General features: G+C 67.3%; 56 protein-coding genes and 3 tRNA genes (1 of these 59 cut by a window edge). 28 read left to right on the top strand and 31 right to left on the bottom strand.

The features are described from left to right. The 3 genes from FHD68_RS01305 to FHD68_RS01315 form a co-directional block, all read right to left on the bottom strand. A partial coding sequence (locus FHD68_RS01305; protein WP_208863730.1) for a BatA domain-containing protein occupies window positions 1-1,746 on the bottom strand: 1,746 nt, incomplete at its 3' end. After that, on the bottom strand, window positions 1,746-2,609 hold the full coding sequence (locus FHD68_RS01310; RefSeq protein ID WP_127898481.1) for a DUF58 domain-containing protein: 864 nt from the start codon (window positions 2,607-2,609) through the stop codon (window positions 1,746-1,748). The genes FHD68_RS01305 and FHD68_RS01310, both read right to left, overlap by 1 nt. After that, window positions 2,606-3,613, bottom strand: a complete 1,008-nt coding sequence (locus FHD68_RS01315; protein WP_045980722.1) for an AAA family ATPase — start codon at window positions 3,611-3,613, stop codon at window positions 2,606-2,608. Before FHD68_RS01315 ends, FHD68_RS01310 begins: the two co-directional genes overlap by 4 nt. Before the next feature lie 63 nt (window positions 3,614-3,676). Here FHD68_RS01315 and FHD68_RS01320 point away from each other — a divergent pair, with 63 nt between their 5' ends. From FHD68_RS01320 to metK, 7 genes are all read left to right on the top strand, one after another. Continuing rightward, window positions 3,677-4,222, top strand: coding sequence for a DUF1285 domain-containing protein (locus tag FHD68_RS01320; RefSeq protein ID WP_127898482.1), 546 nt, complete (start codon window positions 3,677-3,679; stop codon window positions 4,220-4,222). Continuing rightward, the gene (locus tag FHD68_RS01325; protein ID WP_045980724.1) at window positions 4,223-4,981 is read left to right on the top strand and encodes a hydroxypyruvate isomerase family protein; all 759 of its coding nucleotides are present in this window, start codon (window positions 4,223-4,225) and stop codon (window positions 4,979-4,981) included. A gap of 218 nt (window positions 4,982-5,199) precedes the next feature. Further along, a complete protein-coding gene (locus tag FHD68_RS01330; protein WP_240542402.1) occupies window positions 5,200-6,324 on the top strand; it encodes a hypothetical protein in 1,125 nt (374 codons plus the stop codon). 141 nt (window positions 6,325-6,465) lie between these two features. Further along, window positions 6,466-8,286, top strand: a complete 1,821-nt coding sequence (gene typA, locus FHD68_RS01335; protein ID WP_045980726.1) for a translational GTPase TypA — start codon at window positions 6,466-6,468, stop codon at window positions 8,284-8,286. Window positions 8,287-8,543: 257 nt separating this feature from the next. Beyond that, entirely contained in the window at window positions 8,544-9,188 is a 645-nt protein-coding gene (locus FHD68_RS01340) for a TetR/AcrR family transcriptional regulator (protein WP_167550349.1), read from the top strand. A 75-nt stretch (window positions 9,189-9,263) separates the two neighbouring features. Continuing rightward, the gene (gene ahcY / locus FHD68_RS01345) at window positions 9,264-10,649 is read left to right on the top strand and encodes an adenosylhomocysteinase (protein ID WP_127898484.1); all 1,386 of its coding nucleotides are present in this window, start codon (window positions 9,264-9,266) and stop codon (window positions 10,647-10,649) included. A gap of 4 nt (window positions 10,650-10,653) precedes the next feature. After that, window positions 10,654-11,832: a methionine adenosyltransferase gene (metK, locus tag FHD68_RS01350; protein WP_127898485.1), complete on the top strand. Its 1,179-nt coding sequence runs from the start codon at window positions 10,654-10,656 to the stop codon at window positions 11,830-11,832. A 38-nt stretch (window positions 11,833-11,870) separates the two neighbouring features. Here metK and FHD68_RS01355 read toward each other — a convergent pair whose 3' ends face one another. Then, entirely contained in the window at window positions 11,871-12,329 is a 459-nt protein-coding gene (locus FHD68_RS01355) for a type II toxin-antitoxin system RatA family toxin (RefSeq protein ID WP_127898486.1), read from the bottom strand. 71 nt (window positions 12,330-12,400) lie between these two features. Between FHD68_RS01355 and FHD68_RS01360 the strand changes: the two genes are divergently transcribed. Next, window positions 12,401-12,580: a hypothetical protein gene (locus tag FHD68_RS01360; protein ID WP_127898487.1), complete on the top strand. Its 180-nt coding sequence runs from the start codon at window positions 12,401-12,403 to the stop codon at window positions 12,578-12,580. A 137-nt stretch (window positions 12,581-12,717) separates the two neighbouring features. Here the strand turns inward: FHD68_RS01360 and ypfJ are convergent, their stop codons facing one another. After that, window positions 12,718-13,554, bottom strand: a complete 837-nt coding sequence (gene ypfJ / locus FHD68_RS01365) for a KPN_02809 family neutral zinc metallopeptidase (RefSeq protein WP_127898488.1) — start codon at window positions 13,552-13,554, stop codon at window positions 12,718-12,720. Window positions 13,555-13,701: 147 nt separating this feature from the next. Between ypfJ and FHD68_RS01370 the strand changes: the two genes are divergently transcribed. The 4 genes from FHD68_RS01370 to FHD68_RS01385 all read left to right on the top strand — a co-directional run bounded on the left by FHD68_RS01370 (window position 13,702) and on the right by FHD68_RS01385 (window position 18,773). Then, window positions 13,702-14,280: a YqaA family protein gene (locus tag FHD68_RS01370; RefSeq protein WP_045980733.1), complete on the top strand. Its 579-nt coding sequence runs from the start codon at window positions 13,702-13,704 to the stop codon at window positions 14,278-14,280. Beyond that, complete coding sequence (locus tag FHD68_RS01375; RefSeq protein ID WP_045980734.1) at window positions 14,277-14,744, top strand: disulfide bond formation protein B; 468 nt, start codon at window positions 14,277-14,279, stop codon at window positions 14,742-14,744. The genes FHD68_RS01370 and FHD68_RS01375 overlap by 4 nt, the downstream gene beginning before the upstream one ends. Window positions 14,745-14,847: 103 nt before the next feature. Continuing rightward, window positions 14,848-17,625: a DNA gyrase subunit A gene (gene gyrA / locus FHD68_RS01380; protein ID WP_371705397.1), complete on the top strand. Its 2,778-nt coding sequence runs from the start codon at window positions 14,848-14,850 to the stop codon at window positions 17,623-17,625. A 59-nt stretch (window positions 17,626-17,684) separates the two neighbouring features. Next, window positions 17,685-18,773, top strand: a complete 1,089-nt coding sequence (locus tag FHD68_RS01385; RefSeq protein ID WP_240542403.1) for an AI-2E family transporter — start codon at window positions 17,685-17,687, stop codon at window positions 18,771-18,773. A gap of 42 nt (window positions 18,774-18,815) precedes the next feature. Here FHD68_RS01385 and FHD68_RS01390 read toward each other — a convergent pair whose 3' ends face one another. From FHD68_RS01390 to FHD68_RS01405, 4 genes are all read right to left on the bottom strand, one after another. After that, a complete protein-coding gene (locus FHD68_RS01390; RefSeq protein ID WP_127898489.1) occupies window positions 18,816-21,278 on the bottom strand; it encodes a DUF3772 domain-containing protein in 2,463 nt (820 codons plus the stop codon). An 8-nt stretch (window positions 21,279-21,286) separates the two neighbouring features. Next, window positions 21,287-22,318 (bottom strand): cysteine synthase A, encoded by a 1,032-nt coding sequence (locus tag FHD68_RS01395; RefSeq protein WP_127898490.1) that lies wholly within the window; start codon window positions 22,316-22,318, stop codon window positions 21,287-21,289. 84 nt (window positions 22,319-22,402) lie between these two features. Then, a complete protein-coding gene (locus FHD68_RS01400; protein ID WP_127898491.1) occupies window positions 22,403-23,464 on the bottom strand; it encodes an NUDIX domain-containing protein in 1,062 nt (353 codons plus the stop codon). After that, window positions 23,461-24,318, bottom strand: coding sequence for a hypothetical protein (locus tag FHD68_RS01405; protein ID WP_127898492.1), 858 nt, complete (start codon window positions 24,316-24,318; stop codon window positions 23,461-23,463). The genes FHD68_RS01400 and FHD68_RS01405 overlap by 4 nt, the downstream gene beginning before the upstream one ends. Before the next feature lie 108 nt (window positions 24,319-24,426). On the opposite strand from FHD68_RS01405, the gene FHD68_RS01410 reads away from it, so the two are divergent. Continuing rightward, window positions 24,427-24,516, top strand: a tRNA-Ser gene (locus tag FHD68_RS01410). Between the two features lie 103 nt (window positions 24,517-24,619). Here the strand turns inward: FHD68_RS01410 and FHD68_RS01415 are convergent. The 5 genes from FHD68_RS01415 to tig form a co-directional block, all read right to left on the bottom strand. Then, window positions 24,620-24,694 (bottom strand) — tRNA-Val (locus FHD68_RS01415). A gap of 49 nt (window positions 24,695-24,743) precedes the next feature. Then, a complete protein-coding gene (locus tag FHD68_RS01420) occupies window positions 24,744-25,286 on the bottom strand; it encodes a histidine phosphatase family protein (RefSeq protein ID WP_127898536.1) in 543 nt (180 codons plus the stop codon). Window positions 25,287-25,304: 18 nt separating this feature from the next. Beyond that, window positions 25,305-25,378, bottom strand: a tRNA-Gly gene (locus FHD68_RS01425). 42 nt (window positions 25,379-25,420) lie between these two features. Continuing rightward, window positions 25,421-25,840: a DUF1489 family protein gene (locus FHD68_RS01430; RefSeq protein WP_045980796.1), complete on the bottom strand. Its 420-nt coding sequence runs from the start codon at window positions 25,838-25,840 to the stop codon at window positions 25,421-25,423. Between the two features lie 96 nt (window positions 25,841-25,936). Continuing rightward, a complete protein-coding gene (tig, locus tag FHD68_RS01435; RefSeq protein WP_127899364.1) occupies window positions 25,937-27,271 on the bottom strand; it encodes a trigger factor in 1,335 nt (444 codons plus the stop codon). Between the two features lie 156 nt (window positions 27,272-27,427). Here tig and selD point away from each other — a divergent pair, with 156 nt between their 5' ends. Continuing rightward, a complete protein-coding gene (selD, locus tag FHD68_RS01440; protein WP_127898537.1) occupies window positions 27,428-28,489 on the top strand; it encodes a selenide, water dikinase SelD in 1,062 nt (353 codons plus the stop codon). Here selD and FHD68_RS01445 read toward each other — a convergent pair. From FHD68_RS01445 to FHD68_RS01460, 4 genes are all read right to left on the bottom strand, one after another. Beyond that, a complete protein-coding gene (locus FHD68_RS01445) occupies window positions 28,486-28,983 on the bottom strand; it encodes a phosphatase PAP2 family protein (RefSeq protein ID WP_240542407.1) in 498 nt (165 codons plus the stop codon). The two genes, selD and FHD68_RS01445, sit on opposite strands and share 4 nt — an antisense overlap. A 4-nt stretch (window positions 28,984-28,987) precedes the next feature. Then, window positions 28,988-29,395 carry a c-type cytochrome gene (locus FHD68_RS01450; RefSeq protein ID WP_045980776.1) on the bottom strand — a complete coding sequence of 136 codons (408 nt, stop codon included), beginning with the start codon at window positions 29,393-29,395 and terminating at the stop codon, window positions 28,988-28,990. Between the two features lie 64 nt (window positions 29,396-29,459). Further along, on the bottom strand, window positions 29,460-30,125 hold the full coding sequence (locus FHD68_RS01455) for an ABC transporter ATP-binding protein (protein WP_127898538.1): 666 nt from the start codon (window positions 30,123-30,125) through the stop codon (window positions 29,460-29,462). Beyond that, window positions 30,118-31,413, bottom strand: coding sequence for a lipoprotein-releasing ABC transporter permease subunit (locus tag FHD68_RS01460; protein WP_240542408.1), 1,296 nt, complete (start codon window positions 31,411-31,413; stop codon window positions 30,118-30,120). The genes FHD68_RS01455 and FHD68_RS01460 overlap by 8 nt, the downstream gene beginning before the upstream one ends. Window positions 31,414-31,548: 135 nt before the next feature. Between FHD68_RS01460 and radA the strand changes: the two genes are divergently transcribed. The 3 genes from radA (at window position 31,549) to purF (ending at window position 35,170) form a co-directional block, all read left to right on the top strand. Further along, window positions 31,549-32,913 (top strand): DNA repair protein RadA, encoded by a 1,365-nt coding sequence (radA, locus tag FHD68_RS01465; protein ID WP_045999173.1) that lies wholly within the window; start codon window positions 31,549-31,551, stop codon window positions 32,911-32,913. Between the two features lie 42 nt (window positions 32,914-32,955). Next, window positions 32,956-33,549, top strand: coding sequence for a CvpA family protein (locus FHD68_RS01470; protein ID WP_127898539.1), 594 nt, complete (start codon window positions 32,956-32,958; stop codon window positions 33,547-33,549). Between the two features lie 130 nt (window positions 33,550-33,679). After that, window positions 33,680-35,170, top strand: coding sequence for an amidophosphoribosyltransferase (gene purF, locus FHD68_RS01475; protein ID WP_045980781.1), 1,491 nt, complete (start codon window positions 33,680-33,682; stop codon window positions 35,168-35,170). Window positions 35,171-35,227: 57 nt separating this feature from the next. Here purF and FHD68_RS01480 read toward each other — a convergent pair whose 3' ends face one another. Genes FHD68_RS01480 through FHD68_RS01495 form a run of 4 tightly spaced genes read right to left on the bottom strand, consistent with a single transcriptional unit; the run spans window position 35,228 to window position 37,447 of the window. After that, window positions 35,228-35,662, bottom strand: a complete 435-nt coding sequence (locus tag FHD68_RS01480) for an NUDIX domain-containing protein (protein ID WP_045983050.1) — start codon at window positions 35,660-35,662, stop codon at window positions 35,228-35,230. Next, a complete protein-coding gene (locus FHD68_RS01485; protein ID WP_127898540.1) occupies window positions 35,659-36,693 on the bottom strand; it encodes a 5-(carboxyamino)imidazole ribonucleotide synthase in 1,035 nt (344 codons plus the stop codon). The genes FHD68_RS01480 and FHD68_RS01485 overlap by 4 nt, the downstream gene beginning before the upstream one ends. Beyond that, window positions 36,686-37,171: a 5-(carboxyamino)imidazole ribonucleotide mutase gene (gene purE / locus FHD68_RS01490; RefSeq protein ID WP_127898541.1), complete on the bottom strand. Its 486-nt coding sequence runs from the start codon at window positions 37,169-37,171 to the stop codon at window positions 36,686-36,688. The genes FHD68_RS01485 and purE overlap by 8 nt, the downstream gene beginning before the upstream one ends. A 60-nt stretch (window positions 37,172-37,231) precedes the next feature. Further along, a complete protein-coding gene (locus FHD68_RS01495) occupies window positions 37,232-37,447 on the bottom strand; it encodes a YdcH family protein (RefSeq protein ID WP_045983047.1) in 216 nt (71 codons plus the stop codon). A gap of 122 nt (window positions 37,448-37,569) precedes the next feature. Between FHD68_RS01495 and FHD68_RS01500 the strand changes: the two genes are divergently transcribed. From FHD68_RS01500 to FHD68_RS01510, 3 genes are all read left to right on the top strand, one after another. After that, a complete protein-coding gene (locus tag FHD68_RS01500; RefSeq protein WP_045983046.1) occupies window positions 37,570-38,001 on the top strand; it encodes a hypothetical protein in 432 nt (143 codons plus the stop codon). Window positions 38,002-38,108: 107 nt separating this feature from the next. Next, on the top strand, window positions 38,109-38,537 hold the full coding sequence (locus tag FHD68_RS01505) for an Hsp20 family protein (protein WP_045983045.1): 429 nt from the start codon (window positions 38,109-38,111) through the stop codon (window positions 38,535-38,537). Then, window positions 38,530-38,757, top strand: a complete 228-nt coding sequence (locus FHD68_RS01510; protein WP_045999169.1) for a DUF1150 family protein — start codon at window positions 38,530-38,532, stop codon at window positions 38,755-38,757. Before FHD68_RS01505 ends, FHD68_RS01510 begins: the two co-directional genes overlap by 8 nt. Here FHD68_RS01510 and FHD68_RS01515 read toward each other — a convergent pair. From FHD68_RS01515 to FHD68_RS01525, 3 genes are all read right to left on the bottom strand, one after another. After that, window positions 38,754-39,554 (bottom strand): TolB family protein, encoded by an 801-nt coding sequence (locus FHD68_RS01515; protein WP_127898542.1) that lies wholly within the window; start codon window positions 39,552-39,554, stop codon window positions 38,754-38,756. The genes FHD68_RS01510 and FHD68_RS01515 overlap by 4 nt on opposite strands. Next, entirely contained in the window at window positions 39,551-40,978 is a 1,428-nt protein-coding gene (locus tag FHD68_RS01520; protein ID WP_127898543.1) for an MFS transporter, read from the bottom strand. Before FHD68_RS01520 ends, FHD68_RS01515 begins: the two co-directional genes overlap by 4 nt. A gap of 110 nt (window positions 40,979-41,088) precedes the next feature. After that, window positions 41,089-42,798, bottom strand: a complete 1,710-nt coding sequence (locus FHD68_RS01525; protein WP_127898544.1) for a bifunctional sulfate adenylyltransferase/adenylylsulfate kinase — start codon at window positions 42,796-42,798, stop codon at window positions 41,089-41,091. A gap of 194 nt (window positions 42,799-42,992) precedes the next feature. On the opposite strand from FHD68_RS01525, the gene FHD68_RS01530 reads away from it, so the two are divergent. Continuing rightward, entirely contained in the window at window positions 42,993-43,532 is a 540-nt protein-coding gene (locus FHD68_RS01530; RefSeq protein ID WP_139085060.1) for a hypothetical protein, read from the top strand. Between the two features lie 4 nt (window positions 43,533-43,536). Here FHD68_RS01530 and trxB read toward each other — a convergent pair whose 3' ends face one another. Continuing rightward, window positions 43,537-44,520 carry a thioredoxin-disulfide reductase gene (trxB, locus tag FHD68_RS01535; protein WP_127899367.1) on the bottom strand — a complete coding sequence of 328 codons (984 nt, stop codon included), beginning with the start codon at window positions 44,518-44,520 and terminating at the stop codon, window positions 43,537-43,539. Window positions 44,521-44,676: 156 nt separating this feature from the next. On the opposite strand from trxB, the gene FHD68_RS01540 reads away from it, so the two are divergent. Both FHD68_RS01540 and FHD68_RS01545 read left to right on the top strand, forming a co-directional pair. Further along, complete coding sequence (locus FHD68_RS01540) at window positions 44,677-45,177, top strand: Lrp/AsnC family transcriptional regulator (RefSeq protein WP_045999164.1); 501 nt, start codon at window positions 44,677-44,679, stop codon at window positions 45,175-45,177. Window positions 45,178-45,180: 3 nt separating this feature from the next. Further along, window positions 45,181-46,206: a hypothetical protein gene (locus tag FHD68_RS01545; protein WP_127898546.1), complete on the top strand. Its 1,026-nt coding sequence runs from the start codon at window positions 45,181-45,183 to the stop codon at window positions 46,204-46,206. On the opposite strand, the gene pgeF is transcribed toward FHD68_RS01545, so the two are convergent. From pgeF to lgt, 3 genes are read right to left on the bottom strand one after another with little or no spacing between them, the layout of a single operon-like run. Further along, complete coding sequence (pgeF, locus tag FHD68_RS01550; protein WP_127898547.1) at window positions 46,186-46,956, bottom strand: peptidoglycan editing factor PgeF; 771 nt, start codon at window positions 46,954-46,956, stop codon at window positions 46,186-46,188. The two genes, FHD68_RS01545 and pgeF, sit on opposite strands and share 21 nt — an antisense overlap. Next, window positions 46,940-47,998: a class I SAM-dependent methyltransferase gene (locus FHD68_RS01555; protein WP_127898548.1), complete on the bottom strand. Its 1,059-nt coding sequence runs from the start codon at window positions 47,996-47,998 to the stop codon at window positions 46,940-46,942. The genes pgeF and FHD68_RS01555 overlap by 17 nt, the downstream gene beginning before the upstream one ends. Further along, a complete protein-coding gene (gene lgt / locus FHD68_RS01560; protein WP_139085063.1) occupies window positions 47,995-48,876 on the bottom strand; it encodes a prolipoprotein diacylglyceryl transferase in 882 nt (293 codons plus the stop codon). The genes FHD68_RS01555 and lgt overlap by 4 nt, the downstream gene beginning before the upstream one ends. 119 nt (window positions 48,877-48,995) lie before the next feature. On the opposite strand from lgt, the gene FHD68_RS01565 reads away from it, so the two are divergent. Further along, window positions 48,996-49,253 carry an accessory factor UbiK family protein gene (locus tag FHD68_RS01565; RefSeq protein ID WP_045983033.1) on the top strand — a complete coding sequence of 86 codons (258 nt, stop codon included), beginning with the start codon at window positions 48,996-48,998 and terminating at the stop codon, window positions 49,251-49,253. Here the strand turns inward: FHD68_RS01565 and FHD68_RS01570 are convergent. Continuing rightward, window positions 49,244-49,555: a DUF6476 family protein gene (locus FHD68_RS01570; RefSeq protein WP_127898549.1), complete on the bottom strand. Its 312-nt coding sequence runs from the start codon at window positions 49,553-49,555 to the stop codon at window positions 49,244-49,246. The genes FHD68_RS01565 and FHD68_RS01570 overlap by 10 nt on opposite strands. Here FHD68_RS01570 and FHD68_RS01575 point away from each other — a divergent pair. The 3 genes from FHD68_RS01575 (at window position 49,554) to FHD68_RS01585 (ending at window position 52,698) form a co-directional block, all read left to right on the top strand. Further along, the gene (locus tag FHD68_RS01575) at window positions 49,554-50,576 is read left to right on the top strand and encodes an RluA family pseudouridine synthase (protein WP_127898550.1); all 1,023 of its coding nucleotides are present in this window, start codon (window positions 49,554-49,556) and stop codon (window positions 50,574-50,576) included. The genes FHD68_RS01570 and FHD68_RS01575 overlap by 2 nt on opposite strands. Before the next feature lie 110 nt (window positions 50,577-50,686). Beyond that, the gene (gene rpoH / locus FHD68_RS01580) at window positions 50,687-51,595 is read left to right on the top strand and encodes an RNA polymerase sigma factor RpoH (protein WP_045999157.1); all 909 of its coding nucleotides are present in this window, start codon (window positions 50,687-50,689) and stop codon (window positions 51,593-51,595) included. An 80-nt stretch (window positions 51,596-51,675) separates the two neighbouring features. After that, on the top strand, window positions 51,676-52,698 hold the full coding sequence (locus tag FHD68_RS01585) for a hypothetical protein (protein ID WP_139085066.1): 1,023 nt from the start codon (window positions 51,676-51,678) through the stop codon (window positions 52,696-52,698). 8 nt (window positions 52,699-52,706) lie between these two features. Here the strand turns inward: FHD68_RS01585 and FHD68_RS01590 are convergent, their stop codons facing one another. Next, complete coding sequence (locus tag FHD68_RS01590) at window positions 52,707-53,531, bottom strand: NAD kinase (protein ID WP_127898552.1); 825 nt, start codon at window positions 53,529-53,531, stop codon at window positions 52,707-52,709. Between the two features lie 116 nt (window positions 53,532-53,647). Between FHD68_RS01590 and glyA the strand changes: the two genes are divergently transcribed. Continuing rightward, a protein-coding gene (gene glyA / locus FHD68_RS01595; RefSeq protein ID WP_139085068.1) for a serine hydroxymethyltransferase crosses the window boundary here: on the top strand, window positions 53,648-54,802 show its 5' portion. 141 nt of this gene lie beyond the right edge of the window; 1,155 of the gene's 1,296 nt are visible here — the first part of the coding sequence; the start codon lies at window positions 53,648-53,650; its stop codon lies off the right edge, out of view.

Genomic DNA, 54,802 nt, shown 5'->3' on the forward strand with positions numbered 1-54,802 from the left:
GTTCAGCGCCCGGCGCCGCTCGCCCGCCGCATAGATGCCCGCGGGGCGGTCGGGGCCCGTCCCCTGCGCCAGATCGGCGGCGGGCACCGGGGTCAGGCCCTGGGCCTCGGCGGGACGCCCGAACCCGTCCAGCACGGCCTCGGGCGTCCAAAAGGGTTGAGTCAGGTCCTCGGTCGCAGCCTCGGAGGGTGACAGGCGGGCGGTAGCGACAAGGCGCTCCATCATCTGCGGGAACAGGCCCGACAGCGGCAGGTTCGACCATTCGGCATTGGCCGTCACATGGACCAGCACGACCTGCCCCTGGCCAAGCCGGTCGCGGGTGATCAGCGGCGTGTTGTCGGACAGCGACGCGATCGTGCGCCCCGCCAGATCGGGCGCGGGCTGGGCCATCAGCTGCGCGCGGACGGACACATCATCCGGCACGGGCAGGCCCGCAAAGGGACCGTCATCGGGGAACGGCGCGAGCCCGCGCGGGTCGCCCCAGGACAGCGCACCGCCGATGTCGCGCCCGCCTTGGCGCAGCGCCACGGGCAGCAGCGGTTCTTCGGCCAGGCGGTCGTAACCGGCCATGCGCGGCCCCGCAAAGCGGATCAGCAGCCCACCTTCGGCCACCCATTGAGTCAGGTCCAGCGTCTCGGCCAGCTGCACCTGATCTGCCAGCACGATCACGTCGGGCGCGGTGTCCAGGACATCGCCCAAGGCGCCTTCGACCAAGTCGGTCGTGGGGGCCAGCGCCTGGCGCAGGTAGTGGGTTTGGGCCAACAGCTGCTGGCCTTCGGCCAGCGGATCGCCAACCAGGGCCACCTTGCGGCGGCGCACGCGGTCATCCGCCAGAACGACCGCGCCGGCATGGGTCTCGGCCTCGATCTGAAAGCGAGTGATCCGGTTGCGCAGTTCGGGCGGCAGGTCGATGGCCACGGGGCGGACGGTCAACCCGTCGGCATCCGTCGCGTCGCCGGGCGTGAGGCTGGCCAGCGCACGCTCGATCCCCTGCGGATCGGGGCCGATGGCCTGGATCGCCGGGGCGGCATCATCGACCGAGGTCAGCGTCAGCGACGGCGTGTCGCCCGCAGCCAGCGCCAGCGTCCGCAGCGGACGCGCGGGCGGCACGACCGTCACCGTGCCGCGATCCGCCAGGGCCGCCAGCCAAGCCGCGCGGTTCGGATGATCGGTCCCGTCCGCGATCCACAGCGTCGACAGCGACCCCTCCGGCGCATCGGCCAGCGTGGCGCCCGGATCGTCGGGCAGACGCGTCGACCAGGGTTGCGGCTGCGCCGCGCGCAGGCCGGACAGCAGGGCATCGGCGGGCTGGAACGCCAGTGCGCCCTGACCCCGTCCGTCGGCCATCAGCAATGCCGCGGGCCGACCCGCGGCGGCGGCATCCGTCAGGGCGGTTTCGACGCGTGTCTGGCGGGCCGCCCAATCGGGCGCGGCGGCAAAGCCTGCATCCATCACGATCAGCAATGGCCCGTCGGCCGCGGGCTGCACCACGGGGCGCCAGACGGGCCCCGCAAAGGCCAGGATCGCCGCCGCCACCGCCGCCAAACGGATCAGCAGCAGCCACCATGGCGTGCGGCTGGCGATGGGCGCGCGATCGACAAGCCCTGCCAACAGGGCGACGCCCGGAAAGATCACCCGCCGCGGCGCGGGCGGCATGGCGCGCAGGATCACCCACAAGACCGGCAGCGCGATCAGCGCGCCCAGCAGCCATGGCGCGGCGAAACCCAAGGGCCCCAGCAGCAGCATCAGCGCGCCCCCTGCCCCAGTGCCTGCCACAGCCAGTTCAGCGCCTGTGCGGGGTCGGCGTCCGTCAGATGCGTGCCGAACTGCCAGCCTGCCCGCCGCGCCTGCCCCTCCAGCCAGGCCTGTCGTTCGGCCAGCCGGGCCAGATAGGCCGCGCGCAGCCCGCCGGCATCGCGGCTGTCATGCCGCAGGCTGCCAGAGCGGAACTCGACCGCGCCGTCATAGGGGAAATGCGCCTCGTGCGGGTCCAGGATCTGGAACAGCAGGCCCGACAGGCCCAGGCCCGCCGCCTGCCCCAGCAGGTCCGCAACCCAGCCCGGATCGGTCAGGAAATCCGACAGGATCACCACCCGCAGGTTCGGTCGCAGGGCGTGGGCCGGGGCGGCATCCTCGGCGGCGGTACCCGTGGCCAGCTGTTCTGCCAGGCGGTCGGCCTGGATGCGGCCGGCCCGTGCGGGTTGGCCCAGCAGCCCGACCTTTTCCCCCCCGCGCAGCATCAGCATGCCAAGCGCCAGCGTCAGGATCTGACCGCGTTCGGCCTTGGTCGGGCGGTCGGGCCCGCCGGTGAAATCCATGCCGGGCGCGCGCGACAGCCACAGGGCGGCGGATTGCGCCGTCTGCGCCTCGCGGTCGCGCACGAACTGGCTGTCCGACCGGCCGGACCGCCGCCAGTCGATGCTGCGCGCCCCGTCGCCCGCGCCCGCGGGGCGGTACTGCCAGAAATCCTCTCCGGGACCGGCGCGGCGCAGGCCATGGGCGCCCGGGGCTACCATCGCGGCCAGCCGTTCGGCCGACAGGATCAGGCCGGGCAGATGCCCGGCGACCCCTTCGGCCCGCGCGCGCAGATCGGTGGGCGTCACGCTCATGCGGCGCGACGGGTGCCGATGCGGTCGTCCAGCAGGCGGCCGATCACCGCGTCGACCGTCTCTCCGCGTGCCCGGGCAGCGAAGGACAGCGCCATGCGGTGCCGCAGCACGGGCGCCGCCATCGCGGCCACGTCGTCCAGCGTCGGCGCATAGCGGCCGTTCAGCACGGCACGCGCGCGGCTGACCAGCATCAGCGCCTGCGCGGCGCGCGGACCCGGCCCCCAGGTCAGCGCATCGGTGACGAAGGACGCGGCCTCGGGTGCGCCGGGGCGGGCGGCGCGGACAAGGTCCAGGATCGCCTCGACCACGGTCTCTCCCACGGGCATCTGGCGGATCAGGCGCTGTGCCGCGATCAGCTGGTCAGGGGTGAAGGCCGCGTGCGGGGTGTCATCCTCCAGCCCCGTGGTGGCGATCAGGATCTGGCGTTCGGTGTCGCGGTCCGGGTAATCGACGTCGATCTGCAGCAGGAACCGGTCCAGCTGCGCCTCGGGCAGCGGATAGGTGCCCTCCTGCTCGATCGGGTTCTGGGTGGCCAGGACGTGGAACGGACGGCCCAGGGGGCGGTGCTGGCCGCTGATGGTGACCTCGCGCTCCTGCATGGCCTGCAGCAGGGCGGATTGGGTACGGGGGCTGGCGCGGTTGATTTCGTCGGCCATCAGGAGTTGCGTGAAGACCGGCCCCTCGATGAAGCGGAACGCCCGGCTTCCGTCGGGCCGCGCGTCCAGGACCTCGGACCCCAGGATGTCGGCGGGCATCAGGTCGGGCGTGAACTGGATGCGGGCGCTGTCCAGGCCCAGAACCGTCGACAGCGTGTCGACCAGCATCGTCTTGCCCAGGCCCGGCTGCCCGATCAGCAGCGCGTGCCCCCCGGACAGGATCGATGCAAGAACCTGTTCGACCACCTCGTGCTGGCCCACGAAACGGCGTTCGACGCTGGCGCGGGCGTCCGACAGGCGGGCGGCCAGGGCCTGGACCTCTTGCACCAGAAATTCGTCCGACGTCATGACATTGCCCCCGCGCTGGTTTAAGGAAAGCATAGGCAGTCCAGACACAGGCGACCAGATCGAATGGCGGAAAACGGTGACAAAAGCGTGAACCCCGACGGGCTGGCCCAGGCCGCGGCGATCGCGGCCAAGGACGGGCCTGCGCCCGTGCATCTGTGGAACCCGCCCTATTGCGGAGAGATGGACCTGACCGTCTGCGCGGACGGCACCTGGCTGCACGAAGGCACGCCCATCGGACGCCCCGCGATGGTGCGACTGTTCGCCAGCATCCTGAAGCGTGAGGGCGACCGATTTTACCTGGTCTCTCCGGTCGAGAAGATCGGCATCCGGGTCGAGGATGCGCCCTTTCTGGTCACCGATGCCGACATCGCTCAGGACGCGATCACCTTCGTCACCAACATGGGCGAACGGGTGACGGCGGGCCCGGATCACGCAATCATCATCCGCGGCACGGCCGAGGTTCCGCGGCCCTATGTCCATGTGCGCGGCGGGCTGGAGGCGCTGATCGACCGCAAGACCTTCTACCGTCTGGCGGCCGCGGCCGATCCCGGGCCCGACGGGCGCGCGGCGGTGCGGTCCGGCGGACAGTCCTTCGCGCTGGAGCCCTGAATGCCGCAGTTCGCAGCCAATCTGACGACGCTGTTCACCGAACTGCAGATGATCGACCGCTTTGCCGCCGCGGCCGAGGCCGGGTTCACCGGGGTCGAGATCCTGTTCCCCTATGACATCGCGGCGCAGGACCTCTATCGCGCGTCGGTCAAGACGGCGCTGCCGATCGTGCTTATCAACGCGCCGCCGCCGAACTGGGCCGGCGGGCCACGCGGGTTTGCCGCCGTTCCGGGGCTGGAGGATCGCTTTCGTCGCGATTTCGAACGCAGCCTGCGCGTGGCGCAGGCGCTGCGCGCGCGTCACATCCACATCATGGCCGGTCGCGCCGAGGGTGCTCAGGCGCTGGAGACCCTTGTCGCGAACCTGTCCTGGGCCGCGGACCGCGCCCCCCATGCCAGCCTGACGATCGAACCCGTGAACGACACCGACATGCCGGGCTATTTTCTGACCGATTACGGCATGGCCATCGACGTCATCGACCGCATCGCCGCGCCGAACCTTGGGCTGCAGCTGGACACCTATCATGCGCAGGTCATCACGGGCGACATGCAGGCCTGCTGGCGCAAGGTCGCCCCGCTGGTGCGCCACATCCAGATCGCGGGCCATCCCGGCCGGAACGAGCCTGACGTCGGCACCCTGGATTATCCCGCCCTGTTCGCGGAGTTGGACGACTGGGGGTACCGTGGCTGGGTATCGGCGGAATACGCCCCCGTCCGAACCACCCAGTCCGGATTGGGCTGGCTGCACGCCGCCGGTTGAACCCGCGCAACATCCGGTCGGATTTTCCTGTGCAACAGGGAACTTGCGCGCAGCGTGGTCCGTTTGCTGACAGATGCGTCGCCGTGTCGCGCCCCCGGGCGCGGCAGACGCCGAAAGCAAAGGGAAAATGCCATGAACTCGATCATCTACATTGTCGGCCTGGTTGTCGTCGTCCTGTTCGTCCTGTCGTTCCTCGGCCTGCGTTGAGGGTTAACAGCATGAACGAAAACCTCGAAGCAGCCGGCACCGGCTCGCGCCCCCATGTCGACTGGGCATCCATCCTTGCCGGTGCGGCCATCGCCGCGGGCGCCTCGGTCGTCTTCACGGGCTTCACGGCTGCCATCGGTCTTGGTTCCGTCTCGGCAGAGCCGGGCGAAGGTTTGGGGACGTTCGCCCTGATCCTGGTCGGCCTGTTCGCCTTCGCGTCCATGGTGGCCGTCTATGGTCTGGGTGGATACGTGTCGGGGCGGATGCGCCGTCGCACCCATTCCGGTGAGGACCAAACGGATGCACGTGACGGCATCCATGGCCTGACCGTTTGGGCAATCGGCATGATCCTGACGGGCATCCTGGCCGCAGGCGCGGTCTCCAGCGGCGTTCGCGCGGCCGGCAATGCGGCTTCGACCGCGGTCGAGGCCGCAGGTTCCGCCGTGGGTGGTGCCGTTCAGGGCGCCGGCCAGCTGGCCGGCGGCGTCGTCGGTGGCGTTGGCCAAATCGCTGGCGGTGCCGTCAGTGGCGTCGGTCAGCTCGCCAGCGGTGCGATTTCGGGCGCCGGTGAGGCCGCTGGTGGTCAGGACATGGGCGGCAATCCGCTGGACTATGTGACCGACCGTCTGCTGCGCAGCGAGGCTGCGGCACCGGATCAGTTCTCGAACGAGGCGATCCGCAACGAGGTCACCGGCATCCTGGGCACCGTGCTGCGCACGGGCGAGGTGGCCGATGACGATCTGGACTATCTGCGCGACGCGCTTGCTGCCCGTACCGACCTGACCCCGGCCCAGATCGACGCCCGCGTCGAGGAAGCCGTGACCCAAGTCCAGGACCTGCGTGCCGAAGCCGAAGCCCGCATCGAAGAAGCGCGGACCCAGGCTGAGGAAGCCGTGGCCGCTGCCGAACAGCGCGCCCAGGAACTGCAGGCGCAGGCCGAACAGCAGCTGCAGGAGGCACAGGATGCCGCCATCGCCGCTGCCGAATCCGCCCGCCGCGGTGCGGTGTGGAGCGCGCTGTTCCTGGCCGTGTCGTCGCTGGTCTCTGGTCTGGCCGCCTGGATGGGCGCCATCAAGGGCGGTTCGGACCGCGATGCCGGTCGCGTCTGGGGCGGCCTGTCGCGTCGCCGCACCTGACGGGACGTCTCCGTCCGACGCGACGGAACTGTGACAAGCATGGCCCCCGACCCCCGTGTCGGGGGCCACACGCATTTGCGGGCTGGCATTCGCGGCCCTTATCGGCTAGGGCAGCCGCGAAACCTACAGATTAAGGCCGTCATGGATATCCGCAACATCGCCATCATCGCTCACGTCGACCACGGCAAAACCACCCTGGTGGACCAGCTGCTGCGTCAGTCGGGCTCCTTCCGCGACAACCAGGCCGTCGCGGAACGCGCGATGGACAGCAACGACATCGAACGTGAACGCGGCATCACCATTCTGGCCAAGGCAACCTCGGTCGAATGGAAGGGCACCCGCATCAACATCGTCGACACGCCCGGCCACGCCGATTTCGGCGGCGAGGTCGAACGCATCCTATCGATGGTGGACGGCGTCTGCCTGCTGGTCGACGCGGCGGAAGGCCCGATGCCCCAGACCAAGTTCGTGACCTCCAAGGCACTGGCCCTAGGCCTGCGCCCGATCGTCGTGCTGAACAAGGTCGACAAGCCCGCAGCCGAGCCCGACGAGACGCTGAACGATGTGTTCGACCTGTTCGCCAACCTGGGCGCCAGCGACGAGCAGCTGGACTTTCCGCATGTCTATGCCTCGGGCATCGGCGGTTGGGCCGACGCGACGCTGGACGGCGAGCGCAAGAACATGGACGCGCTGTTCGACCTGATCCTGAAGCACGTGCAGCCGCCCAAGCAGATCACCCGCGCGGACGAGCCGTTCCAGATGCTGGCGACCACGCTTGGCGCCGACGCCTTCCTGGGCCGTCTGCTGACCGGTCGCGTCGAGGCGGGCACCGCCAGGGCCGGCGACACGCTGAAGGCGCTGTCGCGCGACGGCGAGCGGCTGGAGCAGTTCCGCATCAGCAAGATCATGGCGTTCCGCGGCCTGACCCAGACCCCGATCGACGTGGCCGAGGCCGGTGACATCGTGACGATCGCGGGCATGGCCAAGGCCACCGTGGCCGACACGCTGTGCCACCCGGACGTGATGGAGGCCCTGCCCTCGCAGCCGATCGATCCCCCGACCATCAGCGTCACCTTCGGCATCAACGACAGCCCGCTGGCCGGCAAGGACGGCAAGAAGGTCCAGAGCCGCGTGATCCGCGAGCGCCTGATGAAGGAAGCCGAGATCAACGTCGCCATCAAGGTCGAGGACACCCCCGGGGGCGAGGCCTTCGTTGTCTCGGGTCGCGGCGAACTGCAGATGGGCGTCCTGATCGAGAACATGCGCCGCGAAGGGTTCGAGCTGTCGATCAGCCGCCCGCGCGTGATCTACAAGGAAGAGGACGGCCAGCGCCTGGAGCCGATCGAGGAAGTCATCATCGACGTCGATGATGAATACACCGGCGTGGTGATCGAGAAGCTGACCGGCGACCGCAAGGGCGACCTGGTCGAGATGCGTCCCGCCGGCGTCGGCAAGACGCGCATCGTGGCCCATGTCCCGTCGCGTGGCCTGATCGGCTATCAGGGCGAGTTCATGACCGATACGCGCGGCAACGGCGTGCTGAACCGCATCTTCCACGGTTGGGCGCCGCACAAGGGCGCCATCCAGGGCCGTCGCCAGGGCGTGCTGATCAGCATGGAGAACGGCGTGTCCGTGTCCTATGCGCTTTGGAAACTGGAAGATCGCGGCAAGTTCTTTATCGGCGCCCAGGAAGAGCTGTATCAGGGCATGATCATCGGCGAACACAGCCGGGACAACGACCTTGAGGTGAACCCGCTGAAGGGCAAGCAGCTGACCAACGTCCGTGCCTCCGGCACCGACGAGGCCGTCCGCCTGACGCCCCCGGTCCGCCAGTCGCTGGAAGAGGCGATCGCCTATATCAACGACGACGAACTGGTCGAGGTCACGCCGAAGAACATCCGCCTGCGCAAGCGGCACCTGGATCCGCACGAACGCAAGCGCGTCGCACGGTCCGGCGCCTGATACGCATCCACCGCGAGGTTGCTGAAATCACAGGTCCGCGTGCCCCCCGGCACGCGGACCTGTCCATTTAGATATGTCGCCAAGGCGACACTTCGTGCTATGATTGTATTATCCGAATTGCGCACCCGTTTAAGATGCACAAATTTGGTTGCTACACTGATTCCACGGCTGCTTTTCTGGGGCATTCTGGCCCTAAATCACATTCAAGTCATCTGTTTTCGTTTGGCCCACCCCGCAACGGATCGGATTGCATCGTGATGAAACACCTGTCGGAACGCCGTGACCCCAGGGGTCTGCACGACCGCGCCATCAGTGCCGCGATGACGCTTGTCTTGGACCAACGCCGCCAGCCCCCCACGATTGCCGATATCGCCGAAGCCGTCGGCGAACCCGTCGAACGGGTCCGTGCCTTGTTCGCCGATGAACGCACCCTGCTGGTGGCCAGTGTCGAACAGGCGCTGGTCGTGCTGATCGACAGCTGCACCCGCGCGGTGGTCCGCGTCGATCCCGACGACCCCGTCGCGCAGTTCCTGAGCCTGGGCGACACCTATCTGGATTGGGCCTGCCGCTATCCCGCGCAGTTCAGGCTGCTGCAGGACTGCGATCTGACCAACGCGCGGCACGAACCCATCCTGCGCCGCTATACCGACAGCATCGCCGATCTGACGCTGCGCATGCTGGCACGGGCCCGCGATACCGGTCGCCTGCACCCGCGCGAGGATATCGCGATGCTGGCCCTGTCCGCGCGCTGCTATGTGGTGGGGCTTGCGCGGCTGGTTCTGGACGGTCGCCTGAAGGATTGGACCGAGGAACGCGATTCCCTGACCACCGCCAAGCATCTTACCCATGATTTCGTGCATCGGATGGCGCGCAGCAGCCAACCCCATATGGCCGGCATGTGACGGATTAGCCCCTTTCGGACCCATGGTGCTTGCGGTATCCCGGTTGCAACCTGTGAATGACCGAAGAGAGCAGCCGTGACCGATTACATCATCAAGGACATTGCGCTGGCCGAATACGGCCGCAAGGAACTGGACATCGCCGAGACGGAAATGCCCGGCCTGATGGCGCTGCGTTCCGAATACGGCGAGGCCAAGCCGCTGGCGGGTGCCCGGATCGTCGGCAGCCTGCACATGACCATCCAGACCGCCGTCCTGATCGAGACGCTGACCCATCTGGGCGCGGATGTCCGCTGGGCGTCCTGCAACATCTATTCGACCCAGGATCACGCCGCTGCCGCCATCGCCGCCGCGGGCGTTCCGGTCTTTGCCATCAAGGGGCAGAGCCTGGCCGAGCATTGGGATTACCTTGATCGCTCGTTCCAGTTCCCCGAGGGCCCGAACCTGATCCTGGATGATGGCGGCGATGCGACGCTGTACATCCTGCTGGGTGCCCGCGCCGAGGCCGGCGAGGACGTGATCCCCGTGCCGCAGTCGGACGAAGAAACCGTCATCAAGGCGCAGATCGCCAAGCGTCTGGCGCAGTCGCCCGGCTGGTTCACCAAGATGCGCGACCAGATCGTCGGCGTGTCCGAGGAGACGACAACCGGCGTCCACCGCCTGTACGATCTGCAGAAGAACGGCCAGCTGCCCTTCCCCGCGATCAACGTGAACGACAGCGTGACCAAGTCGAAATTCGACAACAAGTACGGCTGCAAGGAATCGCTGGTCGACGGCATCCGCCGTGCCACCGACGTGATGATGGCGGGCAAGGTTGCCGTCGTCTGCGGCTATGGCGACGTGGGCAAGGGCTCGGCCGCCAGCCTTCAGGGCGCCGGCGCCCGCGTGAAGGTGACCGAGGTCGATCCGATCTGCGCGCTGCAGGCCGCGATGGACGGGTTCGAGGTCGTGACCCTGGAGGATGTGGCCGACAGCGCCGACATCTTCATCACGACCACCGGCAACCGCGACGTGATCCGGTTGGAGCACATGCGTGCCATGAAGGACATGGCGATCGTCGGCAACATCGGCCATTTCGACAACGAGATCCAGGTCGCGGCGCTGCGCAACCACAAATGGACCAATATCAAGGACCAGGTGGACATGATCGAGATGCCTTCGGGCAATCGCATCATCCTGCTGTCGCAGGGGCGCCTGCTGAACCTGGGCAATGCCACGGGCCACCCGTCCTTCGTGATGTCGGCAAGCTTCACCAACCAGGTGCTGGCGCAGATCGAACTGTGGACCAAGGGCGACGACTACAAGCCCGGCGTCTACATCCTGCCCAAGGCGCTGGACGAAAAGGTCGCGCGGCTGCACCTGGACAAGATCGGTGCGAAACTGTCCGTGCTGTCGTCCGAACAGGCCGCCTATATCGGCGTGACGCCCGAGGGCCCCTTCAAATCCGACCATTACCGGTATTGATGTCATGACAGAATATTCGACCTTCACCTCGGAATCCGTGTCCGAGGGCCATCCCGACAAGATCGCCGACCAGATTTCGGACGCGATCTTGGACGCCATCCTGGCCGAGGACGCGCGCGCCCGCGTTGCGTGCGAGACCATGGTCAAGACCGGCGTCGCCATCATCTCGGGAGAGATCACCACCAGTGCCTGGGTGGATCTGGAATCCATCGTGCGCGGGGTGATCACCGACATCGGCTATAATTCGTCGGATGTGGGGTTTGACGGGGCGACCTGTTCGGTGATCAACATCATCGGCAAGCAGTCCCCCGAGATCAACCAGGGCGTCGACCGCGAGAGCCTTGAGGAGCAGGGCGCAGGCGACCAGGGGCTGATGTTCGGCTATGCCAGCGACGAGACCGACGTGCTGATGCCCGCCGCGATCACCTATGCCCATCGTCTGGTCGAACGCCAGGCGGCGGTGCGGCGCGACGGCACCCTGCCCTGGCTGCGCCCAGATGCCAAATCGCAGCTGACGCTGCGCTATGACGCCGACGGCCGCCCCGAGGGGATCGACGCGGTCGTGCTGTCCACCCAGCACAACCCCGAGATCAGCCTGGCCGACCTGCGCGAGGCGGTGATCGAGGAGATCATCCGCCCGGTCCTGCCTGCGGAATGGCTGTCGGATGCGACCAAGTTCTTCATCAACCCCACCGGCAAGTTCGTCATCGGCGGTCCCGTCGGCGATTGCGGCTTGACCGGGCGCAAGATCATCGTCGACAGCTATGGCGGCATGGCCCGTCATGGCGGTGGTGCGTTCTCGGGCAAGGATCCGTCCAAGGTCGACCGCTCGGCGGCCTATGCCGGCCGTTGGGTTGCCAAGAACATCGTGGCGGCCGGTCTTGCCAAGCGCTGCGAGATCCAGGTCAGCTATGCGATCGGCGTGGCCGAGCCCACCTCGATCAGCCTGAACTGCTTCGGGACCGAAACCGTGCCGGTCGACCGGATCGTCGCGGCTGTGCGCGAGGTGTTCGACCTGCGCCCGTTCGCGATCATCCGCGAACTGGACCTGCTGCATCCGATCTATCGCCCGACGGCCAGCTATGGTCATTTCGGTCGCGAACCCTATGCGTTGAACGGGGCGACCGCGTTCAGCTGGGAACGCACCGACAAGGCGGAAGCGCTGAAAGCGGCGCTGAGCTGAATGACGAAGGCCGCCCTACCGGGCGGCCTTTTTCCTTGTCATCCATACAGCTTGCGGGCTCGATCCTCGAAAGCACGGACGATGCGGGACATCGCCTCGTGGAAGACGACGCCGATCAGGCGTTGCAGGATCGCGTTCTTGAATTCGAAATCGACGAAGAACTCGACCTGACAGCCCCCTTCCGGGCGATCCTTGAAGGACCAGCCGCTGCGCATGTACTTGAACGGGCCGTCCAGATATTCCGTGTCGATCTTCCAGACGCCGCCCTGCTCGGGCCACAGGACGACCCGGCTTCCAAAGCGTTCGCGAAAGACTTTGAAACTGATGACCAGATCGGCGGCGATCTCCTCCGCGCCGTCGGGGCGGGTGGTGCGCGTCCGGATGCGGGCCGCGCTGTTCCAAGGCAGGAACTGGGGATAGCTTTCGATATCGGCCACCAGATCGTACATCTGGCGGGCACTGTAGGGAAGGTTGCGGCTGTCGCGGTGGTTCGGCACGGGCTATCGCTCTTGAGTTTCGTCGCGGCGTCTGTTTCGATTCGGCACCGATTTAACAGGCAGGACGCGCGATGAACATGATATGGCTGCTGCGTGCGGCAAAATGGGCGCGCAACCCTCCCAGTGCCAAGATGGTCAAGCTGGTGATCGCCGTGATCGCGATCGGGCTTGCGCTGCTGGCGCTGGAAAAGCTGGGCTGGTGGCCGGACTGGGCCACGCAGGACCAACGACCGCACCGCCTGCCCCGCTGACGGTCAGTCGCGATCGCGAATGGCGACCGGACGTGGCTTGGGCGCACCCAAGGCCAAGGTGATGGCGAAAGCGGTCAGAAGGCCCGCGAAAGTCAGGATCAGGGTCATCATTTCCTCCGGTCTGTTTGGTGTCGGGATCACAGGGCCCCGGCACCGAACGTGTCACATTGTCTCATGTCGCCCGAGTCGAACCCGCGCATCAGCCATTCCTGACGCTGCGCCGCGCTGCCGTGGGTGAAGCTGTCGGGCATGGGGGTCCGGCCCGCACTGGCCTGGATCACGTCATCGCCGACGGCCTCTGCTGCGCGCATCGCCTCGTCCAGATCGCCAACGTCCAGGGTGCCGAAACGTTCCTGCGCCTGGCGTGCCCAGATGCCGGCATAGCAGTCGGCCTGCAGTTCGGTCGCGACGGACAACTGGTTGGCCTGCGTTTCCGAAAGACCCGGCTGCTGCGCGGCGCCAAGGGTGCCGGTCAGGTTCTGGACGTGATGCCCCACCTCGTGCGCGATGACATAGGCTGCGGCGAAATCTCCCCCCGCGCCCATGCGATCCGCCATCATGTCGAAGAAGTCGGTGTCCAGATAGACGCGCTGATCGCCGGGGCAGTAGAACGGACCCATGGCCGACGACGCACCACCGCAGGCCGATTGCACCACGCCGCTGAACAGGACCAGGGTCGGGTCTTGATAGGCGACGCCAGCCTGCTGCTGCAGCACGGGTTGCCAGACCTCTTCGGTGTCGGCCAGAACCACGCTGACGAATTCGCCCCATTCCTGGTCGCGCTGGCTCAGTTCGGTGGACTGCCCGCCGCCCTGATCCAGGCCCTGGACCAGCGGCGTCACGTCGATCCCGAAGAAATAGCCGACCGCCAGCACCACCAGCGTGCCCGCCACGCCCAATCCGCCGACCCCGGCGCGGCCCATGCCCCGCCGATCCTCGACATTTCCGCTGCCCCGTCGTCCGCGCCACTGCATGCCCTGGTCCCCCTGCTGGCTGTCGCCCCGAACGCCCCGCCCCGCCGGGGGTTCCCGCCAAGCATCACAGCGCCGCGACGGGCGTGCAAGGCGCTTGACGCGACGGCCCTGCGGGGGGATGCACGGGGCACGGACAAAGGGGCGGACATGCTGCGCAGGCTATACGACTGGACCATGGGGCTGGCGTCGCATCGCCACGCGAACGCGTCGCTGTTCACGGTCAGCTTCATCGAAAGTTCGGTCTTTCCGATCCCGCCCGACGTGCTGATGATCCCGATGGTGCTGGCGCAGCGGGCGCGGGCCTGGGCCATTGCCTTCATCGCCACGGCGGGGTCGGTTCTGGGCGCGCTGCTGGGATACGCGATCGGCGCGGTCCTGATGGACAGCGTCGGCATGTGGGTTCTGACCATGTACGGCAAGGAGGCCGCGTTCGACGACCTGGCCGCGCGCTTTGCCGAGTTTGGCGGTTGGGCCGTGCTGGTCGCGGCGCTGACGCCCTTTCCCTTCAAGGTCATCACCATCTTTTCCGGCGCCGTGGGCTTTTCGTTGCCCCTGTTCGTGCTGACCAGCATTATCGGCCGCGCAGGGCGGTTCTATGTCGTGGCCGGGCTGCTGTGGCGGTTCGGGCCGCCGATTCGCGATTTCATCGAACGTCGGCTTGGGCTGATGTTCTCCATCTTCATGGCCTGCCTGATAGGCGGCTTTGCGACGGTGAGGTACCTGTGACGGGCATCAGGCTTTCCCTTCTGGCGGGCGCGGGGTCCGCGCTGCTGCTGATCGCGGCGCTTGGCTTCCAGGCGGCGGGCTATGCCCCGTGCGAGCTGTGCATCCTGCAGCGCTGGCCGCATGTGGCGGCGGCTGGCATCGCGGCGCTGATCTGGCTGACCGGCCGGGTGCGGGCGCTGGCGGTTCTGGGGATGATCGCGGCGGGTGCGGCGATGGGGCTTGCGATCTATCACGTCGGGGTCGAGATGACGTGGTGGGCCGGACCGGCGCATTGTTCGGGCGGCGTGGGCGATCTGTCGCGGATGACCACGCAGGACCTGATGGCCCGCCTGCAATCCGCCCCCGTGGTCCGCTGCGACGAGATCGCGTGGCAGTTCATGGGCGTGTCGATGGCGGGCTGGAACGCGATCCTGTCGGCGGGTCTGGCGGGCCTGTGGGCAGTGGCCGCGCGCAAGGGCGCCTGAGACCCCCGCAAGGCGTGATTTCCTGACCTTGGAGGCGGGGCGCGATTGCCCCCTGCGGCAGGCTCGGCTATACCGAACCCCAACTAGATGTTGAGGAATACCCGTGGCCGACACCCCAGAAGACGATCTGCCCGAAACCCCCGAAGACGGTGCCGCGGGCCGCGTCGTGATGCATCACGACGGCCCCATGATCGACATCAGCGCCGAGATGCGGACCTCGTATCTGGACTATGCCATGTCGGTGATCGTCAGCCGGGCGATCCCCGACCTGCGCGACGGCCTGAAGCCGGTTCACCGCCGCATCCTCTATGCGATGGACGAAAGCGGCAACACCGCCGATAAGCCCTATCGCAAGTCCGCGCGGTCCGTGGGCGACGTGATGGGCAAGTATCACCCTCATGGCGACAGCGCGATCTATGACGCGCTGGTGCGGATGGCGCAGACGTTCTCGATGTCGCTGCCACTGCTGGACGGCCAGGGCAACTTCGGGTCGATGGACGGCGATCCGGCCGCGGCCATGCGCTATACCGAAGTACGGATGGACAAGCCCGCCAACTTCCTGCTGATGGACATCGACAAGGACACCGTCGATTTCCAGGACAACTATGACGGCAAGGACCGCGAGCCGACCGTCCTTCCGGCGCGGTTCCCGAACATGCTGGTCAACGGCGCGGGCGGCATCGCCGTCGGCATGGCGACCAACATCCCGCCGCACAACCTGGGCGAGGTCATCGACGCCACGCTGGAGCTGATCGCCGATCCCGACCTGCCCACCGAGCGCATGCTGGAGATCATCCCGGGCCCCGACTTTCCCACGGGCGCCACGATCCTGGGCCGGTCCGGGGCGCGCAAGGCCTATCTGGAAGGTCGCGGCAGCGTCATGATCCGTGCCAAGACCCATATCGAGGAACCGCGCAAGGACCGCTTTGCCATCGTCATCGACGAGATCCCGTATCAGGTGAACAAATCGACCCTGATCGAGCGGATCGCCGAACTGGCCAAGGAGAAGAAGGTCGAGGGCATCGCCACCGTCCAGGACGAATCCGACCGCCACGGCGTGCGCGTCGTGGTCGAACTGAAGCGTGATGCGACCCCCGACGTGGTGCTGAACCAGCTGTTCCGCTTTACCCAGCTGCAGACGACTTTTGGCTGCAACATGCTGGCGCTGAACGGCGGCAAGCCCGAACAGTTGGCGCTGCGCGACTTCCTGACCTACTTCATCAGCTTCCGCGAGGAGGTCGTCGCCCGCCGCACCGCCTACGAGCTGCGCCGCGCCCGTGAACGCAGCCATGTGCTGTGCGGCCTGGCCGTCGCGGTCAGCAATGTCGACGAGGTCGTGGCCACCATCCGCGGCAGCGCCGATGCCGCCGAGGCCCGCGAGAAGCTGATGGAGCGGCGCTGGCCCGCCCATGACATCGTCGAATACCTGCGCCTGATCGACGATCCGCTGCATCCGGTGAACGAGGACGGGACCTACAACCTGTCGGAGACGCAGGCCCGCGCCATCCTGGAGCTGCGCCTGCAGCGTCTGACCCAGCTGGGCGTCAAGGAGATCACGGACGAGCTGCAGTCGCTGGCCGACAGCATCCGCGACTATCTGGCGATCCTGGCGTCGCGCGAACGGATCATGGCGATCATCGCGGACGAGCTGCGCGAGGTCCGCAATCTGTTCGCCGTTCCGCGCCGCACCGAGATCGTCGACTGGTCCGGCGACATGATGGACGAGGACCTGATCGAGCGCGAGGACATGGTCGTCACCATCACCTCTGGCGGCTACATCAAGCGGACCGCGCTGGCCGAATTCCGCGCGCAGCGGCGCGGTGGCAAGGGTCTGTCCAGCATGGCCACCAAGGAAGACGACGTGGTCACCACGCTGTTCGTGGCCAACACCCATACCGAGCTGCTGTTCTTCACGACCGACGGCATGGTCTATCGGATGAAGACCTGGCGCCTGCCGCTGGCGGGCCGCACCTCCAAGGGCAAGGCGATGGTCAACATCCTGCCCATCGGCGCGGGCGTCAGCATCGCGGCGCTGCTGCCGATGGATGCGCCGGAAACGGAATGGGACAACTATCAGGTGGTCTTTGCCACGGATGACGGCGACGTGCGTCGCAACGCGCTGTCCGATTTCGGCAGCGTGCGCGCGAACGGCAAGATCGCGATGAAGCTGCCCGAGGGCGTCACGCTGGTGAACGTGCGGATGGCGACCGAGCAGGATGACGTGATGCTGGTCACCGCGCAGGGCCGCGCGATCCGCTTTCCGACCACGGCGGTGCGGGTCTTCAAGGGCCGCGATTCTACCGGCGTCCGGGGCATCCGTCTGGCCGAGGGCGACAAGGTCGTCAGCATGTCGGTCATCCGCCATTTCGAGGCGGACCCGTCCGAACGCGTGGCCTATCTGAAGATGCGCCGTGCGGTTGCCGGTGCGTTGGACGACGGCGCCGAAGCGGACGAGGATGACGACACCCCCGAGGGCACCGTCACCCAGGAACGCTACATCGAGATGTCGGCGGCCGAAGATCTGATCCTGACCATCACCGCCAAGGGATCGGGCAAGATCAGCAGCAGCCACGACTATCCGGTCCGTGGCCGTGGGGGGCAGGGCGTGATGGCGATGGACCGCGCCATGCGGGGCGGCCCGCTGGTCGCCAGCTTCCCGGTCGAAAGCTTTGATCAGATCATGCTGGCGACATCGACTGGACAGTCGATCCGGGTCCCGGTGCAGGGCATCAGCTTCCGCTCGCGCAGCGCGGGCGGGGTGCGGGTCTTCAACACAGCCGCCGGAGAGGTCGTCGTCTCGGTCGCGCGGATTGCCGAACAGGGCGACGCGGTCGACCTGGACGAGGGCGATCCCGGCCAGACCGCGCCCGCGCAGGACTGACATCATCGACCCGACCCCGGCCGCCGGGGTCGGGTTTTTCCGATCCGCAGGGGCGTCATTTGGACCATTCGAACGAGACCGTGCTGAGAGAGCGCCTGCAGACGGGGTTTCTGGGGCTGATCGCATTCTCGCTGCTGATGTTCATGCTGGTACAGGCCAAGTTCATCCTGATCTCTCTGGCGATCGCGATCATCCTGTTCTCGCTGACGTCGGATGCGATTCATGCCATCTCGACCCGGCTTCGGGTGCCGAACTGGTTGGCGACCACGCTGGCGCTGATCGGGATCGCGCTTGGGCTGCTGTGGGTGTCGACCACCATCGTCGCGCAGGTGAACGAGGTGGTGTTCCTGGCGATCAGCTATGCCGAACGGGCGCAGGCCGCCCTGCCCGCCCTGACCGAGCGTCTTGGCCCCGAGGCACAGGAACGCATCATCACGGCGCTGACCAACTTCAACATCACCGGCTGGATCCGGTCGTTGGCGGGACAGGCCTCCGGGCTGCTGTCGGGCAGCGTGCTGGTGATCCTGTTCGTCGGATTCATGTTCGCCGAACAGGTGTGGTTCCCGCTGAAGATCGAGCGTCTGGCCAATGACGCCGACCACGCGCGCCAGATCCGCCGCATCATCGCGTCGATCATGCACCGCGTGAACCGCTATCTGGTGGTCAAGACCGGGGTCAGCGCGGTCACGGCCTCGATCGTCTGGCTGATCTTCTGGACGATGGGGCTGGAGCTGGCTACCGCAGTGGCCCTTCTGACCTTCGTCCTGAACTTCATCCCGTCGGTCGGGTCGATCATCGCGACGCTGATCGCGGTCCTTCTGGCCTTCGTGCTGACCGGCGATCCGACGGCCACGGTGATCGTGGGCGTGCTGTGCGCGGTCACGCAGTTCCTGATCGGGAACATCATCGATCCGATGCTGCTGGGCCAGACGCTGCGGCTGTCCAGTTTCGGCATCATTCTGTCGCTTGCCTTCTGGGGGGCGATCTGGGGGGTGCCGGGGATGTTCCTGGCGGTTCCGATCATGGTCGCGCTGATGATCATCTGCGCCCATATCCCCTGGCTGCGGGGCGTTGCCGTGATGCTGTCGCGCGAAGGGTTGCCCGACGACGGTGACAACGACGTCCAATCCGACCGGATTGTGGCCTGATCCGGGGCATGCGGCGCCTAGCCCCATGCCCCGGAGGGTTGATCAGCGGCTGTCACCGTCGTCCGGCAGGCCCGGCGCCTCATCGGCGTCATCGCGGGTCAGTTCGGGGCTGACGGTCGTGGGTGCCGTCAGGGCACCAGGCTGCGCGCTCCGCGACGCGGGCCCGTGCGACTGACCGGGCAGCGCCTCGGGGTTGCGCAACCAGATGTCGCGTTGGGCGAAGGGGATCTCGATTCCCTCTGCGCCAAAGCGCTGGACGATGGAGTGCAGCAGGTCCGACGTCACGCCCAGCCCCGTGCCGACATCCGCCAGGATCGCCCGGATCTCGAAGTTCAGGGCATCTGCCCCAAGGCCCCGGAACAGGATCGCCGGTGCCGGGTCGATGGAAACCAACGGGTGATCCTCGACGATCTCGCGCAGGACATTCTCGACCTTCTTCGTGTCGCTGCCGTACGCAACGCCGACGGGGATGATGATCCGGCCGACCTTGTTGTGACGCGTCCAGTTGGTCACCGGCTGGCTGATCAGGTCGCTGTTCGGGACGATCACCTCGGTCTTGTCGAAGGTCTCGACCAGCGTGGCGCGGACCGAGATCTTCTTGACGATGCCCTGCTGGCCGCCAGCGCTGATCCAGTCGCCGACGCTGACCGGACGCTCGATCAGCAGGATGATCCCGCTGACGAAGTTAGACACGATGTTCTGCAGGCCGAAACCGATACCGACCGACAGCGCACCCGCGACGATCGCAAAGGACGACATGTCGATCCCGGCCGAGGTGATGGCCAACAGCGCCGCTAGGAAGATCCCGACATAGCCCAGACCCGACACCACGGCATTCTGTCCGCCCGCATCCAGCCGCGTCTTGGGCAGGATCGAGGTGCGCAGCATCCCCTGTACCCCGCGCGTCAGCGCATAGCCGATGGCGAAGATGATCAGGAAGGTCAGGATCGCGCCCGGCGACAGGTTCACCCCGCCCAGGCTGATGCCTTGGCGGAACCGGACCCAGTATTCGGCAAGCTCGGCGCCGGACGACCCCCAGATGATCAGAAAGATCGGGATCGACGCCAGGACCAGGCCGAACCCGGTCAGCAGCGGGGCCAGCCCCTCGCGTGCGCCTTCGGCCCCGCGCTGCATCATGTTGAACAGGTCGGCGGTGAAGTCCTGCAGCAGGATCAGCAGCCCCACCAGCGCCAGCGAGAACAGCCACGGCCAGACCAGAAGGTTGCCCAGGTTGACGAAACCGGCCGCTGTCAGCAGCACTGCGATCGGCGCGATGATGCGCGTCAGACGCCCCGCCCAGGCCGCGATCCAGTGGCGATAGGACAGGTCCTGCGTCACGGCATCGCGCGTCAGCCGCCGCAGGATGTTGCCAAGCCGGAACATCGCCAGCGCGGCCAGCACGATCAGCACCAGGTGCCAGACGCCGGCCGAGGCCTCTCCGAACTGGACGGGGACGCGGCCGACCTGCGCCTCGCCCTGTTCATATAGGCCCGACAGCGGCAGCATGGCGCGTGACAGGATGTGGTGGATGGCCATCAGCAGGGCCAGCGTCTGGACCATGCGACCTGCTGAGACGCGAGCCTCCTCGGTCATCTGCAGCGAGGTATAGGCGATGGCGGTGCGCGGGAACAGCGCACGGGCCATCCAGATCCCGCCGAACAGGATCACCGCTGCCACCGGCAGGGCATTCAGGAACGGCGTCGTCCAGGGTCCGGGCAGACCGGTGGCCTGGATGGCGCTGATGCCCAGATAGACACCTGCCATCGGCACGGCGATCTGGCCCAGGGACACGACGAAGGCCAGCACGGCCTTGGAATATTCGGACGCCCGGCTGGACAGGCGGGTGGGCAGCGCCACGATCCATGCCCGGCCATAGGTCAGGATCAGCAGCGCCGCGATCAGGTAGCCCGCCACATAGGGCAGCCGGGGACGCAGGTCGGCCCAGATTTCGGGCGTCGCGTTCTGGCCCGACACCTCTCCTCCGACACCCTCCAGCAGCGCAAGGCCGTCCGTCGCCGCCGCGGCCCACGATGCGGGCAGCACCGGAGACGGCGTCTGCTTGGCCAGTTCCAGCGCCTGACGTTGCCGCACGATCTCGTCGATCTGGCCGATGATGGAGTTGGCGCGGCTGGTGGCCTCGGTCGCGGCGATGCGGGGGGCCTGGGCGGTGGACAGCTGCTGGTTCAGCTCGGTCCGCCGGTTGGCGACCTCCTCGTCCTCGGTCGCACCTTCTGCGGGCGCGGGGCCAAGGGCCTCGATCTGGTTGCGCAGGGTGGCGATGCGGTCGCCGTTGGCGTTCTGACCCTCCTGCAGCCGATCCCGCCAGTCGACGATCCGCGCCCGCGTGCGGGCCAGCTCCTCGTTGGTGGCCTGGGGGTTCGCGGTCAGCGACTCGGCGCGTTCGGCGACCTGGTTCCAGGTGTCATAGTTTACGGATTGGGCGATGGCGGGCGCGGCTGTCAGGGCCAGCAGCGCCACCAGGAACGTTGCAATCAGATGTCGCATGAAACCTTTCAGTCTTCGTATACCTGCGGCAGATCCGGCGCCGGACGGGTCAGCCATTCCGGTACGGGAAGGCCCTTGGCGCGCAGAAAGTCGGGGTTGAACAGCTTTGTCTGATAGCGGGTTCCGTAATCGCACAGGATGGTGACGATCGTATGGCCTGGCCCCATCTCGCGCGCCATGCGGATGGCGCCCGCGATGTTGATGCCGGACGATCCGCCCAGGCACAGCCCCTCGTCCTTCAGCAGGTCGAAGACGATGGGCAGCGCTTCCTCGTCGGGGATGCGCCAGCTGTAATCGGGGGTGAACCCCTCCAGGTTGGCCGTGATGCGGCCCTGGCCGATGCCTTCGGTGATCGAACTGCCGGGGCTGTCGAACTCTCCGGTGGTGTAGAACGAATGCAGGGCCGCGCCTTCGGGATCGGCAAGGCCGATCTTGACGCCCTTGGGCTGCAGCGCGTCGGCCACGCCCGCCAGCGTGCCGCCGGAGCCCACCGCGCAGATGAACCCGTCGACCTTGCCGTCGGTCTGCTTCCAGATCTCGGGTCCGGTCGTCTCGACATGGGCCTGGCGGTTGGCCACGTTGTCGAACTGGTTGGCCCAGATGGCCCCGTTCGGCTCGGTGCGCGCCAGCGCCTCGGCCAGACGGCCGGAATATCGGACATAGTTGTTGGGGTTCTTGTAGGGGGCGGCCGGAACCTCGACCAGGGTCGCGCCGGCCAGCCGCAGCATGTCCTTCTTTTCCTGGCTTTGGGTCTCGGGGATGACGATCACCGACTTGAACCCCATCGATGCGCCGACCAGGGCCAGGCCGATGCCGGTATTGCCTGCCGTCCCCTCGACGATGGTGCCGCCGGGGCGCAGCGCGCCGCGCGCGACCGCATCCTTGATGATGTACAGCGCCGCGCGGTCCTTGACCGACTGGCCGGGGTTCATGAATTCGGCCTTGCCGAGGATCTCGCAGCCGGTCTCCTCGCTGGCGCGGTTCAGGCGGATCAACGGGGTGTTGCCGATCGCGTCGGCCAGATCAGAATAGATTCGCATGGCGATCGACCCTTTGTTCACAGGTGCAGGACTTTCCATTTACCTATACGCCCCCGGGTTGGAGGGGCAACCCCGCCCTGCCCCTCAGACCTGCGCCCGCAGCCGGTCCCGCCGCGCGTCCAGCCACAGGGACAGGGTGGCCAGCGGCCCATTGGCGATCTGTCCCGCATCCACCAGCGCGGACAGCGTTTCGCGGTCCATCAGGTGGCCGCGAATATCCTCCGCCTCTGAATCCAGCCCGTGGACACCGGCGCAGCCGTCCGGCAAGTCCGCGATGCCGACATAGTGATACAGAAACTCGCACAGCGCGCCGGGGCTGGGATAGGTGTTGAAGGCCGGGATCAGCCGCGTGACTTGCAGCCCCGCTTCCTCCTGCGCCTCGCGCAGGATCGCGGCCTCGGGGGTCTCACCGGCGTCCACGCGACCGGCGACCGGCTCCAGCAGCCATGGCTGCGGATCGCCGCGAAGGGCGGGGGCCATGCGGAACTGCTCGATCACCAGAACGCGGTCGCGGACCGGGTCCCAAGGCAGCATGACGGCAGCATCGCCCGACAGGAACGCCTCGCGGGTCATGGGGGCGGTCTCGCCGCCCTGATGCAGGGCATGGGTCAGCACCTGCCGCTCGACCCCGAAGAACCCCAGGAACGGCTGACTGCGCTGCTGAACGCGCAACGCATCGGCCAGACGCTGCGGGACGATTCCCTGCCCCGACGGCGCCGATGCGCGGGCGCGCAGCCGGCTGCCCGCCCAGATTCCCATCATCGGCAGCCGCCATGCCAACAGGTCCGCCTCCGTCCCGCTGGGTGCCTGCAGGATCTGGACCGCGATTTCGGCGGCGATCGCGTCACGGTCGACGATCGGCGCGTGATCCGGGGCGGGTCCGGGTCCGATGCCCATGACCTGCATCCTGCCCACCTCCTGCACCGTCAGGCCCATCACCGCGGCATAGCGATCCAGCTGCGGCGTCGGCTGTATGGCCAACCCCGGGACCGACCCCGGCGCAGGCAGCAGCGCGGGCCAGCCGTCAAGCACGACCCCCGCCCGGTGGCCGCCGGTCAGGACACCCGGTACCTCGACGGGCGTTCCGTCAAGGCCCAGCACCGCGCGCAGCTGCGGCTGCGCCAATGCGCCGACGACGACGATCAAAGCTGCTGTCCCTGACCGCGAAGCGCCGCGGCCATGCCCATGTCATACGAGGTCTGTCCGAAAACCCGGTCGAACCCCGCAAACAGCAGCTGCGACAGCGCCTGCCCCTCGGCCGATGCGGCGTGCTGGGCATAATCCGCAAGTTCGGCGTCGCTCAGCGGGCCATAGGCCAGCATCAGGAAACCCTGCAGCCAGACCGTCGCCTCCGCCTCGATCTGGTCGCGCTGCGCCCAAGCATCGGCCATCAGCTGCTGTTGATCCGGGGCCATGTCGAACCCGCCCCCTTCGGCATAGCCGCGGGAAAAGGCGATGGCCGCGTTCAGGCCACCCGCGACATTGGGTGCGATCAGGTCTGCTCCGTCGATCAACTGGACGATCTGTTCCGCACGCGGATCACCGTTGCGCAGGGCGCGGGCAAAGTCCGCCCGTGCCTGATCCTCGACCCCCTCCTCCAGCAGGGCGCGCCGCGCGGACCCCTCCAGGCGGATGACCCGCTGGCCCAGGCCGGACCCGTGAAAGGCCAGTGCCCGATCCACCAGCTGCGGGTCCATGCGCGCGGCGGCGTCGCGGACGCCCGCCCGGAACAGCGCCTCCATCCGCGGGGTGTCGTGGATTCGCGCGACGACACGGGCCCACGGCAGGCCGCCCCCGGCGATCAGCCCCTCGCCCTCCATCCGGGCGGCCTCGGTCACGGCCTCCTCCTGCAGGATCGGCATCAGTGCGGCCAGGTCCAGGGTGCGCCACATGCGGTCGGCCGGGTCCTGCTGCATCTGCACCAGATGGATGTCCGCAGGCGGCGGCACCGCCGGAACGGGAGGTGCCAGAACGGCAAGCAATCCCAGAATGGTCAGCATGTCCCGCACCTTTCGCGAAAAATTTCGACGGTCGGGATTTTTTCGTCCAAACCCTCTTGCGCTTCAACCCCCACCCCTCTAATTCCGCGTCACCACACCAAGAAGCGCGGAGAGGTGCCGGAGTGGTCGAACGGGGCGGTCTCGAAAACCGTTGAGCCTGCAAGGGTTCCGTGGGTTCGAATCCCACCCTCTCCGCCATTTTCCATCAGTTCAGTTCCGATGGCCAATGTGGCATTTTTCAACAGAATAGTGCCAATGTCCCATTTTAGGGCCATGCTGTCGTGATGTCCGAATTGATGCATGGTGGCCCGTGAGAGATTCGAACTCCCGACCGGCCCGGTGTAAACGGGACGCTCTACCACTGAGCTAACGGGCCACGCTCGCCGCGCATAAAACCGATTTGGGTACCGCTTGGCAAGGGCGGATCAGACATCATCCACGTGGCGCATGACGGTTTCTGCACCGTTGCGGATCACGTGGATGCCGCCTTGGTGAATCACCCCATGGGCCAGATGAGCGGGGGCTTGGCCCAACGCAAGGCATCGCAGCATGCGCAGGGTGATGCCATGGGTCACGACCAGCGTGGGGCCGGTCAGGTCCATCAGGAATGCCCGGCACCGTACCTCCAGTGCGGCGAACCCTTCGCCGCCCGGGCAGCAGTCGTACCACGCTAATTCGCCACCGCGGAACAGGTCGGGATGGCGGCCGCGAAGATCACGCTCCAGGTGCCCCGCAAATTCACCCACGCAGATTTCGGACAGGCGCGCATCATGCCGGAACCTGTCGCCAAACACGATCCGCGCCGTCTGGTCGGCCCGTCCAAGCGGGCTGGAGACGCGAAAGCCGTCGATCCCGCGCGTCAGATGCGCCAGCCATCCGGCCTGACGTATCCCGCGGTCGGACAAGGGGGAATCCCCGCGGCCCTGCAGGCGGCCTTCGACGTTCCAGAGCGTCTCGCCATGGCGCATCAGATACAGATCGGGAAGTGGAGCGGGTGAAGGGAATCGAACCCTCGTCGTAAGCTTGGGAAGCTTCTGCTCTACCATTGAGCTACACCCGCATCGTTCGTCCGGATAGCGGCTGGCCGCAGTCCCGTCAAGCCTCAGCGCAGGCCCATGTCAGCCAAGGCGGCAGCGATGGCGGGGGGCAAGGCCTCCTCCAGCGCGCGGCCTGCGGGCAGGTCCGGTGGCGCATCCGCAGCGGCCAGATAACGCCAGCCTTGGAACGGACGGCGCGGAACGGCCGCAACCCGAACCAGGTCGCGGTCCAGCACGATGCCGCAGCGCTGGATACCGTCGGCACCCTCGACCCGTTCCAGGGTCAGGATGCGCTGGCGGGCCATCATGACGCCCTTGAAGACCCAGAAGATCGACCCGCCTTCCAGCAGCTCCGCCTCGCGCTTGGGCCACATGCGCGTGACGTGACGCGCCGGGCCGGACCCGAACCGGGTCTGCCACGCAGCCAGCTCATCGGGGCCTTCGGCACCCACGCACAGTTTCATCAGGTGAAGGCTTGTCGTCATGGCGATCACCTAGTCGCGCCCGACCCGTCCATCAAGCCCCGAACGCAAAAGGGCCGCATCCGAAGATGCGGCCCCTGCGCGGTCAGTGGACCGAAATCACAGCTCGTCCAGCGCCTCGACGGCCTTTTCCAGCTCTGCCTTGGTCACGGTCTTCTCTTCGACCTTGGCCTTTTCGGCGATCAGGTCGACGACCTTGTCCTCGAAGATCGGCGCGCGCAGCTGCTGCTGGGCGGCCTGGTTCTGCTGGATGAACTCGAAGAACTGACGCTCCTGGCCCGGATACTGACGGGCGGCGCGCAGCACGGCCTGGGTCATCTCCTGGTCGGTCACAGTGACCTCGGCCTTCTGGCCGATCTCGGCCAGCAGCAGGCCAAGACGCACGCGGCGCTCGGCCAGGGTCTTGTGCTCTTCGGTCGGCTCGATGGCATCGTGGTTGTGGCCCTTAACCTCGGGGTTCTCTTCGTGCCACAGCTGGTGCGCGATCTGGGCGGCCTCGGCCTCGACCAGCGACTTGGGCAGGTCGAACTTGACCGCCGCATCCAGCTGGTCCAGCAGCGAACGCTTCATGATGGCGCGGGCGGCGCCGGCGTATTCCGCCTCCAGACGCTCGGTGATCTGCTTCTTCAGACCGTCCAGGTCGTCGGCGCCGAACTTCTTGGCCAGCTCGTCGTCGATCTCGGCCTCTTTCGGGGCCTTGACCGCCTTGACCGTGCATTCGAAGGTGGCGTCCTTGCCGGCCAGGTGCGGTGCGCCGTATTCCTCGGGGAACTTCACCTCGACCTTGACCTCGTCACCGGCCTTCACACCGACCAGCTGGTCCTCGAAGCCGGGGATGAAGCTGTTTGAACCCAGGACCAGCGGATAGTCCTCGGCCGCGCCGCCCTCAAAGGCCTCGCCGTCGACGAAACCCTTGAAGTCGATGGTGACCTGGTCACCGTCCTTGGCTTTGGAGCCTTTCTTGCGGTCCTCGAAGGACTGCGACGACTTGGCCAGGTTCTCCAGCGCCTCGGTGACGGCCGCGTCTTCGGCGGGCACGGTCAGCTTTTCCAGCGACAGCGCGGTCAGGTCGACCTCGGGGATCGCGGGCAGCGTCTCGTAGGTCACGTTGACCACGACGTCGTTGCCCTCTTTCCAGGTTTCGCCGTTCTCCATCTCGACCTTGGGCTGGGCGGCGGGGCGGTCGCCCGACTTCTCCAGGTGGTCCTTCAGCGCGCCGTCGATGGCGTCCTGCATGGCCTCGCCCAGGATGCGCGGGCCGAACTGCTTCTTCAGCATCGCCATGGGCACCTTGCCCTTGCGAAAGCCCTTCATCTCGACTTCCGGCTGAGCTTCTTTCAGCTTGGCGTCGACGGCTTTGGCCAGGTCTGCTGCGGGCAGCGTGAACTGATACCCGCGCTGAAGACCGTCGTTCTGCGTTTCCTTGACCTGCATCATCGTCCTCATAGAAAGAAGGGCCACCGATCCGGCGGCCTGAAAATTTGAGCCGTTCTAGTCGCCGTGCCGCTGGCCTGCAAGCAGATTGCGGTCACCCGGCGCTGGAACATCCCCGCCGCCGCGCTATGCTGCGTCCAACCGACAGGAGTCCCCATGACCGCCACCGACATGCAAGAACCGCGCCTGACATCCCTGACCCATGGCGGCGGCTGCGGCTGCAAGATCGCGCCGGGCGTCCTGTCGAACCTGCTGCGGGGCAGCGCCGCCCTGCCCGTCCCGCCCGAACTGCTGGTGGGGATCGAGACGTCGGACGATGCGGCCGTCTACAAGCTGAACGACCGGCAGGCGCTGGTGGCGACGACCGACTTCTTCATGCCCGTGGTGGACGATCCGCATGATTTCGGTCGCATCGCGGCGACCAACGCCATCAGCGACGTCTATGCGATGGGCGCGACACCCATCTTGGCGCTGGCGGTGGTGGGCATGCCGATCAACGCGATCTCTCATGCGACGATCGCGGCGATCCTGGATGGCGGCGCTTCGATCTGTCGCGAGGCGGGCATCCCCATCGCCGGCGGCCACACCATCGATTCGGTCGAGCCGATCTATGGCTTGGTGGCCTTGGGCCTGATCGACCCTGCCCTGCTGAAGCGCAATGCCGAGGCACAGCCGGGCGACCTGTTGGTGCTGGGCAAGCCCTTGGGCGTGGGCGTCATGTCGGCCGCGCTGAAGAAGGGTCAACTTGACGACGAAGGCTATGCCCGCATGATCGAGGTCACGACCAAGCTGAACCGCCCCGGTCCGGACCTCGCCGCCATCGAGGGCGTGCATGCGATGACCGATGTCACCGGCTTTGGTCTGGGGGGGCACGGGTTGGAGATGGCGCGCGGATCGGGCTGCGATCTGATGATCGACTGGTCCGCCGTGCCGCGTCTGCCGGGCATCGACGCGCTGATCGCGGCGGGCCATGTCACCGGCGCCTCGGGCCGCAACTGGGCCAGCTACGGCGAGGGCGTGGCCCTGCCGCAGGGCTTCGGCGATGCCGAACGCGCGCTGCTGACCGATCCGCAGACCAGCGGCGGGCTGATGGTCGCCTGCGCGCCGGACGCGCTGGAGGCGGTGCAGGCGGCCTTTGCGCGCCACGGTTTCGCGGATGCCGACGTCATCGGCGAGGTCGGCCCGCACAGCGACGCGCCGCGCGTCATTCTGCGCTAGAAGCGCAGGCCGAAGCTGATCGCGGCCCCTTCGGAGCCGATGCCAAAGCTGGCCGCGCCGAAGCTGATCCCGATCAGCGCACCGGCCAGCGCCTGATCGGCCGTATGTTCGCCGGCCTGCACACGGCTGAAAGCGGTCAGCCCCGCGGCGCCATAGGCGGCGGCGCCCAAAGCGGGATCGTCCTCCCAGCACTTGCCGGCCAGATCCGCGGCCCCGAACCCCGCGGCGGCGGAATGCCCCGACGGGAAACCCCGCCCCTCTCCGGTCGGACGGGTGCCCAGGGGCGATCCGTCGAACACCGCCTTGAGGCCCAGCACCACCGCCGCCTGCAGGGCACCGCGCACGGCGAAATCCTCCAGCCGATCCTGATCGGCCGCGCAGACGGCTGCCGCCAGCGGCAGCGCATATTTCATCGTGGTCCCGAACCGTTCCAGCCCGTCAGCACCCGCAGGCAAGGCCAGCATGCAGGTCAGCCCGACAATCGCCGCGCGCATGGCTTTAGCGCTGCAGGGTCTGGAGGTAATCCGCCAGCGCGACCAACCGCGCCGGCGTGGCGACGCGCTGTCCCGAGCCGTCGTCATACATGACGACCGGCCCCTCGCGCAGGACCTCAAAGATCGGCATGTGCGATTCGCTGCGTCCCATCGTGTATCCGACTAGCTGGCCCATCACGCGGGTCTTGGGGAACACGCCCCCATCCTGTGCGGCCAGCATGGTCAAGTCCGCGGGCGCGGGCACCATGCCCACGGCGGCGGGCCCGTTACCCCGTCCGCCCGGCCCGTGACAGCTTGCGCAGTAATCCGCGTAATCGCGCGCCGCGCCCGTCGGTTGCGCCTCGGGCGCGCAGGCGGCGACCAGCCCCGCCAGCGCCAATCCCGCCACCCCTGCCATCATCACTGCCCGCATCGTCCGTGCCCCCGTCGGTTGTCGTTTTGTCCAGCATGCACCCGCGCGCGGGGCGGTGCAACGATCAGGCGGCGGTCAGGCGCACCACACGGTCCATCCGTGCGGCCAGGGCATGGTTGTGCGTGGCGATCAGCGCCGACAGGCCGGTATCGCGCACCAGACCCATCAGCACGTCAAAGACCCTGTCCGACGTCTCGGGGTCTAGGTTGCCCGTGGGTTCGTCCGCCAGCAGCAACGCGGGCTGGTTCGCCAGCGCCCGGCAAAAGGCCACGCGCTGCTGCTCTCCGCCCGACATCTGCGCGGGGCGGTGATCCGCGCGATGCGCCAGGCCGACGCGGTTCAGCAGGTCGGCGGCCCGGGCCTGCGCGTCACGGGGGGCTGTGCCATTGGCAAGCTGCGGCAGGACGATGTTCTCGGCCGCGCTGAATTCGGGCAGCAGGTGGTGGAACTGATAGACAAAGCCCAGCTCCTGCCGCCGCGCCTCGGTCCGCGTGCGGTCCGGCAGGCCGGTCATGTCGCGGCCGGCCAACCACACCCGCCCCGTATCGGGCGTGTCCAGCAGCCCCGCGATGTGCAGCAACGTCGATTTCCCCGCCCCCGACGGGGCGACCAGCGCCACGACTTCTCCGCGCGCGACGGTCAGGTCCAGCCCGTCCAGCACCGTCACAGGCGCGGGACCGTCCTTGGCATATGTCTTGCCCACGCCCTCCAGCCGCAACACGTCACTCATAGCGCAGGGCCTCCACCGGGTTCATGCGCGCGGCGCGGCGCGCGGGAAAGATCGTCACGACGAAGGACAGCGTCAGCGACAGCGCCACCGCGCGGAAGATGTCCCAGGCCCGCAGGTCGGCGGGCAGACGATAGATGCCGCGCACCTCGGGCTGCCACGCGCCGCCCCCGGTCAGCGCGTTCAGGGCCGCCATGATGTTGTCCACGTTCAGCGCCAGCGCCACGCCCAGGATCACCCCCGCGATCGTGCCGATGATGCCGGTGAAGGCCCCGCACAGGAAGAAGACGCGCAGGATCGACCCTTCGGTCAGGCCCATCGTGCGCAGGATGCCGATGTCGCGGCCCTTGTTCTTGACCAGCATGATCAGCCCGCTGGTGATGTTCATCGACGCGATCAGGACCAGCACCGACAGGATCACGAACATCACGTCGTCCTCCATGTCCAGCGCGGACAGGAACGACCCGGAACTGTCGCGCCAGGACCAGGTCTGCGCGCCCTCTCCGGCGGCGCGCATCAGGGGCAGCGTCCAGTCGTCCACGCGTTCGGGGTCGTCGACGAAGACCTCGATCTCGTCCGCGACACCCTCTCGGTTGAAATAGGACTGCGCCTCGGCAAGGGGCATGTAGACCCGCGTGCGGTCGATGTCATAGCGCCCGGCGCTGAAGATATAGGTCACCTCATAGGCGTTCACCCGCGGGGTCGTGCCCATTGCGGTGCGCGCGCCCTCCGGCGCGATCAGGCGGATGCGGTCGCCCACCCCCACGCCCAATTCGCGCGCGATGCCCGACCCGATGGCGATGCCCTGATCGAACCGCGCAAGGTCACCCTCGGACGTGGCGGGGTCGACGATCCGGGGCATCGCCTCCAGGTCGGCCCGCGTCACGCCGAAGACCTCGGCCACATTGGAGGAGTCGTTGGCGCTGGCCATCACCTGACCCTTGATGATCGCCGCGGTGCGGGTGACGCCCGGAACCTCGGCCAGCCGCGCGGCCATGGCCTCATAGTCGGCGATCCGACCGGGTACGACATAGACGTCGTCGGTGAACTCGTTGGTGATGGTCTGCGGCGCCATGTAGACGGTCGTGTGCGCGTTCGCGCCCAGGATCGTGTCCACGAACTCGGCCCGGAAGCCCGCGCGGACGGCCAGCGTGGCGATCAGCGCCATGACGCCCATGGCGATGCCGATCAGGCTGATCCAGGTCATGACGCTGACGCCGCCCTCGGCGCGCCGCGCCCGCAGGTACCGCCAGGCGATCATGAATTCGAAACGCGAAAAGCCTATCGCCATGGTCCAAGCCCCTGAATTTCCGCCCGGACCCTGCCCCCGCCGACCCCGAAATTCAACCCGACAAAGGCGTGAATGCCTTGCATTCGTGCTAATACCCACCTTGCGACGCCCGTCCCCCGGTGCGACATGAGGGGCATGGCAAAAGCGACAACAGCCTTCACCTGCACCGCCTGCGGCGCCGCCCACAAGAAATGGGCCGGGCGCTGCGACGCCTGTGGCGCCTGGAACACCATCATTGAGGAAGCGCCCCTGTCCCAGGGCCCCGGCCGGGGACTGGGCGCGGCCAAGGGTCGGGCCGTACCCCTGTCGGGCCTGTCGACCAGCGAACCGCCCCCGCCCCGCTTCCTGTCGGGCATCGACGAGCTGGACCGCGTGCTGGGCGGCGGCCTGGTTCCCGGCTCGGCACTGCTGGTCGGCGGCGATCCGGGCATCGGCAAGTCGACGATCCTGCTGCAGGCAGCCGCGGCGTTTTCGCGCGCGAACTATCAGGCGATCTATTTCTCGGGCGAGGAGGCCAGCGCACAGGTCCGGATGCGCGCCGTGCGCCTCGGGCTGGCCGAGGCACCGATGCGCCTGGGGGCCGAGACGAACCTCAGGAACATCCTGACCACGCTGGACGCCGAACGCCCCGACGTGGCGGTGATCGATTCGATCCAGACCCTGTGGTCCGACACCGTCGAAGCCGCACCGGGCAGCGTGGCCCAGGTCCGCGCCGCCGCCCACGAGCTTGTGACATTCGCCAAAAGCCGCGGCGTTGCGGTGATCCTGGTGGGGCATGTCACCAAGGACGGCCAGATCGCGGGCCCCCGCGTGGTCGAGCACATGGTCGATTGCGTCCTGTATTTCGAGGGCGAACGCGGCCACCAGTTCCGCATCCTGCGCAGCGTCAAGAACCGCTTTGGCCCGTCCGGAGAGATCGGCGTGTTCGAGATGACCGGCAGCGGCCTGGCCGAGGTCACGAACCCGTCTGCGCTGTTCCTGTCGGAACGCGGGCAGCCCATCGCCGGCAGCGCGGTCTTTGCAGGCATCGAGGGCACCCGCCCGGTCCTGACAGAGGTTCAGGCGCTGGTGGCGCCATCGACGCTTGCCAGCCCCCGGCGCACCGTCGTGGGCCTGGACAGCGGCCGCGTCAGCACGATCCTGGCGGTCCTCGAGGCACGCTGCGGGATACCATTCGCGGGGCTGGACGTGTTCCTGAACGTCGCGGGCGGCATGAAGGTCGCGGAACCCGCGGCAGACTTGGCGATCGCCGGCGCGCTTCTGTCGGCGCGCGAGGATAACGCCCTGCCTCCGGAGGCCGTGCTTTTCGGCGAAATCAGCCTGTCGGGGGCGCTGCGCCCCGTGTCGCAGACCGAAAACAGGTTGAAAGAGGCGCAGAAACTTGGTTTTTCACAGGCTATCCTGCCCGACGCCTCCAAGGTCGAGGGCCAGTCGGGGATGGCCCTTCGGCGCATCACCGATCTGACCGCATTTGTGGGCGAGGTCTTCGGCGCCGGCTGAACCGCCTGATACTGAACGACAACCGGCGCAAGGGGCGGTTTTATGGACGGATTTACGATCATTGATGCGGTGGTGGCGGCTGTCATCATCCTGTCGGCCATCCTGGCGTGGTCGCGCGGTTTCGTGCGCGAATCGCTGGCGATCCTGGGCTGGATCGGGGCGGCCGTACTGGCCTTCCTGTTCGCGCCGACGGTGCGGCCAATGGTGGCGCAGCTGCCGGTGCTGGACCGCTTCATGGGCGACAGCTGCGAGCTGGCGACGATCGCGGGCTTTGCCGTCGTCTTCGCGCTGGCGCTGGTGATCTTCTCGATCATCACGCCGCTATTCTCCTCGGTCGTACAACGCTCGGCCCTGGGTGGCGTGGACCAGGGGATGGGTTTCCTGTTCGGCGTGGCGCGCGGCATCCTGCTGGTCGCGATCGCCTTCATCGTCTATGACCGCGTGATGACCACGCAGGACGTCCCGATGGTCGAGAATTCGCGGTCTGCCCAGGTCTTCGAGCGCATGCGCGGCCAGATGGACGACCAGATCCCCACCGACGCGCCGGGCTGGATCGTGACCCGCTATGAACAGATGGTCATGGGCTGCACCGCCACCGGCACCCCCGTCACGACCGAAGCGCCCGCCGCGAACTGATCCGCCATGACAGGCAGATGACGAAAAAGCGCCCCTGCGGAACCGCGGGGGCGTGACTTTGTCGGCCGTCGGCACTACATGTCCCCCGACAGCACGACGACATCAGCCCCCACAGATCGAGGCCCGCGCGATGCAACCTTTCCTGGCCCATCCGTTCGATTCGGACCGTCTGCACGAGGAGTGCGGCATCTTTGGCGCGATCGGCGTAGTCGATGCCTCGAACTTCGTGGCCCTGGGGCTGCACGCGCTGCAGCACCGCGGACAGGAAGCGGGCGGCATCGTCGCCCACCATCCCGACTTCGGCTTCAACAGCGCCCACCGGTTCGGCTATGTCCGTGACAATTTCACGAAGCCCGACCTGATGGCGACGCTGCCGGGACAGCTGGCCATCGGCCATGTCCGCTATTCCACCGCCGGGACCAAGGCAAACACCGCAATCCGCGACGTGCAGCCGTTCTTCGGCGAATTCCACATGGGCGGCTGCGCGATCGCGCATAACGGCAATATCACCAATGCCGCTGCCCTGCGCCGCGAACTGATCGAGCGCGGCTCGATCTTCCAGTCGTCGTCGGACAGCGAATGCATCATCCACCTGATGGCCCGGTCGATCCAGCGCAACATCCCCGAGCGGATGAAGGACGCACTGCGCCGGGTCGAGGGCGCGTTCAGCGTCATCGCCATGACCCGCACCAAGCTGATCGGCGTCCGCGACGCCTTGGGCGTGCGTCCGCTGGTGCTGGGCCGCGTGGGTGAGGATGGGTACGTCCTGGCGTCAGAGACCTGCGCGCTGGACATCATCGGCGCCGAATTCCTGCGCGAGATCGAGCCCGGAGAGATGGTTGTCATCTCCAAGGGCCAGATCGAATCGTCGCGGCCCTTCGGCCCGTCGACCGGGCGCTTTTGCATCTTCGAACACGTGTATTTCTCGCGCCCCGATTCGATCATTGGCGGGCGGTCGGTCTATGAGACCCGCCGCCAGATCGGCGTGGAACTGGCCCGCGAGGCACCGGTCGAGGCCGATCTGGTCTGCCCGGTTCCCGACAGCGGCACGCCCGCGGCGATCGGCTTTGCGCAAGAATCGGGCATTCCCTATGGCATGGGGATCATCCGCAACCAGTACATGGGCCGCACCTTCATCGAGCCCACCGACCAGATCCGCAATATGGGCGTCCGGTTGAAGCTGAACGTGAACCGGGCACTGATCCGCGGCAAGCGGGTCGTGCTGGTCGACGACAGCGTGGTCCGCGGCACCACCAGCCGGAAGATAAAGGACATGATCCTCGATGCGGGCGCGGCCGAGGTGCATTTCCGGATCGCGTCGCCCCCGACGGCCTGGCCGTGCTTCTATGGCGTGGACACGCCAGACCGCGACAAGCTGCTGGCGGCGAACATGTCGCCGGAACAGATGCGCGAATGGATCGGCGTCGACAGCCTGTCCTTCGTGTCGCTGGACGGGCTGTACCGCGCGGCGGGCGAGGCTGCGGGCCGCGACCCGCAGGCGCCTCGCTATTGCGACGCCTGTTTTTCGGGCGACTATCCGGTGGCGCCCTTCGATCAGCTGGAGCGCGGCTTCCGCATGAAGGTCGGATCCGAGACCGCGGTCAAGCAAGCCGCCGAGTAGTTGCGTCCCGCGACGGCCGGGGGGCCAGCCCCCCGGACCCCCCGCCGTGGTTCCGCATCAGCCGACGATCCGCTCCAGCGGGTCGTATCGTGCCGTGCCATCTCCCCAGATCGCATCGCCCAGCATATCGGGCTTGTGCCTAAGCGTGGTCAGTTCGGCACGGGTGACCCATCGCGCACGGTTCACGACGCCTTCGGGATCGGTCAGCGTCAACACGTCGGGCCCTGTCAGCGTGGCGCGGAAATGCACCTCGACCTGGTGAAACCGCCGGGAGGGGTCGTGGAATTCGTTCACCAGGAAGGGATCACCGACGGCGATGCTCAGGCCCGTCTCCTCCAAAACCTCGCGCGCCAGATTGTCGGGCAGCGAGGCTTGCGGTTCGACCCCGCCGCCCGGCAGGCACCACAGGTCGGACTGCTGCCCCGGATAGGCATTCACCACCAGCACGCGATCGCGATGCAGGATCGCGGCACGCACCGCCAGTCGGATCATCCGGCGATCCGGTTCACATGGCCCATCTTGCGGCCCGGCCGCGCCTGCCCCTTGCCATAGAGGTGAACCTGCGTCCGCGGCTGTGCCAGCAGCGCGGGCACACGGTCCATGTCGTCGCCGATCAGGTTCTCCATCACCACGTCCACATGACGCTTGCCGTCGCCCAAGGGCAGTCCTGCCACGGCGCGGATATGCTGTTCGAACTGATCGACCGCGCAGCCGGCCTGCGTCCAGTGGCCGGAATTGTGCACGCGGGGCGCGATCTCGTTCACGATCAGTCCCTCCGGGGTCACGAACAGCTCGACCCCCAGCACGCCGACATAATCCAGCGCGTTGGCGATGCGCGCGGCGATCAGCACCGCGTCGGTGGTCACCCGCCCGGGCAGGCCGCAGGGCACCGTGGTGGTGCGCAGGATGCCGCCCTCATGGACGTTCAGGCCCGGATCGAAGGCCGCCACCTGGCCATCGGTGCCGCGTGCGATGATCACGCTGATCTCGGCAGTGAAGTTCACGAACCCCTCCAGGACCGACGGTGCGCCGGTCCAGTCGGCCGGACCCTCTCCGATGCGCACCTGCCCCTTGCCGTCATAGCCCATGCGCCGGGTCTTGAGGATCGACGGGCGACCGATCCGCGCGATGGCGTCGTCCAGCGCGCCCTGATCCGGCACGTCGGCAAAGGGCGCGACGGTCAGGCCGATGTCGGTCAGGAAGGTCTTTTCGGTCAACCGGTCCTGCGACACGGCCAGCGCGCGCCGCGCCGGGCGGATGGGGCGCAGACTTTCCAGCAGATCCAGTGCGCTGGTCGGCACATTCTCGAATTCATAGGTGATGACGTCGACGCTGTCCGCAAAGGCCCGCAGCGCGGCCTCGTCCTCATAGGGAGCGGTCGTCACGCGCCAGGCGACGTCACCCGCAGGGGCGGCGCCCGGTTCGAAGATGTGACAGCGCAGGCCAAGGCGGCTTGCGGCCGCCGACAGCATCCGGCCCAGCTGGCCGCCGCCCAGGATCCCGATGGTGCGGACCTCAGTCATCGACGGGCTCCTCGGGTATCGAGGCCGACAGCGCCATGCGCCAGTCGTCCAGCCGCTGCGCCAGCGCCGGGTCGTTCAGCGCCAGGATGCCCGCGGCCATCAGCCCCGCATTGGCGGCACCCGCCGCTCCGATCGCCATCGTGGCGACCGGATAGCCCTTGGGCATCTGCACGATCGAATACAGCGAATCGACACCGGACAGCGCCTTGGTCTGAATCGGCACCCCGATCACCGGGACGCGGGTCTTGGACGCCATCATGCCGGGCAGATGGGCCGCGCCCCCTGCCCCCGCAATGATCACGTGCAAACCACGCCCGACCGCCGACTTGCCATAGTCCCACAGCCGGTCCGGGGTGCGGTGCGCGCTGACGATGCGGGTGTGATAGGGCACGCCCAGTTCGTCCAGGATCTGTGCCGCCTCGCGCATGGTCGGCCAGTCGGACTGGCTGCCCATGATGATTCCCACCGCTTCGGTCATCTATCGTCCCCGTATTGTGCGCCGCGTGCCTGTCCTAGCGCGGGTCCGCGCGGGTCGCAATCAGGCGATGATGTCGGGGGTCAGCTCATCCTCCAGTCGGGCGATGCGATCCTTCAGCGACAGTTTCTGCTTCTTCAGCCGCTGCAAGGCGACGGAGGCGGTCAGCTGGCCCTGAAGGGCGGCGATGGCCTCGTCCAGGTCGCGATGCTCGCAGCGCAGGGCCGCAAGACGGGCGCGGCTGATCTCGTCGTGGTTCATCGAATGCTGCATGTTCATCGGGCGGGCTCTTGGGAAATGCCGTGGTTCCGACTTATAGCGCGTCGCGCGGCATCTGTTAAGCTGGCATCGACAAACCACACGGCTCACGCCATCGTGAGGGTGTGTCCCGGAGGGTTGCCATGTCGCGGCTTGCCACCATCCTTGCGCTGATGATCGCCGGCCCCGCCGCGGGCCAGTCCGATGGCGATGTCACCTGGAACACGGGGCGCCTGCCCGACGGGCCCGGCCACGCTGCCGAGATCGCCTATGAGGGACGCAGGCTCAGCTATGTCTGCCGGCCCGGCGATGCGGGACGTCTGGTGATCGACGGGATGGGACAGACCGATGATCCGATCGTCGTCCTGGTCGACGGACAGCGGATCGCCGTGCCGTCCGACATGACGAACGGCGTCCATTCGATCGCCGCCGATCCCGGATCGCAGCTGTTGTCGGCGCTGACCGGGGGGCGGCAGGTCACCCTGCTGGCCGGGCCGGTGACCCTCAGCCTGCCGTTGGAGGGGTCTCGGCGCGCGATCGGACAGGCGATGGAGGCCTGCGACCTTCGGCCCTGACAGCGCGGATCTTGCAAAACGATGCCGTCCTTTCCATATCTTGCGCAGGACGGAGGCCGCCGCAACGGGGCCCAGGACCTGCAGTCGCTGCAACGCAAAGGGCTGAGATGACGAAGATTTCCTTAGGGGCGCATCCCTATCTGCTGGGGTTCGACCAGCTTGAACGCCTGGTGGAGCGGGCCTCCAAGGGGGCCGAGGGCTATCCGCCCTATAACATCGAACACCTGCCGCCCGATGCCTTCCGCATCACCTTGGCCGTCGCCGGCTTTGCCGAGGACGACCTGGCCATCACGACCGAGGACCGCCAGCTGGTGATCCGCGGCCGGCAACCCGAACCGGACGACGCCCGCGTCTATCTGCATCGCGGCATCGCCGCCCGTGCCTTTCAGCGCAGCTTCGTGCTGGCCGACGGGGTAGAGGTGACGTCCGCCGCGATGGAAAACGGGCTTCTGCATATCGACCTGCGCCGGGTGAACCCGCAGCAGGTCGTCAAGACCATTCCGATCAGCCGCAAGCAAGGGGATCATCATGGATAGCAAATTCGATTTCGGAGGCGGTACGTCCGCCCAGACCGTCTACATCCGGCAGGTCGCCGCTGCGACCCTGCCCCGCGACGTCCAAGACCAACTGCCCGGCGTTCAGACCCTGTACGCCGTCCACGACACCGATGGTGAACGGCTGGCCCTGGTCCAGGACCGCGCCCTGGCCTTCACCTTGGCGCGCGAGAACGAGCTGCGGCCCGTCAGCGTCCATTAGGCATAGCGCATAAACGCGAAAGCCCGCCCATCGGGCGACCAGCAGGGCACGTTCAGCGTGCCCTGCCCACCGAACAGGTCGCACAGCTTGCGCCGTTCCGTCCCGTCCGGCGCCATGATCCACAGGGATACGTCCCGGTCGCGCGGATGTTCCAGCGTTTCGGGCGCATAGGCCAGATAGACGACATGGCGCCCGCAGGGCGACGGATGCGGGAACCAGTTCACCGAATCGTCGCGAAAGACCGGCGCGGCGTCCAATCCATCGACGCGCATCTTCCAGATCTGCGCATGACCGGTCGCGTCGCTGTTGAACCAGATCCAAGTGCCACACGCACTGAAATCGGGACCGTCGTGATGGGCGACGTCCTGGGTCAGCACCCGTTCGCCGCTGCCATCCACGGCGCAGGTGGCGATCCGTACCACGCGGTCGCCCCGCGCGCAGGCATAGACCAGCCGGTCGCCGTGCGCGCCGTGCCACCAGCTTGGGCGCTGCGCGCCCACCGGTTGGGTGGCTTCGCCGTCCCAGACATGCATCCCGGCCCCGGTCCCGTCATGCGCGGAAAAGATCACCCGCCCGTCGGGCAGAAAGCCGTGGTCGTTGTTGCACCGTTCGGCGCAGCCGGTCTGCAGCAGCTGCAGGCCGTCGGCATCGGCGCGCCACAGGCGCCCCTCTCCGTTCACAAGAAACCAGCCGTCAGGGTGCCAGTTCGGCGCCTCGATCAGCATCGGGGTGCGCAGGATCACGCGGGACTGCCCGGTGGCGACATCCCAGACCTCCAGGGACGACCGCCAGCTCATGGCGTCACCGCCCGGCGGTCACCGCGCCATTGGCGCAGCGCCAGTACCGTCAGGATCGCCGCAAAGACGCAGATCTGATAGGACAGCGCGTGGCCGGTGGCCGCGGCATGGTCCTGATCAACGCGCAGGCGGACAAAGAACAGGCTGCTGACGATGGCGATGCCGATGGCCGCGCCGATCTGCTGGAACGCCTGCATCCCCCCCGTCGCGGCCCCCGCGATGCGCCCCGGCACGTCACGCAGCACCAGTTGGAACAGCGGAGAGATCGCCAGACCCATCCCCAGGCCGTTCATCGCCAAAGGCCCGACCAGCGTACCGGGGCCAAGATCGGCAGGCGGGTGGGCCGCCGCGTGGCGCAACCAGATCATCCCGGCCAGCATGACCGCCGCGCCCAGGGCGACCCGCCCCACCAGCGCCCGCGTCCCGAACCGCCCCGTGACATAGCTGCCCAGCATGATGCCCAATGGGAACGGCGCCGTGGCGATGCCCGACTCCAGCGGCGTCAGGCCAAAGCCGGTCTGGAAATAGATGGCCAGGACCAGAAACATTCCCGGAATGGCCGAGAAATGCAGCATCACCACGGTCACCCCGGACAGAAAGCCCCGATCCCGCAGCAGCACCATCGGCAGCAGCTGTTCCCGGCCCTCCGCCTCCAGTGCGTGCTGGCGTCGCAGGAACAGCGCCCCGACGGGGATCGCCGCAACCAGCGTGACCAGCGTCCACCACGGCCAGCCCAGCAGCGGTCCCTCGATCATCGGCAGGACGACCAGTGTGATGGCCAGACCGAACAGGCCCACGCCCCACCAGTCGATCGCCATGTCGCGCGACGATTCCAGCCGCGGGATCAGCCAGAACCCCGCCAATACGACAAGCAACCCCACCGGCAGGTTGACCAGGAAGATGGGCCGCCATTCAAGCCCATAGAGGTTCCCGCTGATCAGCACGCCGCCCAGCAGCGGCCCCGTGACCGCGCCCAGGCTGATGACCACGCCCGCCAGCGCGAATGCCTTGGCCTTCTGTTCGGGGGGAAAGATCACGTGCATGATCGCCATGACCTGCGGCACCATCATCGCCCCACCGATGCCCTGCAGCGCACGCGCGCCGATCAAAACGTTGATATCGGGCGCCAGCCCGCACAGGACGGATGCCAGCGTGAACAGCCCCACGCCCGACAGGAACAGCCGCTTGCGTCCCAGCTTGTCCCCGAAGCGTCCGCAGGGCAGCAGGCCCACCGCAAAGGCCAGCACATAGGCCGCCGATATCCATTCGATCTGCGTCTCGCTGGCGCCAAGATCGGTGCGGATCGAGGGCAGCGCGACGTTGACGATGCTGACATCGATCAGGTTCATGAAATTGCCCATCAGCAACAGCACGGTTGCGGCCCAGGGGTTGACGCCCTTGGGCGGGCTGGCGGAATGGGGCATCGGGCAACTCCGTTGACGGTCAGCGCGGAACCATCCGCAGGCGCGCAAGGTTCCGGACGCCAAACGGCCCCGGTGTCGCACCGGGGCCGTTCGTATCACTGCGGCAGGGATCAGGACAGGCCGATCAGGCCCATGCTCTCCAGCTTCAGCAGCACCTGATGCGCGGCGCTGTCCACGTCGATGTCGGTCGTGTCGACGCGCAGTTCGGGGTTGGCCGGTTCTTCATAGGGATCTGAAATCCCGGTGAACTCCTTGATCTTGCCCTCCCGCGCCAGCTTGTAGAGGCCCTTGCGGTCGCGGCGTTCGCACTCCTCCAGGGGTGTGGCGACATGGACCTCGACGAAGGCGCCGCCGGCCTCGACCATCTCGCGCACGGCGCGGCGCGTCGCGGTATAGGGTGCGATCGGCGCACAGATCGCGATGCCGCCGTTCTTGGTGATCTCGGAGGCGACATAGCCGATGCGCTTGATGTTGATGTCGCGATGCTCCTTGCTGAACCCCAGCTCCGACGACAGGTGCTTGCGGACCACGTCACCGTCCAGCAGCGACACGGGACGACCGCCCATCTCCATCAGCTTGACCATCAGCGCGTTGGCGACCGTCGACTTGCCCGACCCCGACAGGCCGGTGAAGAACACGGTGAAGCCTTGGTTGGCGCGCGGGGGCGAGGTGCGGCGCAGCTGCTGCACGACCTCGGGAAAGCTGAACCATTCCGGGATGTCCAGACCCTCGCGCAGGCGCCGGCGCAGTTCGGTGCCGCTGATGTCCAGGACGGTGCTGCCCTCGGGGATCTCGTTCGCGGGGAAATACTGCGCCTTTTCCTGCACATAGACCATGTGCTTGAAGTCGACCATCTCGACGCCGATTTCCGACTGGTGGGCCTTGAACAGCTCCTGCGCGTCATAGGGGCCATAGAAGTTCTGGCCCTGGCTGTTCTTGCCGGGTCCGGCATGGTCGCGGCCGACGATGAAGTGGGTTACGCCGTGGTTGGCCCGGATCAGGCCGTGCCATACAGCCTCGCGCGGGCCGGCCATGCGCATCGCCAGGTTCAGCAGCGACAGGCTGGTGGTGGCCGCCGGATACTTGTCCAGCACCGCCTCGTAGCAGCGGACGCGGGTGAAGTGGTCGACATCGCCCGGCTTGGTCATGCCGACGACCGGATGGATCAGCAGGTTCGCCTGAGCCTCGCGGGCGGCACGGAAGGTCAGCTCCTGGTGCGCGCGGTGCAGCGGGTTGCGGGTCTGGAACGCGACGACGCGGCTCCAGCCGAGCTTCTTGAACATGGTGCGCAGTTCGTTGGGCGTGTTGCGGCGGGCGCGGAAATCGTAATGCGTCGGTGCCTGCAGGCCCTTGACCGGGCCGCCCAGATAGACCGGGCCCGCGACATTGTGCAGATAGTTCACCGCCGGATGCGCCAAGTCGTCGGCGCCGAACACCTTCTCGGCCTCCAGCGCCTTGTTCGGCACCCATTTGTCGGTCAGCGACATGATCGCCAGGATCACGCCCTCCTGGTCGCGCAGGGCGATGTCGGTGCCCGGCTCCAGCCCTTCGGCGAACTTTTCGGACACGTCCAGCGTGATGGGCATCGGCCACAGCGCGCCCGAGGTCAGGCGCATGTCGCTGACGACGCCGTCATAGTCGGCTTGGGTCAGAAAGCCCTTCAGCGGGTTGAAGCCGCCGTTCATCAGAAGCTCCAGATCGCAGATCTGGCGCGGCGTCAGGTCCCAGCTGGGCATCCGCCCGGCATCGTCCTTGAGCGCGGCGGCCGACGCCTCGGAGACATAGAGTTCGGGAATGGGGGCATACTTGGGCAGGGTCATGGTCACGACTCGTGGGTTGCGCAGAAACGGATCAACACGCGACCCTGCGGGGATCGCGCGACTCGAAGCGACGCATAGCCCCCATTAAAGCGATATTCAAGTCTGGGAAAACGCTTTTCGCTTCGGGCGTGCCGCGGGGAACCCGACCACACGCGTCACGTTGGGTCCGCGAACCGCAACGACAGGAGCGCATGATGACCGACCAGACCACAGCAAGCCAGGAAGAGCAGCGCGCCTTGTCCCAGGATGAACTGGAGCTGGCGAACCAGACCCGACAACCGGCCTTGGGCCGTTTGTCCGACAAGGAATTGTCCGATCTGGTGGGGCTGCTGCGTGTCCGTCGCAACCGCGCGCGCGACATTGCAGCCCGCCAAGGGCGCGAGGCGCGCGGAAAGGCCGGGCCCAAGGGCACAAACCCTGCGGCCGGCAACGCAGGCACGCGCAGCAAGGCCGAGTTCCTGACCGTCGCCTTGGACCGGGCGACGGCAGAACGCGAACGGCGCGAAGGCGATGCCGATCCCAGCCAGAAGGATCTGGCCCAGAAAGTTGCCGCACTGAAGGACGACGCCATCAACGCGATGATGGAGACCGGTGGACCGCTGCACCCGAACGACCCCGATGCCGATCCCGGCAAGGCCGGGCTGGCAGAGACGCAGCGTGACGCCGCACCGTCGGGTGCCTTGGATCACGCGGGTGAGTTGCCGGCCCGCGAACGCTCGCGCGAGCGCGGCTGAGCCGTCAGTAGATGACGGCAACCCGCTGCTCAGGCTCCAGCTCGACCTCGCCCTGAGCCTCGAGGAAATGTGCGGCATCCAGCGCGGCCATGCATCCCATGCCCGCGCTGGTTACAGCCTGACGATAGATGTGATCGGTCAGGTCGCCCGCCGCGAACACGCCCGGGATCGAAGTGCGCGTGCTGCCCGCCTCGACCTTGACGTAACCGCCGTTGTGCAGTTCCAGCTGATCCTTGACCAGTTCGCTGGCAGGTGCATGACCGATTGCCACGAACACGCCGTCAGCCTTGATCGTCTGCGTCGTTCCATCGACAAGGTTGCGCAGCGTGGCGCCGCTGACGCCGACCGGCGTCTCGGTGCCGGTGACCTCTGCCAGTTCGCTGTTCCAGATCACCTCGACCTTGGGGTGGGCGAACAGGCGGTTCTGCAGGATCTTCTCGGCCCGCAGGCTGTCGCGGCGGTGCACCAGCGTCACCTTGCTGGCGAATTTGGTCAGGAACAGCGCCTCCTCGACCGCGGTGTTCCCGCCGCCGATCACCACGACCTCGCGATTGCGATAGAAGAACCCGTCACAGGTGGCACAGGCACTGACGCCGAAACCCTTGAACTTCTCCTCGGACGGCAGGCCAAGCCAGCGCGCCTGCGCCCCCGTGGCAAGGATCACCGCGTCTGCGGTGACCACCCGACCGCTGTCGCACGTCGCCGTGAAGGGACGCTTCTGCAGGTCCAGCGCGGTCACGAGATCGGTAACGATCTCGGCACCCATCGCACGAGCGTGGGTCTCCATCTTGACCATCAGGTCGGGGCCCTGGATCTCGGTGTCGCCGGGCCAGTTCTCGACTTCGGTGGTGATGGTCAGCTGCCCGCCGGGCTGCATCCCCTGGATCAGCATCGGCCCCAGCATGGCGCGGGAGGCGTAGACGGCGGCGGTGTATCCCGCCGGGCCCGATCCCACGATCAAAAGTTTCACATGGCTGCGTTCGGTCATCTTGCGCCCCTTTCGCGGTTTGTGCATGAGGTAGTCCCTCATGCGCCGGACTGCAACGCATCCCCGCCACGGACCGACGTCGATAAGATTGTTGCGCCGGACGGGGCGGCATTGTAGTTTCCGGCAACGCCAAGACCTGACAGAAGAAAGACAACTATGGCCGGCGCCAAACTGGACGACATCGACCGCAAGATCCTGGCCGAACTTCAGGCCGACGGGCGCATGACCAATGTCGAACTGGCCCGCCGGGTGGGCATCTCGGCGCCGCCCTGCCTGCGCCGCGTCCGCACGCTGGAGGAGCTGGGCTATATCCGCGGATACCATGCCGACATCGACGCCCGCGAACTGGGATTCGAGGTGCAGGTGTTTGCCATGGTGCGCCTGGCGTCGCAATCCGAACGCGACCTGTCGGCCTTCGAGGCGCTGGTTCAGGAATGGCCGCTGGTCCGCGAATGCCACATGCTGAACGGAGAGATCGATTTCATCCTGAAATGCATCTCTCCGGACCTGTCGACCTTCCAGCGCTTCCTGACCAACAGCCTGACCGCCGCGCCGAACGTGGCATCGGTCAAGACGTCGCTGGTGATCCGGGGCGCCAAGGACGAACCCGCCGTCCCCTTCGAGATCGTCGAGGAACGCGTCCGCGAAGCAGGCTGATCCTTGCGCAGGCTGGCCCGCCTGACGCTGCTGATCTGGTCGCTGGCGACGGTCGCGGTGACGGGCTGGATGCTGTCGCAGAACCCCTTCGCCGCACCGCTTGTCGATCGCGGCCTGGATCAGGCCCGTGCGGCCCTGATGCGCGCCGTGACCGACCGCGCGACCCCGGACTGGCTGATTCCCCGCCTGACCGCCGCGCTGGATGCAGGCGACCGCCAGCAGGTGCAGATGCTGATGGATCTGGCCCGCGATCAGGGCACGCCGCTGCCACCCGACCTGCGCGCCCGTGCCGACGCCGCGCTGGCGGTTGGCATGCTGGACACGCTGTCCGATTGCGGCACCTGCATGCGCGACGTGACCGCCTGTCCCAGCCTGTCCCTGATCGCCGCCTGCACCCTGCCGTTCGAGCTGTCTCCTGCAGGCGATGCCGCGGCGCTGATCCGGCAGGGCGGCACCTGGGCTGCCGGAGGCGACCCCGACGGCATCGAGGCTGCGCTGGCGACCCTAGGCCTTGCCGCGACCGCCGGAACCTTGGTCACGGCGGGCAGCAGTCTGTCGATCAAGGGTGCCGCCACCACGCTGCGCGTCGCGCGTCGCGCCGATGCGTTGTCACCCGGCATGACACGCGCGCTGTCAGCCGCGGCGCGCAGCTCCGCGCCCGCCCGGGCCCTGTCCGGCATCGCCGGTGATCTGCGGACGATCGGGCGACAGGCTTCGGTTCCCGAACTGCTGCCGATCCTGCGGCTGGCCGACGATCCGGACGACCTGCGCCGCCTGGCGCGTCTGTCAGAAGCCGCGGGGCCGGACACGACCCGTGTGCTGACAGTGCTGGGCAAATCCGACAGCCTGCGCCTGATGCGGCGCCTGGCCGACGCCGCCATGGCCGCAGCCGCCCTGATCACGTTGGTCCTGGGACAGATGGCGGCGTTGCTGGGCGCCGGGGTTCAGATGGCCCTGCGCCGCGGCCTGCGCCCGGCCCCTGCGCGGCGGATACCGCCGCCCCTGCGTTCAGTTGCGTTCGGCGGCTAGCGAGATGGCGCTGATCAGCCGACCGTAATCGGCCTGGCCTTCATGCGTGGACCGGCGATAGCTGAAGAAGCGGTCGGGGTCGGAATAGGTGCAGTGCCGCGACCATTCCGCCTGCACGCCAGCCGCGCGCAGCCGTGACAGCCCGAACGCGGGAAGGTCGAACATCGGCCGACCATTCGGACCGCCGGAAAAGAACCGGTCATTGGCAGTATCGTCGGCCAGAAACTCATCCATGAATTCGGGACTGACCTCATAGGCGCGCTGGCTGATCGTGGGGCCGATCACCGCGCGGATGTCGGTCGCACCCAGATCGCGCATGGCGGCCACCGTCGCCTCGATCACGCCGGCGATGGCGCCGCGCCACCCGGCGTGACAGGCGCCGACGACGCCAGCCGCGGAATCGGCCAGCAGCACGGGCTGGCAATCGGCGGTCAGCACGGCCAAGGCCACGTCGCGCCGGGCGGTGACCAGCCCGTCGGCCTTGATGTCCTTGACCACATCGACATCGTGATCGTCCGTCAAGGTGACCACGTCCGCCGAATGGATCTGCTTGACGGTGGCCAGCGGCAGGCCCATCGCGCCCGCAACGCGGGCACGGTTGACCAGCACCATCTCGCTTTGGTCCGAAGAGCGGCGCCCACAGTTCAGACCGGCGAACAGCCCGGAGGATGCCCCACCCTTTCGCGTGAAGAATCCGTGCCTTACGTCGGAAAGCAACGGGTGGGTCAGGATCTCAAGCGTGGTCTGCATGGGCCTCCAGCGCGACAAATCCGGGGACGGGCGGCGCGCCCTTGGGCCAGATCGCGATTACCTTGAACAAGTGACCCATTTCGTCGGGGTGGGTCAAGCGCCGAAGCGCGGCCATCGCGCCCCCGTCGCCCGCGGCGGCAAGCCGGGCGGCCCGTGCCTCGGCCCCCAGGGCGCGCAGCCAATCGCCCTGCCGAACAGGACGCGACGCCACCGCCCCGCCCCGGATGGCCGCGGCGGCCAAGGGCGCGAAATCAACATGCGTAGTCAGGTCCGCCTGCCCCGGATGCGCCAGCGGATCTTCGGGGGCATGGTTGCGCAGGGCCTGGAACGTGTCGCCGAACCCGTTCCACCCGCCATAATCGATCAGGATCGCGCAGCCGCCGTGATTCGCGATGTGGCGGGCCGCGGCCTCGACAAAGGCCGCGCCTTCGGGACATTCCTCGACGATGTCGCCCACGGACCCCGTCCGGGCCAGCGGCACGACGGGGCCAAGCCCCATGTGCAGACCGTTTTCCGACAGCCCGACCAGACGCTCTCTCCAGCCATCGTCGGTTCGCTGGTACTGACGGATCGGGAGGGCGTCGATGAACTCGTTCCCGATCAGGAACAGTGGTTTGGATCCTATATCCTCGATCCGGTCGAGATGCGTGACGGGTCCAAGACGATCGCGCTGAACGCCGCGCAGATGCGGCGAGGCCTCGATCAGGGCGACGTCGGCGGCCTGGTGCAGGCCGGGCACCTGCCGCATCGCGCGCAGCATGTCGGCCATCAGCGTCCCGCGACCCGGTCCCGGCTCTACCAAGGCGAACGGGGCCGGGGCACCCTGGTCCAGCCAGGTCTGCGCCAGCGCAAGGCCGCACAGTTCGCCGAACATCTGGTGGATCTCCGGCGCGGTCGTGAAATCACCCGCGGTGCCGAAGGGATCGCGCGTCGCGTAATAGCCGTGACGACTGTCCATCAGGCAGACCTGCATGTACTCGGCCAGGCTGATCGGCCCCGTCGCGCGGATGCGCGCCGCGATGATCGCGGCCAGGGGCGTCATGCGGCGACGGGCGGGCGGCGCCGCGCATAAGCCACCAGCGCCAGCCCGATCAGGACCATCGGCAGCGACAGTGTCTGCCCCATCGTCAGACCGATCACAGGGCCGCCCAGGACGTGGCCAAGCGGGTTGTCCGGCGTGATGAACTGGGCATCGGCAACGCGAAACAGTTCGACGAACATGCGCGCAAGCCCATAGCCGGCAAGGAAAACCCCGAACGCAAGGCCCGGGCGGCGCAGCCCCCCGGCGCGGACCAGGACCAGCAGGATCAGCCCCAGCAGCAGGCCCTCAAGTCCCGCCTCGTACAGCTGGCTGGGGTGGCGGGCGCATGGTCCGACGATGCCGGGACAGGTCTGCGCCGCCTCGCCGGGAAAGACCACGCCCCAAGGCAGGTCGGTGGGGCGGCCCCACAGTTCGGCGTTGATGAAGTTGGCAATGCGCCCGAAGAAGATGCCGATCGGTGCCACGACGGCCATCGCGTCGGCCAGCCGCAGGACAGGCACGCCCTGGCTTCGCGACCAGGCCCAGGTCGCGACGATCACGCCGGCAAAGCCGCCGTGAAAGCTCATCCCGCCCTGCCAGACCTGCAGGATCTGCCCGGGGTTCGACAGATAGTAGACGGGCTCGTAGAACAGCACGAACCCCAGACGCCCGCCCAGGATCACCCCCAGGATGACCCAGGTCAGCAGGTCGTCGACCCGGTCGGGCGCGGTGGGCGGCGTGCCGCCCCACAGCGCGGGACGGCGCATCATCGCGACGATCAGCCGCCAACCCAGGATCAGGCCGGCCAGATAGGCCAGCGCATACCAGCGCAGCGAGAACGAGAACCCGCCCAGGGTGATCGTGAAGATTTCGGGGGCGATGTCGGGAAACGGGATCATGGAACCTCGGGTCTGCGATTTGCCGCGCACGCTAGTCGCAAAAGCCGCACTGTCAACATTGAACCCTGGACCGCACCGGACCATATAGGACGCAACGCAAGACAGAAGGGCACCGCCAGATGACCACCCAGAACCGTTTCTTCGACGACATGTCCAAGCTGATGACCAACGCGATGGGCGTGGCCCAGGGCGCCCGCAGCGAGGCCGAGACGGCCATGAAGGGCTGGATCGACCGCTGGCTGGCCGACCGCGACTTTGTCACCCGCGAGGAGTTCGAGGCCGTGCGCGAGATGGCGATCAAGGCCCGCACCGAGAATGCCGAACTCAAGGCGCGGCTGGACGCCCTGTCCGCGGGTGCCGACAAGCCTCAGGGCTGAAGCGCCGTTTGTCCCCTCAGCGTTCCCGCGCGGTCATAGACCAGCACCCGGTCGTCCGTCGTCAGCACGACGATCCGATCGGTCGCAAAGGTCACCGCGCGGGTTTGCGCATCCTGGGGCAGCGTGATCGCATCGGGCAGTTCGGGCAACACGGGCTGGTTCAGCCGCACCCACAGCAGCGCCACGACCGCGATCATCCCCACCCCCATGACCAGCGTCAGCCCCGTCACCAGCGTCTTTAGAAAGCGCAGTTCCGGGACGGCTTTCGCCGCCACCTTCCAATCGGTATCATCCTGCGCCATGTCGATCCTTTCCGTGACCATTCCGGCCAACCCGCCCGACCGACTTGATAAGGCGCTTGCCATGGCGGTGCCAGACAATGCGGCCCTGTCGCGGTCGCGTCTGGCGCGGCTGATCGCCGACGGTGCGGTAACCGGTCCGGATGGCCCCGCACGCGACGTCAAGGCGCGCGTCGCCGAGGGTCAGGAATACCGCATCACCCTGGCCCCGCCCGAGCCTGTCGAGACGCGGGCCGAGGCCATTCCGCTGGTCATCGCGCATGAGGATGATGACCTGATCGTGATCGACAAGCCCGCCGGGATGGTCGTCCATCCCGCGCCGGGCAGCCCTTCCGGCACGCTGGTCAACGCGCTGCTGGCGCATTGCGGCGATTCGCTGTCGGGCATCGGGGGCGAAAAGCGCCCCGGCATCGTGCACCGCATCGACAAGGACACGTCGGGCCTGCTGGTCGTCGCCAAGTCGGACCGCGCGCATCACGGCCTTGCCACCCAGTTCGAGGCGCATACCGCCAACCGGCGCTATCTTGCGCTGGCGCATGGGGCGATCGACGCGGCCGATCCGCGTCTGCGTGGCACGCCAGGCGTCTCGTTCGAGGAAGGGCTGGTGCTGCGGATCGCCACGCACCTGTCGCGCCACCCGACCGACCGCCAACGTCAGGCGGTCTTTGCCGACAAGGGCCGTCACGCCGTGACCCGCGCGCGGCTGCTGGAACGGTTCGGCACGCCGCCTTCCGCCATGCTGGTGGAGTGCCGGCTGGAAACGGGGCGCACTCACCAGATCCGGGTGCACATGGCCCATTGCGGCCTGGGGCTGATCGGCGATCCGGTCTATGGCGGGTCGCGACGCGCCTCTGCCAAGGCGCTTGGCACCGCCGCGGCAGCGGTCCAGGGGTTTTCCCGACAGGCGTTGCACGCCGCGCATCTGGGGTTCGTCCATCCGGTCACCGGGGTCGAGATGGGGTTCGACAGTCCTCTGCCAGACGACATGCAGGAGCTTCTGGACGCCCTTCGCACCGCCCCTTGACGAAAGCGTGAGCCGACCACACATGACACTGCCCGCGCGGATGCGGCATTCTGTCCCGGAACCGGGCTGTTCGACGCTGCGTTAACCGGTCTCTGCGAAAGGCGAACATCATGGCGACTTATGGAAATCTTCCCGCCCCAAGCCCGGAACAGGGTCTGAACCGCTATCTGCAGGAGATCCGCAAGTTTCCGCTGCTGGAACCCGAACAGGAATACATGCTGGCCAAGGCATGGGCCGATCACGAAGACAGCGACGCCGCGCATCAGCTGGTCACCAGTCACCTGCGTCTGGCCGCCAAGATCGCGATGGGATATCGCGGCTATGGCCTGCCGCAGGCAGAGGTGATCAGCGAGGCGAATGTCGGCCTGATGCAGGCGGTCAAGCGGTTTGACCCGGAACGCGGCTTCCGCCTTGCCACCTATGCGATGTGGTGGATCCGTGCATCGATCCAGGAATACATCCTGCGGTCTTGGTCCCTGGTCAAGATGGGCACCACAAGCGCGCAGAAGAAGTTGTTCTTCAACCTCCGCAAGGCCAAATCCAAGATCGGTGCTCTGGAGGAAGGCGATCTTCGTCCCGAGAACGTCGCCCAGATTGCCACCGAACTGAACGTCACCGAAAAAGAGGTCGTCGACATGAACCGCCGGCTTTCCGGTGGTGACGCCTCATTGAATGCGCAGGTCGGGTCGGGCGATGGCGAATCGTCGGCACAATGGCAGGACTGGCTGGAGGACACGAACGCCAACCAGGCCGAAGCCTATGCGGAATCCGAGGAACTGGACACACGGCGGCAGATGCTGATCGACGCGATGGACGCGCTCAACGAGCGTGAGAAGGACATCCTGATGGAGCGTCGTCTGCGCGACGATCCGATGACACTGGAGGATCTGTCCAGCCGCTACAGCGTGTCGCGTGAACGCATTCGCCAGATCGAGGTGCGCGCGTTCGAGAAGCTGCAGGAACGGATGCGCACCTTGGCCCGTGACAAGGGCATGCGGATCGCCGATACGGTCGAGTGACCCGCGCCGCATTGACGCAACGCGGCGCGTCGCTATGGTCTGGGCATCCTGCAGGACGACCCTAGACCATGCCCGCCCCCGTGACTGCCCTGACTGAATTCCAGCGCCTTGAGGCGCAGGGCTCGTGGCGCGAGACGCCCGAATCACGGCTGCGCGAGGTCATCGTCTCCGTGGGCGCCGCGACGCTGACGATGATGGACCCGAAATCGGACCGGCCTCTGTCGCACTGGTCGCTGCCGGCGGTGACGCGGATCAATCCGGGTCAACTGCCCGCAATCTATACTCCGAACGGTCAGGCACCTGACGAGACCGTCGAGATCGACGATCCGCTGATGATCGAGGGGATCGAACGCGTCCAACGGGCCATCGCCATCCACCGTGCCGTGCCGGGCCGCTTGCGGGGCGTCGTCACGGTGCTGGGCGCTGTCACCATGCTGGCTGCCCTGACATTCTGGCTGCCCGACGCGCTGATCCGTCATGCGGCCCGGATCGCTCCCCCCGCGCAGGCGCGAACAATCGGCTTGGCCGTGCTGGCCGATCTGGAGCACAGCGCCGGTGCCGTCTGCCGTCGGCGGTCGGGCCAGCAGGTGCTGGACTGGATCGCACCCCAGCTGATCGGCGATCAGGCGCTGGTGCAGGTCGTGCCCGCGCCACTGAACGGAGCGCGTCGTCTGCCGGGTGATCTTTACGTGCTGGGCAACGACCTGCTGGCCACCACCCCCGGGCCCGAAGCCTCTGCCGGTCACCTGATTGCCGCCCGTCTGGCGGTCGAGGACAAGCAGGCGACGCTGGATGCGCTGCGGCATGCGGGGCTGATGAACGCACTGCGTCTGATGACGCTCGGGACGCTGTCGCGCGACGCGATGCAGGGCTATGGAGAGACGCTGCTGTCGCAGTCTTTGCCCCGGCCCGACCTGGCCGCCCTGCCCCCGGCCTTTGCGGAACGCGGGCTGTCGACCGAACCCTATGCGCGCAGCATCGATCCGACCGGCGCCGCCGTCCTGCCGCTGATCGAGGCCGACCCCATCCGTCAGGGAACCACGCCTGCCCGCCTGCTGACCGACGAACAGTGGCTGGCGCTGCAGCAGATCTGCGCGGGCTGACGCCCCCTTTAGACGAACTGTTCGCGCAGCAGGCGTTCATCCAAGCCGTGGCCCGGATCGAACAGCAGGCGGTGACGGATGTCGTCGGCGCTGCGGATTTCGACTTGCGTCACGTGGCGGACAGAGCGGCTGTCGGCATCGGCCATGACGGGGCGGCGGTCGGCGTTCAGCACCTCGATCACCACGGATGCGCCCTTGGGCAGCAGCGCGCCCCGCCAACGGCGCGGACGGAAAGGCGCGATGGCGGTCAGGGCCAGCACCTCCGACCCGATCGGCAGGATCGGCCCGTGCGCGGAGTAGTTATAGGCCGTGGATCCCGCCGGGGTGGAGACCAGCGCACCGTCGCAGACCAGCTCCTCCATCCGCAACCGCCCGTCGACATGGATGCGCAGCTTGGCGGCCTGCGGCCCCTCGCGCAGCAGGCTGACCTCGTTGATCGCCAGGGCCTCGGTGCAGGTGCCGTCGGCACAGGTGGCGCGCATGCGCAGCGGGTTGATGACCGTCTCCTCGGCCAAGGCAAGGCGGTCGGTCAGGTCGTCCTCGGCATAGGCGTTCATCAGGAACCCCACCGTGCCACGGTTCATGCCATAGACCGGCAGCCCCCGACCCTGCGTCGCGTGCAGGGTCTGCAGCATGAACCCGTCCCCGCCCAGGGCCACCACGACGTCGGCCTCCGCCAGCGGGGCCTGGCCATAGCGCGCCGTCAGCACGGACAGGGCCGCCCGGGCGGTCTCGGCGTGGCTTGCGGTGAAATGCACGTTGCGCGTCATCGGCCGTCCTGTCCCCTGATGGACCCGCACCATCACGCGCGACAGACATGATGACAAGCGCATTCCGCAGCGCGTCGCAACGGGCGGGATGCGGGTCGTTTTGTCACTTTCGGCATGCGCGACGTTGCGTTAAAAGACGCAAACTCAAGCCGCCCCAGCCCAAAAAGGACGAAAGACCGATGAACGCACCGACCCGCGACAACGGCTTCTTCACCGAAACCCTGGCCAGCCGTGACCCCGACATTGCCAAGGCGATCACCCAGGAACTGGGCCGCCAGCGCGACGAGATCGAGCTGATCGCCTCCGAGAACATCGTCAGCCGCGCCGTGATGGAGGCTCAGGGGTCCGTCCTGACCAACAAGTATGCCGAGGGCTATCCGGGCAAGCGCTATTACGGCGGCTGCCAGTATGTCGACATCGCCGAGAACCTGGCGATCGAGCGCGCCAAGCAGCTGTTCGGCTGCGAATACGCCAACGTCCAGCCCAACAGCGGCAGCCAGATGAACCAGGCCGTGTTCCTGGCGCTGCTGCAGCCGGGCGACACCTTCATGGGCCTGGACCTGAATTCGGGCGGTCACCTGACCCACGGATCGCCGGTCAACATGTCAGGCAAGTGGTTCAACGTCGTCAGCTATGGCGTGCGTGCGCAGGACCATCAGCTGGACATGGACGCGATTGCCGAAAGCGCCCGCCAGCACAAGCCCAAGCTGATCATCGCGGGCGGCACGGCCTACAGCCGCAGCTGGGACTGGGCCGCCTTCCGCGCCATCGCGGATGAGGTCGGCGCCTATCTGATGGTCGACATGGCCCACATCGCGGGCCTGGTCGCGGGCGGCGCGCATGCCTCCCCTGTCCCGCATGCCCATGTCGTCACCTCGACCACGCACAAGTCGCTGCGCGGTCCCCGCGGCGGCCTGATCCTGACCAACGACGCGGACATCGCCAAGAAGATCAACAGCGCCGTGTTCCCCGGCCTGCAGGGTGGCCCGCTGATGCACGTGATCGCCGCCAAGGCGGTGGCCTTTGGCGAAGCGCTGCGCCCCGAGTTCAAGACCTATGCGGCGCAGGTCGTCAAGAACGCCGCCGCCATGGCGGACGAGCTGATGAAGGGCGGCATCGACATCGTGTCGGGCGGCACCGACAACCACCTGTGCCTGGCCGACCTGCGCCCCAAGGGCGTGACCGGCAAGGCGACCGAGGCCGCCTTGGGCCGTGCGCATATCACCTGCAACAAGAACGGCGTGCCGTTCGACCCTGAAAAGCCGTTCGTGACCTCGGGCATCCGTCTTGGCGCGCCCGCAGGCACCACCCGCGGCTTTGCCGAGCCCGAGTTC

The sequence above is a fragment of the Paracoccus marcusii genome, assembly GCF_006151785.1.
Lineage (GTDB): Bacteria > Pseudomonadota > Alphaproteobacteria > Rhodobacterales > Rhodobacteraceae > Paracoccus > Paracoccus marcusii.

Bases quoted from the DNA above. Each gene is read 5' to 3' on its own strand.
- FHD68_RS01310 (WP_127898481.1), bottom strand. From the start codon at position 2,609: ATGAGCGTGACGCCCACCGATCTGCGCGCGCGGGCCGAAGGGGTCGCC.
- FHD68_RS01315 (WP_045980722.1), bottom strand. From the start codon at position 3,613: ATGACGTCGGACGAATTTCTGGTGCAAGAGGTCCAGGCCCTGGCCGCC.
- FHD68_RS01320 (WP_127898482.1), top strand. From the start codon at position 3,677: ATGGCGGAAAACGGTGACAAAAGCGTGAACCCCGACGGGCTGGCCCAG.
- FHD68_RS01325 (WP_045980724.1), top strand. From the start codon at position 4,223: ATGCCGCAGTTCGCAGCCAATCTGACGACGCTGTTCACCGAACTGCAG.
- FHD68_RS01330 (WP_240542402.1), top strand. From the start codon at position 5,200: ATGAACGAAAACCTCGAAGCAGCCGGCACCGGCTCGCGCCCCCATGTC.
- typA (WP_045980726.1), top strand. From the start codon at position 6,466: ATGGATATCCGCAACATCGCCATCATCGCTCACGTCGACCACGGCAAA.
- FHD68_RS01340 (WP_167550349.1), top strand. From the start codon at position 8,544: ATGAAACACCTGTCGGAACGCCGTGACCCCAGGGGTCTGCACGACCGC.
- metK (WP_127898485.1), top strand. From the start codon at position 10,654: ATGACAGAATATTCGACCTTCACCTCGGAATCCGTGTCCGAGGGCCAT.
- FHD68_RS01360 (WP_127898487.1), top strand. From the start codon at position 12,401: ATGAACATGATATGGCTGCTGCGTGCGGCAAAATGGGCGCGCAACCCT.
- ypfJ (WP_127898488.1), bottom strand. From the start codon at position 13,554: ATGCAGTGGCGCGGACGACGGGGCAGCGGAAATGTCGAGGATCGGCGG.
- FHD68_RS01370 (WP_045980733.1), top strand. From the start codon at position 13,702: ATGCTGCGCAGGCTATACGACTGGACCATGGGGCTGGCGTCGCATCGC.
- FHD68_RS01390 (WP_127898489.1), bottom strand. From the start codon at position 21,278: ATGCGACATCTGATTGCAACGTTCCTGGTGGCGCTGCTGGCCCTGACA.
- FHD68_RS01395 (WP_127898490.1), bottom strand. From the start codon at position 22,318: ATGCGAATCTATTCTGATCTGGCCGACGCGATCGGCAACACCCCGTTG.
- FHD68_RS01405 (WP_127898492.1), bottom strand. From the start codon at position 24,318: ATGCTGACCATTCTGGGATTGCTTGCCGTTCTGGCACCTCCCGTTCCG.
- FHD68_RS01420 (WP_127898536.1), bottom strand. From the start codon at position 25,286: ATGCGCCATGGCGAGACGCTCTGGAACGTCGAAGGCCGCCTGCAGGGC.
- FHD68_RS01430 (WP_045980796.1), bottom strand. From the start codon at position 25,840: ATGACGACAAGCCTTCACCTGATGAAACTGTGCGTGGGTGCCGAAGGC.
- tig (WP_127899364.1), bottom strand. From the start codon at position 27,271: ATGCAGGTCAAGGAAACGCAGAACGACGGTCTTCAGCGCGGGTATCAG.
- selD (WP_127898537.1), top strand. From the start codon at position 27,428: ATGACCGCCACCGACATGCAAGAACCGCGCCTGACATCCCTGACCCAT.
- FHD68_RS01445 (WP_240542407.1), bottom strand. From the start codon at position 28,983: ATGCGCGCGGCGATTGTCGGGCTGACCTGCATGCTGGCCTTGCCTGCG.
- FHD68_RS01450 (WP_045980776.1), bottom strand. From the start codon at position 29,395: ATGCGGGCAGTGATGATGGCAGGGGTGGCGGGATTGGCGCTGGCGGGG.
- FHD68_RS01455 (WP_127898538.1), bottom strand. From the start codon at position 30,125: ATGAGTGACGTGTTGCGGCTGGAGGGCGTGGGCAAGACATATGCCAAG.
- FHD68_RS01460 (WP_240542408.1), bottom strand. From the start codon at position 31,413: ATGGCGATAGGCTTTTCGCGTTTCGAATTCATGATCGCCTGGCGGTAC.
- radA (WP_045999173.1), top strand. From the start codon at position 31,549: ATGGCAAAAGCGACAACAGCCTTCACCTGCACCGCCTGCGGCGCCGCC.
- FHD68_RS01470 (WP_127898539.1), top strand. From the start codon at position 32,956: ATGGACGGATTTACGATCATTGATGCGGTGGTGGCGGCTGTCATCATC.
- purF (WP_045980781.1), top strand. From the start codon at position 33,680: ATGCAACCTTTCCTGGCCCATCCGTTCGATTCGGACCGTCTGCACGAG.
- FHD68_RS01480 (WP_045983050.1), bottom strand. From the start codon at position 35,662: ATGATCCGACTGGCGGTGCGTGCCGCGATCCTGCATCGCGATCGCGTG.
- FHD68_RS01485 (WP_127898540.1), bottom strand. From the start codon at position 36,693: ATGACTGAGGTCCGCACCATCGGGATCCTGGGCGGCGGCCAGCTGGGC.
- purE (WP_127898541.1), bottom strand. From the start codon at position 37,171: ATGACCGAAGCGGTGGGAATCATCATGGGCAGCCAGTCCGACTGGCCG.
- FHD68_RS01495 (WP_045983047.1), bottom strand. From the start codon at position 37,447: ATGAACATGCAGCATTCGATGAACCACGACGAGATCAGCCGCGCCCGT.
- FHD68_RS01500 (WP_045983046.1), top strand. From the start codon at position 37,570: ATGTCGCGGCTTGCCACCATCCTTGCGCTGATGATCGCCGGCCCCGCC.
- FHD68_RS01505 (WP_045983045.1), top strand. From the start codon at position 38,109: ATGACGAAGATTTCCTTAGGGGCGCATCCCTATCTGCTGGGGTTCGAC.
- FHD68_RS01510 (WP_045999169.1), top strand. From the start codon at position 38,530: ATGGATAGCAAATTCGATTTCGGAGGCGGTACGTCCGCCCAGACCGTC.
- FHD68_RS01515 (WP_127898542.1), bottom strand. From the start codon at position 39,554: ATGAGCTGGCGGTCGTCCCTGGAGGTCTGGGATGTCGCCACCGGGCAG.
- FHD68_RS01520 (WP_127898543.1), bottom strand. From the start codon at position 40,978: ATGCCCCATTCCGCCAGCCCGCCCAAGGGCGTCAACCCCTGGGCCGCA.
- FHD68_RS01525 (WP_127898544.1), bottom strand. From the start codon at position 42,798: ATGACCCTGCCCAAGTATGCCCCCATTCCCGAACTCTATGTCTCCGAG.
- FHD68_RS01530 (WP_139085060.1), top strand. From the start codon at position 42,993: ATGACCGACCAGACCACAGCAAGCCAGGAAGAGCAGCGCGCCTTGTCC.
- trxB (WP_127899367.1), bottom strand. From the start codon at position 44,520: ATGACCGAACGCAGCCATGTGAAACTTTTGATCGTGGGATCGGGCCCG.
- FHD68_RS01540 (WP_045999164.1), top strand. From the start codon at position 44,677: ATGGCCGGCGCCAAACTGGACGACATCGACCGCAAGATCCTGGCCGAA.
- pgeF (WP_127898547.1), bottom strand. From the start codon at position 46,956: ATGCAGACCACGCTTGAGATCCTGACCCACCCGTTGCTTTCCGACGTA.
- FHD68_RS01555 (WP_127898548.1), bottom strand. From the start codon at position 47,998: ATGACGCCCCTGGCCGCGATCATCGCGGCGCGCATCCGCGCGACGGGG.
- lgt (WP_139085063.1), bottom strand. From the start codon at position 48,876: ATGATCCCGTTTCCCGACATCGCCCCCGAAATCTTCACGATCACCCTG.
- FHD68_RS01565 (WP_045983033.1), top strand. From the start codon at position 48,996: ATGACCACCCAGAACCGTTTCTTCGACGACATGTCCAAGCTGATGACC.
- FHD68_RS01575 (WP_127898550.1), top strand. From the start codon at position 49,554: ATGTCGATCCTTTCCGTGACCATTCCGGCCAACCCGCCCGACCGACTT.
- FHD68_RS01570 (WP_127898549.1), bottom strand. From the start codon at position 49,555: ATGGCGCAGGATGATACCGATTGGAAGGTGGCGGCGAAAGCCGTCCCG.
- rpoH (WP_045999157.1), top strand. From the start codon at position 50,687: ATGGCGACTTATGGAAATCTTCCCGCCCCAAGCCCGGAACAGGGTCTG.
- FHD68_RS01590 (WP_127898552.1), bottom strand. From the start codon at position 53,531: ATGCGCTTGTCATCATGTCTGTCGCGCGTGATGGTGCGGGTCCATCAG.